Here is a 48489-nt window from a genome sequence, read left to right as displayed (position 1 = left end):
GCTACGACTACATCCAGTCGGACAACACCCACCCGACGTACTTCGGCACCACCATCAGCGTGAGCATCTTCTCCGGCTCGGGCTCCGGCACCGGCGCGCCCCAGTTCACGGACGCGCAGGTCGTCGACGGCAAGAACCCCGAGTGGAACAAGACGGGCCACGAGCGCATGGGCTGGGAGAGCGCCCGCTTCAACCCCGCCGCTCCGTGATTCTCGCGGCACCCGCCTTGAGCGGGTGAGCTTCACCTCGAGGCCTCCGACGCTCGCACAGAGTCGGGGGCCTCGTCGTTTCCAACGCCCCCACGTCACATCAGGAAGCGCGACGCGGTGAAGGCCATGATGCCCGCGTAGTACACCAGCCGGCACACCCACTCCGCGCTCCGCCGCACGCCGCGCGTCCACGACGGCACGAAGCGCGCCGCCGCCAGGGACACCAGCTCCGCCACCCCGCGCCAGAAGCACGCGATGAGCAACAGGCTCAGCGTCACCGGCGCGTAATAGAGACCGAACGAGCGCAGATACGCCTTCAGCCCGTTGAGCTGGTACTCGCCGAACGGCCCGCCGAAGGCGATGTACTGGTGCGCTCGGAAGAAGATGCCCGCGGGCACCAGCGGGAAGACGACGAGCTTCAGCACCAGGTGATACCAGCGCTTGCGCCACAGCTCCCGGCGCGCTCGTCCGTAGCGGACCAGCGGATGCACCACCGCCGCGCCCAGGGAGACCTCTCGTCGCGCCAGCGCCACCAACAGCGGCACCGCGTCCTCGACCTCGATGCCGTACCCGAGCGCGCGCCCTGACTTCAGGCGCAGCGTCAGTCCGGGCCCAGGGAGCGGCAGACGCCAGGGGCGCACGGCCTCCACGGCGTCGAGCGGAATCTCCAGCCGGGCCCCGTCGCGCAGCGTGAGCGTCAGGGTGCTGGTACCCACCTCCAGCATCGCGCGGGCCTGGGAGCGCAGCGCGGCCACCAGGGCCAGGGGCAGGCCTCCGCCCAGGACGAGGCTCCAGACGAGGGGCTCGGCCTTGAGCGTCTCAGCGCCTTCGAGGATGTCCCGCAGCAACCAGGCGGTGAAGAAGAGCAGGCTGCCCACGGTGACGAAGCGGGCCGCCATCGCCACGCCGCGTCGCGCGGGTGCCCAGGCGTGGAGCGTGAAGCGCTCGGGCTCGACGGTGGGCTCGGCGGTGGGCGGCGCGCTGACGGGGAGGGTGTCGACGGAGGGGGTGCTCATGGCGCGAGGGGCGGGGAGGGGTCGCCGGGAGAGGTCACATTGCCTCGGCGAGAGGGTGTCCGTAGCATACGCAGCGCGGAGGTCTCACGGCGAGCATGCGGCCGCAGCACCCATCCCCTGAAAGGCGTGTCGACAGCGACGGTGTCACCCATGTCGCCGCGACGCGCTCCTCCTCTGGAGGCGGTGTCGCGCGGTGGCTGGTGGGCGGCGCGCTCGTCTTCACCGTGCTGTGCATCGCGCTGAGCGCGTGGCTGAGCGCCTCCGACGTGGAGGTGGAGGGCGAGCCCTTCGTCGAGGCCTCGCCTCCTCCACCCGTCGTCGAGCCCGCGCCCGTGGTGGCTCGCGCTCCCGTGCGCAGGCCTCCCGTGCAAGCGCCTCAGGGGAACGCCACGCCCGTGATGGGCGAGCCCACCGAGGCGCCCGCGCCCGCCACGGAGCCCGACGTGCCCTCCTCCGGCCCCACGGGGATTCAGCTCTATCGCCCCGGCACCAAGCCGCTCAAGCGCGGCCTCGTCGTGCCCGAGGGCTTCGAACTGCCTCCCGGCTACGTGCGCCACTACCAGTCCACGGACGAGGGTGAGCGCGTGGAGGCCATCCTGATGTTCCATCCGGACCACCAGCCGGTGGATGCGAACGGGCAGCCGCTGGAGATTCCGGAGAATCGCGTGGTGCCCGCGGAGCTGGCGCCCCCAGGCATGCCGGTGCGCATGCTGGAGCTGCCCAAGTCCGACGAGTCCAAGGACGCGCCTTGACGCTGCTGGGGCGTGAGGACGCGTCGTCCGGCCGTCGCTTCGTCGGGAACCTGGGCGCCGTCGTCGCCACCACCGTGGCGCTCTGGGCGTTCTCACTGCTCCAGATGCCGTGGACGTTGCTCGGCTGGTTCGCCTTCGTGCCGTGGCTGGTGGTGGTGGACCGGGCCCGCACCTCGCGCGAGGCCCTGCTGCTGGGCGCGGGGCTCAGCGTCACCTTCAGCGCCGCCGTCTTCGGGTGGTTTCCGGGCGCGCTGCAGTCGTACTCGGGCGCGCCGCTGTGGCTGTGCTGGTTGTTGATGGTGCTCCTGGCGCCCGTGTTCCAGCTCCAGTTCCCCGTCACGGCGCTCGCGCGGCATCTGGCCCGGCGCGCGGTGGGCAATCGGGCCGGGTGGCTGCCGCCCGTGGTGAGCGTGCTGGTGTACGTGGGCGTGGAGTGGCTGGCGCCCAAGCCCTTCGCGGACACGCTGGGGCAGGGCTTCGTCTACGCGCAGCGACTGCGGCAGTTCGCGGACATCGCGGGCGCGCCCGGGCTCACGCTGGGGCTGTTGTTCGTCAATGAGTGCGTGTTCGCGATGGGGCGCGCGTTCCGGACGCGCGGGGCCCCGGGTGTGCTGAAGCCCCTGGTGGCCGCGGTGGCGATGCTGGTGGTGATGCTGGGCTATGGCTCCTTCCGCTTCTCCCAGTATCGGGAGGGGCCGAGTCGGCAGACCTCGCTGGTGGTGGGCGCGGTGCAGGCCAACATCACGAACTACGAGAAGCTCAAGGCGGAGCACGGCGCCTACGAAGTGGTGCGGATGATTCTCGACACGCACTACGCGCTGTCGGACGCGCTGCTTCGCGAGGCTCCGGTGGATGTGCTCATCTGGCCGGAGACGGTGTACCCGACGCCCTTCGGCGCGCCCAAGAGCGAGGCGGGCGCGGAGCTGGACGCCGAGATTTCCGCCTATGTCGCCGCGCGGAACGTGAAGCTCATCTTCGGCTCGTATGACGTGGAAGGCGGACAGGAGTTCAACGCCGCCATGTTCCTGTCCCCGGGCGAGAAAGAGGGGGAGGCTCCGACGCGCGAGGTGTACCGCAAGTCGAAGCTGTTCCCGTTGACGGAGTGGGTGCCGGCGCTCATCGACTCTCCCAGCCTGCGCGAGTGGCTGCCGTGGACGGGACGCTGGACGCCGGGCCCGGGGCCTCGAACGGTGCGGCTGCAGCGGCACCGCGAGCGGCCGCTCATCGTGGCGCCGCTCATCTGCTACGACACCCTCTTTCCCTCTTATGTCGCGGACGAGGTGCGGGAGAGCGCGGACCTGCTGCTCACGCTGTCGAATGACTCGTGGTTCGGGGGCACGCACGGGCCCAGGCTGCACCTCACGCATGCCATCTTCCGAAGCATCGAGACGCGCCTGCCCCAGGTGCGGGTGACGAACTCCGGCATCTCCGCGCTCATCGACGACACGGGCGAAATCCTGACGGAGATTGGCGATGGTCAGCGCGGCACGCGAATCATGCGCGTGCCCTGGCACACTTCGAGCTACTTCCTGGCGCGGATGTGGGGCAACTGGCTGGGGCCCGTGGCGCTGGTGATGGCGGTGGCGCTGCTCGGCGGCGCGGTGCTCGGCTCGCGGGGCGAGCGGTACTGACGCGACGGGGCGCGCGGGCCGAGGGGCTCTGCTCGCTCCAGGACACTTCGTCACCTGGCGGCGCGTCTGAGTGACACATCCTCGTGGCGGTCCGACTCGGACCGTTGTCGGCCCGCACCTCCGGCACTAGACGCTCGCGCTGGGACGCCTCACTCAGGAGCGGAGCACTCGCGCGATGATTGTCGGACGGCGGCTGACGTGGCACATCATCCTGCGTTACACGGGCGTGCCCGTCGCGGTGCATGTCTTCTTCGCCCTCGCCATCATCGTGGGCTATCGCCTGTTCCACGCGTCCTGGATGGCGGTGCCAGCGATGCCCATCTCGGTGCTCGCGGCCGCGCTGGGCGTGCTGCTCGCCTTCCGCAACAACTCCGCCTACGACCGCTGGTGGGAGGCCCGCACGCTGTGGGGCGGCGTGGTGAACTGGTCACGGACCTTCTCCAGACAAGTGCTCACGTTGCTGCCCCGGCCCGGGCACGAGCCGGGCGACACCCTGACGGCGCTGGAGTTGGCCGCCGTGCCCTCGCGCCTGCTGCGCAGCGCGGTGGAGCGCCCCGGTGCCCTGCTGGCGGTGAGGGGCACCCGCGCGAGCGACGGCGCGGTCCGCGACAGGTTCGGTCAGGCCCGGGTGCGCCCCGGGGACCGAGACACGCCGGCCGAAGTCGCCGCGCTCGGCACGCCGCTGCAAGAGCAGGGGGAGCCGCGCGGGGTCATCACTCGCATGGTCGAGGACATCACCGAGGACGCGCGCGAGCTGGTGTACGCGCAGATGGGCTTCGTGCACGCGCTGCGCTGCCACCTGCGCCGACAGGATCCGCTGCCTGAGATTGTCGCCTTCTTCCGGCCCGACGTCATCGACGCCTTGCGCGAGGAGCACAACGTCCCCTCCGCGATTCTCCTGTGGATGGCGACGCGCCTGCGCCGCATCTACGGACAGGTGTCGGACCCGCAGAAGGTGCTCTTCCTCCACGTGACGATGGACCGCACGCTGACGGAGCTGACCAACCTGCTGGGCGCCTGTGAGCGCATCAAGAACACGCCGCTGCCTCGCCAGTACGACAGCCTGCTGTTCGTGATGACCCGCGCCTACCTGCTGCTGCTGCCGCTCGGCGTCGTGGAGGAGCTGGGCTGGCTCACCCCCGTGGTCACCGCCATCATCGCGTTCCTCTTCATCGGGCTGGATGCTGTCGGACGCGACATCGAGACGCCCTTCGAGGACGACGTCAGCGACACGCCGATGACGGCCCTCAGCCGGACCATCGAAATCAACCTGCGGCAGATGCTCGGGGAGAAGGAGCTGCCCCAGCCCGTGCAACCCAAGGACGGGCTGCTCTACTGAGGCCGCGAGCTTCTCGAATGGACCCTGTCAGCGCCGCGCCAACCGTGCCGGCGGCCCGCGTTGCGGCGGGGGCGGGTGGAGCGTATACCCGAGGCATCGTGTCCGGACTGTCTCGGCTCCTCACGCTCGTGCTGCTCCTCGGCTGGCAGGTCGCCGCCAGCGGTGTGGCGGGGCTGGGGCACTACTGCGAGAAGCAGGTCCAGACGCGCGCTTCCAAGTGCCGTTGCCATGAGCACTCAAAAGCGGACTCCCACGGCCAGCCGACGCTGAAGTGGGATTGCTGCGAGGAGCCGCACTGGGACCTGCCTGCTCCCCTTGAAGGCAGCATCTCCAGCGCCGGTGCCTTCGTCGCGCCGCCCGTCGCGGTGCCGACGGTCGCCTGGCTGCCGCTCAAGGCGCTCAAGCAGGGCCCCCGTCGCTCCCTGTCCCCTTGGGAGATGCCCCCATCCCAGGGGCCCCCTGTCTTCCTCCGCATCCGCTCGCTGCTCCTCTGAGCGCTCCGGCGTACGGGCTGGCTCCGTGTGTCCTCGACTCGTGTCGTGTCGAGGCCCATGAGCGCCGCCCCGTGCCCTGGGCGAGGTGCCCGCGTCCCCGTGTCTCGGGGCGCGCATCGCCTCGCCTCCTGAGCGCAGTCGACGCAACCAGGAGCCGTGTGCGCGAGGTCTGTCGCTCCGGCTCGCTGTCAGCCCGCCTTCAGAAGAGCGAGACCATGGACATGATTTGGGAGTTGATGATCGGGACAGTGGTGTTGACGCTGCTCATCGTGGTGATGACGCCCGCGATGTGGAGCTCGAGAATCAGCCTGCGCGAGAAGCCGAAGGAGCACGAGAAGCCCACCAAGCCCGACGCGTGAGGCTTGCTTCGAGGACGCGGCCACGTGGAGCTCGGTGGCCGCGTCCCTCGCGTCAGAGCCTGCCGGCCTTCAGCTCGTCGACCAGGTGCGCGCTGGCTCGCACGGCGAGGGCCATCATCGTCAGCGTGGGGTTCTGCGGCCCCTGCGAGGGGAAGCTGGCGCCGTCCATGACCAGGAGGTTGGGCACGTCCCAGCTCTGGTTCCACGGGTTGAGCACGGACGTCTTCGCGTCAGTGCCCATGCGCGCGGTGCCCACCTCGTGGATGGCCATGCCCGGCGTGGACAGGGTGTCGTTCACCTTCTCCACCGTGAAGCCCGCTTCCTTCATCATCTCCTGACACGACGCCACGGCGTCCTTGCACATCCGCAGCTCGTTCTCCGAGTGGCGGCAGTCGATGTGCGCCGCCGGAATCCCCCAGCGGTCCTTCACCGTGGCGCTCAACGTCACGCGGTTGCCCGCGCGCGGCACCATCTCCCCGAAGGGGACGAAGTGGCAGCTGTCCGCGAAGGTGAAGACCTGCACGCCGTAGCCCCGCGCGAAGCCCTCCTCTCGGGACGTGACGTTGCGGAACTGGGGGATGTACGCCCAGCTCTGCTCGGCGCGCTGCTGCTCGGGCGGCAGGTTCATCTTCGCTTCGATGCCGAGCAGGTACGTGTGGTCCATCAGGTTGCGGCCCAGCTGCCCCGAGGAGTTGCCCAGCCCGTCCGGGAACGCCGCGCTCCTCGAGTTCAGCAAGAGGCGCGTCGTCTCGATGGTGCCCGCGGCCAGAATCACCACGCGGCCGTGCGCCTCGTGCGTCTTGCCGGACGCGGTGTCGACGTAGGTGACGCCCGTGACTCGGCCTGTCTTCGCGTCGTGCAGCACCTGGCTCACCACCGCGTGGGTGCGCAGGGTGAGGCGGCCCGTCTTCAGCGCGGCGGGGAGGGTGATGGGGGCGCCCGCGGTGCGACGGACGACGACGCGGCGCTCGGGCCAGCGGCGCTCCACGTGCGCCTTGAGGTGCTGCTCGGCGGGGTTCATCGCGATGGAGGAGGCGAAGACGGAGTCGGGCAGCGTGTCCAGCCCGTCCGAGTTGCCGGAGAGGCCCATCCACCGCTCCACCGTCTCGTAGTGCGGCGCCAGCTCCGCCAGCGTCAGCGGCCAGTCCGGGCCCTGTCCGTCCTGCCCGCCTGCCTTGAAGTTGAAGTCAGACAGCCGGTAGAACTGGCGGCCGTGCGCCTTCACCGACGTGCGCCCGCCGACCTGCCGGGCGCGAATCCACGTGAAGGGCGCGTCGGCCGGCGTCGTGTAGGGATTGTCGACGTCATCCACGAACGCGTGCGGATGGAAGGGCCACGCGAAGGTGGTGGACTGCACCGACTGGCGCTGCTTGCGCGCGCTGTCCGTCTCCGCCTGGTAGCGAAGCAGCTTCTGACGGAGCCGGTGCCACACCCAGAGCAGGCGGTCATCGCGGTTGCTCCGCCCGGCCTCCAGCACCAGCACGCTCAGCCCCGCCTCCGTGAGCTGCTTGGCCGCCCAGCCGCCACACGCTCCGGAGCCCACCACCACCGCATCGAAAGTCTTCTTGGACGTGCTCACGACATCCCTGCGAATGCAAAGGGGGTGCGCGGTACGCGTCACCGCGAGTTGAATCACCTCAGTGTAAGCTGGGCCGCGCGAGGTTGACCATGGACGCCTCCCTGTGTCGCGGGTGACTCGCATGGGCTGGACGAGCAGCCGGGCATGACCCGGGGAAGGTGTTTCATGAAGGGGTGGCGAGTCGTCGCGGGCGTGCTGGTGTTGGGGGTGCTCGTCGCCCTGGCCCTCTTCGGACGGGCCCTGCGCCACTCGGAGGCGTACTTCCACTATCCCCGCACGCCCCCCACGCGGCCCGCTGACTTCGCGCAAGCGCAAGACGTGCGCCTGTTCACCGAGGATGGGCTGGAATTGCGTGGCTGGTATGTGCCTTCACGCAACCGCGCCGCCGTGGTGATGGCGCATGGGCTTTCCCAGACACGCGCGGACCTGCTGCCAGAGGCGCGCATCCTCCGCGATGCGGGCTACGGCGTGCTCCTGTTCGACTTGCGCGCTCACGGCGAGAGCCAGGGCGAGACGTCCACCTGGGGCGACAAGGAGCGGCTGGACGTGCGGGCCGCGCTGGCCTTCGTGCGGGCACGTCCCGACGTGGACTCGCGGAAGGTGGCGGCCCTCGGGTTCTCGATTGGCTCCGCGGCCGTGGCGGAGGTCGCCGCGAAGGACTCGGGCGTGCGCGCGGTGGTGCTGCTGTCTCCCTTCAACACGCTGTGGCTGGCGGCGGCGTATGACTTCCGCCGCTTCGGCTTCGTGTCCCAGTCCGGCGCGCTGGTGCCCTTCTGGCGGCGGGGAATCGCGCTCGACGAGGTGCGCACCATCGACGCGGTGGACCACATCCGTCCCCGGCCGCTGCTCATCGTCATGGGCACGGAGGAGTCCGGTCAGCCGCTCGCGGACGAGCTCTTCGCCCACGTGCGCGAGTACGCCCAGACATGGCGAATCAAGGGCGCGAGCCATGGGGGCTTCAGTGATGTGGAGCCCGAGGAGTATCCCCGCCGGCTGCGCGCCTTCTTCGACTCGGCGCTGCTGGCGGGCGGGGAGGGTGCTACCGGAAGCGCGGCCCCGACGGTGCCCTGACGACGAACGTCAGGCGACCTTCGGGGTCTCCTTCTCGCGGGCCTCGAGCTGCTCCAGGTCCTTGAGGAAGGCGCGGCCCTTGTCCGCGTCCGTCATGTAGACGAAGGCGGCCATGCCCTTGAGCTGCTCCAGGGACTCGCCCTCGCGGCCGGGCTTGCCCTTCTGGCGGTTGTGGATGGCGGCGCGCAGGCGGCGCACCACGTCGCGGGGGACTCGCGCGGAGGCCACGCCGTCCCGGGCCTTGTTCACCACCAGCCCCGTTACCTGCTGACGCGTGCCCTTGCGGCTCACTCGCGTCTTGTTCGGGTGCACGGTGAAGCCCTCGGCCTCCACCACTTCCTTCACGCGCGTGAGCAGCACCGACACCGCGGGGCCCTGCGCCCGCTTCGCCTTGGGCTGCTTCGTCTTCGTCCAGGAGAAGGTGAGGTCGTCCGCGTAGCGCGTGTAGATGAAGCCCAGGCGCTTCGACAGCGCGGACAGGCGCTTGTCCAGCTTGAGGCACAGCGCGTTGGTGATGCCGGGAGACGTGGGCGCGCCCTGCGGCAGCGCGCGCGGACCCTTGGCGACGTAGAGCGTCTTGCCGCGGAACTGCACCGTCTCGCGAGGCGCCTCGGTGGCCATCAGCGACAGCACCGTGGCGGTGTTCTCCGGCAGGCCGCCCTTGCGCAACAGGCCCTTCACCCGCCGCCACGTCACGGTGGGGAAGAAGTCCTTCAAGTCCACCTTCACCACCACGTCCGCGCCGTGGTGGGCGAGCGCGTTGGTGAGGATGGAGCGTCCCGCGACGAAGCCGTGCGCCGCGCCGTGCACGGGCAGCCGCTCCACCACGTTGGACAGCACCCAGCGCTGGGCTTGCTTCAGCTCGGGCTTGGGGGACGTAATCGTGCGCGTGCCGCCGTCGCGCTTGGGGATGCCCCAGCTGATGTAGTGCGAGCCGGTGTCCACCTCGCGGTGGAACGCGAACCAGCGCAGCTTGGAGACGCTGAGGCCGAGCGCCTTGGCCAGCGCGTCCACGGTGCCCAGCTCCGGCAGGCCGTTGGCCTTCGCCCGCTCCTCGCGGTGGGCCACGTCGAACTTGTCGGAGCCGGCGTCTTCCTTCCAGTGCACGCCAGCGCCCAGATGGCTGATGTGCGTGGCCTTCCAGGCCTCATGGGCCTGTCGGGCCAGGGCGCGGAGCTCGGCGGCCTCGGCCTTCTTCTTCTCCTTCCAGGCCGTCTTCTCCTTCTCGGAGGCCTTGGAGAAGTCCAGCTCCGCCACGGCGAGGCCGCGCGAGACGAGCTGGGCCTGGGCCCACGCGTCGGCGCCACCCGCTTCGGTGACGGCCTTCCAGCGGATGAGCAGGGCTTCGTGCGCGGCGCGGCGGGCCTCGCGCTGGGCGACCGCGTTGGCGGCGGGAGCCTGGGGCGCGGGCGTGGCGACGACTTGCGGCGCTGCTGCGGGGACGAACGACTCCAGCCTGGCGGTCATTTCAAGAACCTCAAGGGGGCGCGTCGGCGTCGGACGAGGCGGTCAGTCATCGCGAGCAGTCGAGGGAGGCCAGGAAAAGCACCACCATCTCACCTGGTGCACGGTAGCCTCACCGGCTCTCCCCTCCTAGTCACTACGGCCGGGGTGGGCAAACGGCGGTCGCGTCGTTGGTTCCGCTGCCCACCCCGGCCGTAGTGACTAGGAGGGAGAGAGCCAAGAACAGGCTACCTTGCGGAGAGTGTCCTGCATTCCAACCGGAGCGGCGCAACGCCGCTCCCGCGCTCGAGGCGCTCAGGCTGATGCACTCCAGACCTCTCTCGGCTGCTCGCGCGTGAAGCGCGTCTCATCGTGTCTTCCGTCGCACCTGCCCTTTCGGCCGCTGCATGAGCGGCCGAGCCGTGAGTGGGGGTTTACACCAAGGCCGAAGCCGCGTCGATGTAGCCTTCAGCCGAAAGCTTCTCCAGGCGCGTGAAATACGCCGTCCGCGCCTCCGTGTCCGTGTCGAACCAGAGCCGTTGATGACGCGCCTCGCCAGTGCGAGGGCCCCATTCCACGGCGACGACCTGGCCGTCCAGTGACACGCGATACACCAGCTCCTGTCCGCTCTCCGCGTCGCGCCGCACATACGAGCGAGTCTCCGCGCGGATGAGCTTGCGACCCTCGGGCGTCTTGCGCAGCGCCTCTTCCTCGGCGCGGCGGCGAGCGTAGGCCAGACGCAGCGCGAGCTGGTGCTCGCACGGGCCCTCGCGCATGCCGGAGCGGCGGAAGTGCGGACACCCGCAGGACGCGTCCTTCACGCGGCCTTCCAGGTCCAACGTGAAGCTCGGGAAGAAGCTGCGCACCGCCTCGCGGTCCACCACTTCTCCGTGGATGCGGGTGCCCTCTCCAACGAGCTCGTGCACCTTCGTCAGCTTCACCTCGCCCGCGCCCGGGCCGCCGTCACCGAGCAGGCGGTGGGCCCGCGCCTCGCGCTCGCTGCCGAAGCGGATGACGGACTCGTCCACCGGCGTGGCCATCAGCTCACGGGGACGGTACTGGCCCTTCGCGACATCGAAGAGGATGCGGCCGCGCAGGCACTCCAGCTGGAGCGCGGCGCGCACGTGCTCCTTCGACGCGCCGCCCGCTCCGGCGACGAGCGTGTCGAAGGGCTGGGGCCCGTCCGCGCGCAGCTTGTTGCGAAGCTTCTCCGCGAGCCCGTCCGGCACCGCGCGGGGCATGAGGACATCGAAGGCCGCCGCGGAGGACCAGCCGCTCTCCGTCCAGCCCGTGAGGCCCAGCGTCAGCGTGGCCGCGCCCATGTCGATGACCCAGAACACCGGCAGGCCAGGGCCCATCAACTGCAAGCGCACCGACTTCGCGTGGGGCAACAGCCGGGCGAGCGCCACCAGACGCTGACGGCCGAACGTGCGCACCACGGCGGGCGCGGTGCCGTTGTACGTGCCGCCATGGCACTCGAGCACCAGCTCCCACGGCTCCAGGACGAGTCGCGGCGCGGCGCCGGGGACCAGCTCGAAGCGCAGCGCGCGGGGGGCCTTCTTCGCCTTGCGGGTGCGCAGCGCGAAGAGGAGGTTGTAGAGGTCGATGGGCGCCAGCTCGCACGTGCTCGCGGGCAGCGTGGCGGCGGACTGCACCTGGAGGAAGCCGCGCAGCCACGCGTGAGGGACTTCCACGTTGCGAGGCTCGCGGGCCGCCTTCGCGGGCAGGGCGACGTGGGCCTCCAGCGACACGGGCAGGTAGGTGCGCAGCCGGTCCATCCGCGTGGAGAGGTTCGCGGGGACGTCCAGGAAGGTGGAGCCGTGCGCGGCCTCGCGGCCGTCGAAGAGGCTGTTGTCGAAGGACAGGCGCGCATAGGCGCTCTCGTCGCGGGAGAAGACCTCCAGCGAGACGCTGTCCGGGTCCACGGTGAGGACGGGGTCCAGCACCTCGTCCTGCTTCTCCTCACCGTCGAGCGCGTTGTCGAGGAACGCCTTCTGCGCCTCCCAGATTTGCGCGCTCGCCCGCTTCCCCTTGGACATGAGGTAGGCGAGGTACGCGGTGCGGTCCTTGCCCCGGTAGCGCAAGTCACTGGAGAGGATGCCGAAGGCGGCGGTGAGCGCGTCGCGGAAGAGGGCGGCGTCCTTCAGTTTTCCGCGCACGCCCACGGTGCCGCGCGAGCCCTCCAGGGCCAGCAGCACGCGGGACGCGTCGGACGTGGACTCCACGTCGCTCGCGGTGGCGTAGCGAAGCTCGACGGGGTGCCGGGTGGCGGTCGTCACGACGGGGTTCCTTCCTTCCGGTTCCGCGCACGCTCGACGGCGCGACGTGCACGTTTGTGGGCGCGCCACGCGGCCTTGCGCAGCTCCACGGACTGAGACTTGTCGAAGGCGGCCTCGTGCAGCAACTTCGCCGCTTCGTCACTGCCAAGCCGACCCAGGCCGGCCCACGCTTCCTGCTTCAGCTCCGGCTTCGCATTCTCCGCCAACGCCTTCAGCGGAGCCATGTTTCCGTGAGCCAACAGCGCGGGCTCGGCGAGGCGACGGCCCTCGGAGGTGACGAGCGCCTCGGCGGGCACCTTCGCGCCCGTGGGGCCCAGGGCCACCGGGTCGAAGGGCTTCACCTCCAGCGCCCACGCCGCGGCCTTCTCGGGAGCCAGTCGCGCCAGCGCGTCCGCCGCCGCCGAGCGCACCTGGGCGTCCGGGTCCACCAGCGCGCCCTTGAGCGCCTCGGCCGCCGCCGTGCGCTCCTTGTCATTCGACAGCACGGGGCCGGTGTCCTGGCCCACGAGCTTGAGCGTCGCGCCCGCCGTACCCAGGCGAGACAGCACCCGCGCCGCCTCCTGTCGCACGGTGGCGGGAGACGCCGTCTCGCCGCCCTGGAGGAGGGCGCGCGCGGAGTCCGCCAGGCTGGCGGCGCCCAGTCGAGAGCCCGCCCACAACAGCCGCTCCCACGCGGTGGCCAGCGCACGGCGCTTGTCGCCCGGGGGCGAGGCCGTCCACTCGGCCGCGGTCTTCCGCTCGGCCGTCACCAGCGCGCGGGACAGCGCGGCGAGGTCCACCTGACCGGCCTGACGTGCCTCACCGGTCCACGTGCCCACCAGCAGCGCGGCTTCCTGCCGTGCCTCGGGCTTGTCATTGGCCAGCAGGGCCACCGTCTCCGGCACGGGCAGCGCGCCACGACGGGCGAGTCCCCGGCGCAGTCGCAGCCGCAGCTCCTCGTTGGTCAGCGTGGCCAGGCGGGGCACGAGCAGCGCCGGGTCACCCTCGCGCGACAGGTACGCCGCGGCGGGCTCGGAGATGTCCTCGTTGATGCTGGCCACGGCGAGGAACTCGACGCGGGTGCGCTCCTTCGGGAAGAGCGCGTCCAGCGCCTTGCGCGCTTCCTGGCGCAGGTCCTCGTCACCGTCGTCGAGGATGGTGGCCAGCGTGGCCTCCGCCTCCACGTCCTTCAGCTTGCCCAGCTCCCGCGCGATGGTGATGCGCACCTCGTCGCGGGTGCTGGTGTCGAGCAGCAGCGCCTCCAGCTTCACACGGGCGCGCTCGCCGCCGATGGCGCGAAGGCCCTTCACGCCGGCTTCCTGCAGCTCCGAGGTGGCGCCCTCCACCGCGGCGGCCTCCACCTTCTCCTCGACGCGACGGCGCTCCTCACCCTCGGGCAGGCGGCCCGCGAGGCGGCCCAGGCCCTCCAGCGCCGCCCACACCATGGACGGCTCCGTGGGAGCCTCGGGCGTACCGCCAGCGGCCACCGTCTCCAGCTCGCTCAGCGCGCGCGGGTCACCCAGCGTGCCCAGGGCGAGCAGGGCGCGCTCGCGCTGCCCATCCTCACCCGCGCGGGAGTACAGCAGCAGGGGCCGCAGCGCGCTGACACCGCGCAGGTGCGCCACGCCCTCGGCGGCCGGGAGCATCAGCTCGCGCGTCCCGCCGCGCAGCACGTCCTCCAGCGGACCCACGGGGATGCCGTGCTCGATGACGCGCTTGGAGTACAGCTCCACCGCCGCCGCGCGCACCGCCACGTCCCGGTCCGAGAACAGGCCCACCAGCAGCTCGGCCTGACCGGCCTCGGTGCCGTGCTCCAGCTCGGTCAGGGCAGCCAGTCGCACCGCCACGTCAAGGCTCTTCACCGGCGAGCGGAGGAAGCGCACCGCGAGCGCCGCGTCCCGCTTCTTCACGTCCGGGGGGCCCGCGATGTTCATCGCCGCGGCGACACACGCGACGCGCACCGAGCTGGTGTCGTCCTCCACGCTCCGGCGCGCCAGCACATCCAGCGCCTCCACGCGCTTCGTCTGTCCCAGCGCGGCCACCAGACGCAGCCGCTCGTGCGCATCCGTGGCGACGGCCACGCGCGCGGCCAGGGCATTCACCGCGGAGGGCGTGGCCAGCCGGGCCAGCGCTTCCGACGCGCGCTTCGCCACGGCAGACGTCTCCGAACGCAGGAAGGAGGCCAGCACCTCCACCGCCCGGTCATCCCCACGCCACGCCAACAGCTCCGAGGCGCGCAGGCGCAGGTCCTCGTGCTCGCTGGCCATGGCCCGGCCCAGCGCCTCGGTGACGCGCGAGTCGTTGGCGCCGGCCAGCCGCTCAATCACACCGACGCGAAGGTCCGCGTGCTCACTGCCGAGCGCGGCCAGCAGCGGCTCCAGGCTTCCGGCCGGGCTGAGCTTCTCCAGCAGCTCGAAGGCGTAGCGACGCACGTCCGCCAGCGGCGAGTTGAGCGCGGCGGTGATGCGCGGCTTCGCGGCGTCACCCCGCTCGGCCAGCTCGTCCAGCGCGGCGCGGGCCACGTCCGGAGCGAGCGAGGCCAGGGCGAGCGACAGCGGCTCATCGCTTCCGGCGGGGAACAGCTCCTTGAGGCCCGTGAGGGCCGCCTTGCGCACCAGCTGGTGCGGGTCCTCCAGCGCGCGCAGCAGCGCGGCCACGGCGGCGGGAGTCCCGGCGAAGCCCTCCAGCGTGAGCTTCACCACGCGGTCCACGGCGTCGCGACGGACGCGGTGGCCCTCGTCGTCACCCGCGGACACCTGCCGCAGCAGGCCCACGTACGCGCCGAAGGCGAGCCGACGCAGGTGCTGACGCTCCGCGCTGGCGCTGGCCTCGGGCGAGGTGCCCGGCGTGCCCGGCTTCACCGCCGAGAAGAGCCGACGCAGCCAGCTCTTTCCCTGGGCCTGCACGGGCGAGGTGCCAGGGGCCGTCTCCGGCTTCCACGGGGCCTCCAGCGTGCGCGGGCGGGCGACCTTCTGGGCCTCTCGGAAGTAGTCGAGCGGCTTGTTGCGCAGCAGCAGCACCTGGGCCGCCGCGTAGCGCTGCTCGGGCTGCTCGCTGGAGAGGGCCTCGGCGAGTCCCACCATGCGCTTCGCGCGCTCCTCCTCGGCGGGCCACTCCTTCATGTCGCCGGCCTTCTCCGGGCGCGGCGGCAACAGTCCCTCGACGAGGTTGGTGCGGTAGGCGTCCGTCTCCGTGCGCAGCTCCAACGCGCGGGCCGCCGCGTAGCGCACCTCCGGCCTGCCGCTGGACAGGGCGCTGGCGAGCATGTCGGGCGGCTCGCCTCGACGGCTGGCGCGCAAGTCACGGGCGAGGACGATGGCGAACACCATCTCCTGCACCTCGCGGGCGCGGTCCTCCAGGCCGTGCAAGAGGCCACCGTCGCCCTCGTGGCCCAGGGCCGCGAAGGAGAGGATGGCGCCCAGGCGGATGGGGAGGTGCTCATGGCGCAGGTTGCCGGTGAGCACGGGCAGCGCGCGCGCGTCACCCAGGCGCGACAGGCCGTCCGCGCCCCACGAGCGCACCGCCACGTTGGCGTGGCCCAGCGTGTCCAGCAGGAAGCCCTCGTCGCCCCGACGGCCGGCGGTGGCGAGACCGCGCGCGCCCTGCTCCTGGAGGTCACCCAGCTCGCTGGGCACCAGCACGGTGGCGAAGAACGTGAGCAGCCGGCGCGAGCCCAGCGACGCCAGCGCGCGAGCGGCGCGGATGCGCAGCGGGATGAGGTACGCCGGAGTGTAGAGCCGCTCCAGGTCCTTGTCGGTGATGAGCCCGCGCATCGGCTCGATGATGTCCTCGGCGCCGCGCGGGGCGAGCAGCTCCGCGGCGCGCACGCGCACCTGCAGCTCCCCGGCGGCGATGCCCGCGAGCAGCGGCCCGTTCTCTCCGGGCACCAGCTTGTCCAGCGCCTCCAGCGCGGCGACGGCCACGACGACTTCCTCGTCCTGCACGCGCTTGAGCAGCGGCGAGCGCAGCGGCTCCACCGGGGCGTGCACGGAGCCCTTGGCGCCCAGCACGCGCACCGACGGGTGCGTCGACGCGAGGGCCGCCAGGTGCGGCTCCGGCTTCTCCTTGCCGACCAGCTTCACCCACGCCTCGTACGCGGCGGTGGCCACGCCCGCGTCGCGGTCCTCCACGGACTTCTTCAGGCGCTCCTGCGCCCAGCCCTCGGAGCCGCGCTGCGAGAGGACTTCCACCGCGCGGCCGCGCAGGTCCGGGAAGCGGCCGGCGAGCGCGCGGTCCAACGCCTTCTCCGGCACCTTCTCGTTCCACGCCCACAGCGTGCGGAAGGCCTCGCCGCGCACCTTGGCGGACTCATCCTCCAGCGCGTCACCGAGCAGCGGCTCCGCGCCCTGCGTCGCCGCGCCCAGCTTCACCAATCGGTCCAGGCCGCGCACGCGCACGTCCTCGTGGCCGGAGCGCAGCGCCGCCTCGGCGGAGGACAGCGGCGCCTCCACGTCCAGCGTCACCACCGCGTCCAGCGCGGCGGCGCGCACGTCCGCGTCCTCGTCGTCCAGCATCCACACCAGCCGCTCGCGGGCGCGAGCATCCTGGAGCGCCTGGAGGGCGGCGGCGGCCTGACGGCGGATGGGGGCTTCCGGCTCGCGGGAGAGCTGGAGCAGCGCACCCAGCGCCCGCGCGTCACCCAGCTGCGCGAGGCCGCGAGCACCGCGCACGGCGGTGTCCGGCGTGCGGCAGGCCATGGCGGCCAGCAGCGGCTCCAGGTCGCTCTCCGCCAGCGAGCCACCGACGGCGCCCTGCGCGGGCATCGTGTCGCGAGCGGCCTGCACGTCCGCGTCGGTGATTGCCAGGGCGGCGCCACTCGGGCCCCGCGTGCGAGCGACGAGTCGCCGGGCCACGTCCTTGACGGAGCGGGCGAAGTCCTCGTCGCGAGCCTCCAGCGCGTGGGCCAGGGCCCGGCGCTCCAGCACGCGGATGGTGAAGGCCACGCGGCGCACGTCCGCGTCCGCGTCGTCCAGCGCCCGAGCCACCAGCGGCTGGAGCTGCGCATGACCCAGGAGGCCCGCTCCGGCGGCGCGGATGAGCACCTCCACGCGAAGCCGCGCGGGGCCCCGCTCGAAGGCGGTGCGCAGGGGCTCGGTGTCACCGCCCGGCGTCACCTCGGAGAGCGCGTCCAGGGCGGCCAGGCCGACGGCGGCCTCTGTCTCACTCAGCTTGCCGGCGATGAGGCCGGGCACCAGCGGAGACGTGCCTCCCAGCTTCGCGAGCCGGCGAAGGCCCGCCACGCGCATGTCCACGAAGCGCGACTCCAGCGCGGCGCGGGGCGCGGCCAGGGGCGACTCCGTCTCCAGCACGTCGAGCGCCTTGAGGGCCTCCTCGCGCACCTGGGGATGGTCGTCGTTGAGCCGCTCGCGCAGCTTGGGGCGCGCGGCGGTGCGGCCCTTGGCGGCCAGCTCGCGCGCGGCGAGGCGACGCACCTCCGCCTCCTTGTCCGAGCCGAGCACCTGGAGCACGAACTCCAGGGCCTCTGGCTCGTCCAGCGCGGCGGCCTCGCGCACGGCGGCCTCGCGCTTGGGACGGCCCGCCTTCACCGACTCCGTGAGGAGGTCCAGGCCGTGCTGCGAGATGTCCTGGTCATTGCCCGGCTTGCCGTCCGTCTCGATGCCGAAGCGGAACGCACGCCGGTCGTCGCTCGCGGTGAAGACGGAGCCCAGCGCCGTGCGCGCCGCGCGCGGGTTGGCGGGCGGCATGAAGGCCAGCGCATTCACCGGCTTGCTGCCGCAGTCGAACGTGCGCGGCTTGCGGCGCTCGTCCACCCGCCACACCTTCACCTTGCCGTCGCTGCCGGCGGACCAGATGCGGTCGCCGGGCTCCTCGTCGTCCTTCGCGGCGGGCGTGGGCGGGAAGAGCAGGGCGAGCACGGCGCCGGCATGGCCGGAGTCCTTGTCGCCGCGCACCTCGAACTCCACCGCGCCGACGAGGTACCAGAGGCGCAGCTTGCCGTCGTCGCCACCGGAGACGAGCCGTCCGTCGCGAGGCGTGAAGGCCAGCGCGCGCACCGCGCCCTCATGGCCCACCATGTCCCGGCGCTCACCGGAGGCGCGCGTGAAGGAGCGCACCACGCCGTCGTCACCCGCCGTCGCGACATACGTCCCGGACGGGTCCACCGCCACGGCGCGCAGCGGCTGGGGAGACGCCTTCCACTCGTGCAGCTTGCGCGTGGAGTCCCACTCCCAGCCGCGCACGACGCCATCCGCGCCCGCGCTGAAGAGGACCTTGCCGTCCGGACTGGAGGCGAGCGCGGTGACGCCGCCGGGGTGCGCACCCTCGAGCTGCCACTGCACCTTGCCGTCCGAGTGCGTGCCGAAGCGCAGCGTGCCGTCCGCGCAGGCGGCGGCGAAGCGCTCACCCGACAGGGCCAGGGCATTCACGGCGGAGGGGAGCTCCGTGCTCCACAGCGCCTTGTTGGCGCCCGGCTCGAACGCGGTGACGTGGCTGGAGGCGGAGGCGCGAGCGCCGCCGAGCAGCAGCACCCGGGGGGTAGCCGCGAGGGCTCGGAGCTTCTCGATGTTGTAGATGGCCAGGACAATCATGGTGTTCTTTCGAGGCTCGTTGGGAGCAAGTGACGCGAGGCTCAGAGGCCCCCGAGCTGCGCGCTCGGATGCGCCGTGCGCAGCTGGACCAGGGACGCAAGACAGCTCTGCCACTCACCCTTCGCCAGCGAGCCGGTGAACTCCCCCAGCACGGGTGACACGACGCGGGCGAAGTTCTCATCCTCCAGGCCCAAATCCCGCACCAGCTCAATCACGCGGCGCTTGGCGACGCTGGCCGACAGGCGCTTCTGCACCTCGCCCTCGCGCGCTTCCTTCGCCCGGCCCGGAGGCAGGCCGAAGAGCATCTTTCGCAGGAAGTCCCGCAGCGCCGCGACGTCCGCGAAGCGCTCGCCGCCACCCGCCGACGGAGCCTCCTTCGCGCCCGCCGGCTTCCAGCCCTCCGGCAGGTGCGTGGGACGGTGCTTCTCCCAGAGCAGCCGCACCGCGAACAGGCCCACCTCGCGGTCCGCGCTCTGCATCAGCCACGCGAGCCGCTCCGCGCCGCCCAGCCGCGCGTAGTGCCGGCGGATGAGCTCCACGGCGACCTCCCGCGTGCTGCGCTTGGTGCTCTCCGTGAGGGAGAAGACCTTCACCGGGTCCAACTCCTCCGGGTGCAGCACGAAGCGGGCGTCCGCGCCTTCCTCGCCCGCGCGCAACAGCGCGTCATAGGCCAGGTTGCGAATCTCCTTCGCCTCCGCCTCGGCCAGCTCGTACACGCGCGTGTGCCAGCCCCAGGCGCGCAGCTCCGCGCGGGTGATGGCCAGGGCGAAGCGGCGCACGTCGTCGCGCGCGTCGAACAGCGCGGGCCACAGCTTCTCCGGCGTGTACGCCTTGCGAGGCGCCTTCGGCTTGAGCTCGTACGACTTCGACTCCGGCTGCTCCGGGCCAATCACGGGGTGGTGGCAGCGCAGGTACGTCTGGGCGAACGTGCGCACGGGCACTGGCTGCCTGGCCCCCAGCGCCAGCTCGAACAGGCGCTCCAGGCCCGCCGCCGCGTCACCCGTGTCGCTGAAGTCCGCCGGCACCACGTACTCCAGCAGGTAGCGGTGGGCGAAGTCGTGCAGCGTCGGGTCCGCCCGGCGCGCCAGCGCCAGCAGCCAGGGCACCGTGAGCTGCCGCGCGGTGAACAGCTTGCGGTTGCCCAGGAGCGCCAGCGCCACTTCCCGGTGCTTCGCGCTGAACACGAGCCCCTTCACCTTCTCCACGTCCAGCCCGGGCAGGCTGTCCGCGCGCTTCAGCCACGTCGCCACCTGGTCGCCGAACGTCGGGTTCGCCGCCTTGTCCAGCAGCCACTCCGGACCGATGACCGCGGGCGTGTAGGCCGACAGCGCCTTCATCACCAGCCCCTCCACCGGGTGGCGCTTCTTCTTCAGGCGCGGGTCCTCGAGCAGCTCCTTCCAGAACGCCACAGGCATCTCGCCCGCGGCGTATTTGGAGGAGACGAAGCCCTTGGCCCAGTTGAGCTGCTCGGAGGTGCCCAGGTACATGTCCCGCAGGAAGCCCGCCGTCAGCTCCGCGCGGTCGAACGACTGCTCCAGCGACTTCGCCGCGAAGGCCGCCGTCGGCTTGTACGACAACAGCCGGCCCAGCAGCTCCAGCCCCAGCTCGCGCGGGTTGCGCTTCTCCAGCACCGCCGCGGCGAACGACTTCACGTCGCTCTCGCCCCGCGCCACCAGCTCCGCCAGCCGGTCCGCCGGCAGGTCCTGCGCGTGCGCCCGCGCGTACTCAATCGCGTACGTGCGCGCCTTGCCACTGGGAGACAACAGCAACGCGAGCACCGCTTCGTGCAGCCCGAGCGCGCGCAGCTTGCCCTGGTGGAACTCCGGCGAGCCCTGCAGCGTCTCCACGAGGAAGTCGTGCGCGCTGCCCAGCGGCCTGCGGGCGAGCCTGTCCAACCACGCGGGCGTCACCTTGCGCAGCGTCTCCGGGAAGTCCTTGCGCAGGCCCTGGATGGCGAAGCGCGCGGCCGGGTCCGACAGACACGTGTCGAGCAGCCGCATCAGCGCGTCCGGCGAGCGCTTCCACGCGTCGGTGTACGCGCGGTGCTTCAGCATGTCGTTCGGCGGCTGGATGGCGAAGCTGCTGGCCGTGTAGCTGCTGCTCTCGGTGGCCCAGATGTGGTGGGCGACCCAGACGGTGTACCAGGACGTCTGCTCGTCGTAGTGACGCAGCACCTCCGCGGCGAACTGCGGGTACAGCTCCGGGACGGCGGCGCCCAGGTGGCGCAGGTAGCGCCACGCGCGGCGGCGCAGGTACTGGAGCGTGCCACCGGAGACCTCGTGCCGGTACGCCTGCCGACGCTCGATGTCGAAGCGCCACGCGAGCACGCCGAACAGCTCCGCGTCGTGGTTGGCCTCGGCCAGCTTGTAGATGCGCTTGAGGCCGCCCCACAGGCCGAACTTCAAGTCGGCCGCGCGCGCCAGCTCCAGGATGATGGCTCGGGAGGCGTCGGTGTTCTTCGCGTAGAGCGAGACGAGCAGGTCCGCCAGCGCGAGCCGCGCGGGCTGGGGCACGTCCTTCTGCGCCTGGAAGCGCTGCCACGCCTCGGCGGAGGCCTCGCGGCGGCTCGCGGAGTTGTAGCGGGCCTGCGCCTGGGTGAGCGCGCGCAGCAGCTTCTCGAAGGTGAAGGCGTCCTTGGGCGGGGCCTTGCCTTCCTCGGGCTCCGGCTCCGACTGCTCGAGGAGGGCGAGCACGGCATCGGCCAGGTCCGGCGACTCCGCCTGGGCCAACCGCTCGAGGTCTGCTGCGTTCAGCGCATCGCTCGTCGACATGGGCCTGGGGACTTACCACAAGCCGCCTGCCTGGACAGCGCTGGAGCGCCGGGGTCCGGGAGTTCTCGGTTTCGGCTATGAGCCCAGGTCGAACAGGTCCCCGCCCCCGCCGAACATGGAGCGGTCCTTCCGGCTGTCGAAGTACGTCAGGTCCACGAGCAGCGCGGAGGCCAGCACCATTTGACGCAGCCTGCCGTCGCTGCACGCGGGCTGGAAGTCCAGGCCGAAGTTGTCCGCGTCGCTGAAGGCCTCCTGCAAGAGCCCGCTCCACTTCTTGCGGATGACGGCGACCTCTTCGCCGCGCTGGAGGATGCGGAACGTCCAGGGCTTGAAGAGGGGCCCCTCCACGGTGGCCATCACCACGCCCGCGGGCGAGAGGATGTCGAACTGGCGGCCAAAGAAGCGGAAGCGCTGGACGATGGTGCCCATGAGCCGGCCGTCCCACGCCGTCACCTCCGCGCGCGCGAAGAGGATGTGCCAGGGCAGCTCCACCGCCAGGGCCAGCGTGCCGCCCACCGTCATGCACTCCAGCCGCGCGCGGTAGAAGGGCCAGAAGTTGCGCTTGAGCCGCGACGCCCAGCCCTCGCCCGTCTCGCCCACGTACACGGTGTTGCGGCCCTCCGCGTCACACACCTCGTACCGGTTCTTCCCTTCCCAGCCGATGAGGATTTCGAGCGTCTCCCGGAACTGGCGCATGCGCACCTGGGCCGCCGTCAGCACGGCCTCCAGGGACAGGCGCAGCTCCAGGCTCATGTAGCGTGGGTCTCCCGGCGGGCCCTTGCCGGCGAGCACCTCCTGGGGCGGGTCTTCTTGCAGCTGGGGGGCCCCCTGCTCATCGGCCTTGGAGCGAGGCGCGCGCGCGCCCCAGTCCAGCTCCAGCTCCGCGTCGTTTCCAGCCCATGGCTTGTTGCCCATGTCGCGGAGCCTTAAGTGGCACCCGCGCGGGATGCAAACGGGGCGCTTCGGACCTCAGGGGCCCTCCGGAAGCATGACCCAGTTGGGAGGGATGTCCACCGAGACAGTGCCCTGGGCGGGCAGGTCCACCTCGCCTCGGAGGAAGGCCCAGCGCATGCTCATGTGGTTCATGCCCTTCAGGACGTAGGTGTAGCGGCCCGCGGACAGCTGGTCGAACGTGGAGTCGGAGTCCGACGTGGGGGAGATGTCCAGCGTGTCCGAGAAGTGCTCCAGCTCGTCCCTGTCCTTCGGGGCCGGCACCGTGCCGGCGAACAGGTAGTAGTGCATGACCATCACCGAGGTAGGGGTCATGAGCGAGGTGAAGGGCGGAGGTCGCAGCTTCAGCGTGGCGCCGCCGGTCATCTCCTGGAGATGGACCACCTTGCGCTCGCCAGGGCCCAGCTTCACGCGCAGGGGCATGAAGCGGATGGAGTCTCCCCGGGACGTCGCCGCCGCCTTGGCGACGAGGGCGTACTCCCCGGGCGCCAGGCCCGTCGCGTGGAAGTTGCCGCTGTCCTCGTCCAGATGGATGAGGTCCGCGCCGACCGGGGACAGGGGGCGCAGGTGGAGGAAGGAGCTCACGAGCCGCCCCTCGCGGTCCTTCACCGTGCCATCCAGCCGGGCGCCCGACTGCAGGCGCAGCTCCAGCGTCGTCTCGCCCGGGGCCACCGGCTGGCTCAGCGGCAGGTAGTCCGGATGGGAGAGGTCCACGCGCAAGGCGGCGTCCGACTCCAGCGGGGGCAGCACGAAGGAGCCATCGGCGGCGGTGCGCGCCTGCGCCAGGGATTGCACCTCCGGCTCCTCGTCCCCTGGCGCCGCGGGGACGACGAGGTGCGCCTGCACGTCCACGCCGACCACCGGCGAAGAGGTCGCCGCGTCCAGCACCCGACCGCGCAGCCGACGCCCCGCCTTCAGGACCACGTCACCCAGGTCCGTGTCCCGCCCCTGCTCCACCTGGACCTCCCGCATGACGCGCGTGAGGCCCGGCGCCTCCAGCGTCACCCACGTGCGGCCCGGCTCATCCACGGAGATGTGGAAGGCGCCGTTCGGCTCGCGAAAGGGCTCCTCGTTGACGTCGAAGCGGGGGATGGGCGTGCGGTCCTCGCGCACCAGCCGGCCCCGGATGCCTCCCTGGTAGCGCAGCACCAGCTTCACGTTCGTCGACCCGGCCGCCACGAGGACCTGGGGGGTTCGTGAGCGCGCCCCCTCTTCTTCCGCGAGCGGCTCCGCCATCAACTGGTAGCCGTCCTTCCTGACGCTGAGCTTGCACGGGCCAGCCGACAGCTGTTCGAAGGTGAAGCGCCCCTGCCCATTCGTGGTGACGCTGGCGCCATCATGGCGGGGATGGCGCCCGTGGTGGAGGAACCTGGGGGGAGGGGCGTCCTCGTTGATGACGTAGGCGTGCACCTCCGCGTCGGCCATCGGCTTGCCGGCTTCGTCCACGACGAGGCCCGACAGCGACAGCCCTGGCTCCAGGCGCAGCGTCACCGTCCGCGTCTCCGCGACCTGGAGCACGACGGGGAGCTGCGCGCGCGGCGGGCCGCCCCGGGTGCGGAAGGCCCGGAGGGAGTAGCGGCCCGGAGCCATGCCCCGCAGGACGAAGTGGCCCTGTTCGTCGCTGGTGACCTCGGGGGAGGAGGCGGAGCTCTCGCCGTCTTCCCACAGGGAGACTTGTATCCCCGCCAGCGGAGCGTCGTGGGTGCTCACCACGGTGCCCTCCACGCTCGCGCCCCGCTGCATGACCATGCGCACGTCCCGGGAGGGCACCTGCACCTCCTTCCACTCCGTGTCCAGGAAGTCCGCGGCCTGGACCTTGATGCGATGGAGTCCCTGCTCGCTCAGGTTGAGCACGAAGCGCCCCTGCTCTTCGGTCGAGGCGTAGCCGCTCTCCGCTTCGTTGGAGAAGTCGTCCAGGTCCTCGGCCTCGGAGGGGGCCGGGGTGCCGTCGCGCCGGAGCCTTGGCTCGCGCCGCCACTTCATGGCGATGACCTCCGCCTCCGTCAGCGGGTTGCCCTCCGTGTCGGTGACGAGGCCCTCCAGGACGAACGCGCGCTTCAGGGTGAAGTCCAGGGGCGAAGGCTTCGCCGTCACCACCACGTCGCTCACCCCGAGGTGCTGGTAGCCCACCGCGAACACCGTGAAGTCGCTGTGGCCCAGCGTCGCGGAGTGGAACACGAAGCGCCCATCCGCCCCGGTGTCGACGACGGTGCTCGAGGACACGTCCCCGTGGGTGTCCAGCGTCACCTTCGCGTCCGGGACGGGCTGCCCCGCCTCGTCGCGCACCACGCCCTCCAGCTTGACGACGGTGCCCAGGCGCAGCGTCACCTCCGTCTCGGCCTGCTCCTCCGCGAGCGTCGTCTCCGTCTCGCCTTGTTGGTCGCCCCGCGTCGCTCGCAGCACGTAGCTGGCCGGGGGCACGTCCTCCAGGACGAAGCGCCCGTGGGCGTCCGTGATGCTGGTGAAGGGGACCTCGGCGTCTGGCTCGAGCTCGTACTCGGCATCGTGGGCCCGCACCTGGACCCCCGCGACGGGTTGCTCGTCCAGGAGCACCTGTCCCACGATGCGCCGGGGTCGGTGCAGCACGAGGTCGTCGGACGAGAGGTCCTCCGGAATGACGCCCGTCTGGTGCTCCGTCAAGAACCCCGGACTGGAGACGACCAACGCGTAGTCGCCAGAGGGCAGGGGCCCCACGCGGAAGCGGCCCTCGGCGTCGGTGCGTGTCTCGAAGTAGCGCGAGTGCTCGGCGTGGAAGAGCGTCACGCTGGCGTCCGCCACGGGCCGCACGGACTCGTCCACCACTCGGCTGGAGAAGGTGTCGCTCGGCTGGAGGAGCAGCTCCACTGTCTGTGAGGTCGTCGCCACGTCGAGCTCCAGCGAGGAGCCCTGGGGGCCCATGGCCCACAGCGCGACGCTGCCCTCGGGCAGGCCTTCCAGCACGAAGGAGCCGTCCGCCGCCGTGGTGGCGCGCGTCAACACGGGGGCCGCGCCCCGCCCCTCGTCGATGAGCCCTCGCAGCGCGAGCAGGGCCTGGGTGTCCCCGCAGGCGGAGGAGGACAGGGGCGTCTCGGCGTCCTTGCCGCAGGGGAGGGAGGACAGCGACTCGCCGGCCAGGGAGCGCGACGCGGAGACCTCCACGCCCGGGGCGGGGGCCTTGTCCTGGGTGAGCACGCGGCCCCGCAGGGACAGCGTGCCGCGAGGCGGAGGCGAGGGCTCGCTGGGGCCGGGCAGCTGCCGGGACGCGGGCTTGGAGGCGGTGGGCGCGTCGTCGCCGTCGTCGGGCGCGCGGAAGGTGATGAGGGCGATGACCGAGCTCAGGCCAATCACCCCGAGCATGAGCCCCACCATGGCTGGCCTTCGCATGGACCCCTCCCGTTGGCCTCCACGCTAGCAGGGCCCTCGGGGGGAAGTCGCCAGGGGCTCAGCCGCGGGCGGGGAGGGACTCCAGGCGGGCCTTCTCGGCGACGATGAGGTCCCGGACGTACTCGCGCAGGACGGCGACGTCGGTGAAGCCGCTGACGTCCACCGGGGGCATGACCTGGACGTGGCAGTGGACGGAGGTCTGCATCACCAAACCATGCTTGGGCAGGGTGCGCGCCGTGCCGGTGAGGACGATGGGGATGACGGGGCAGCGCATCTTCAGGGCCAGCGCGAAGGCGCCATCCTTGAAGGGCTTGAGCTGGCCGTCCGCGGAGCGCGTGCCCTCCGGGAACATCAGGATGGGGACGCCGCGCTCCAGCCAGCGCTCACTCAACTGCATCATCTTGATGATGCTCGGCTTGTCGCCGCGCACCAGGGGCACGTAGCGGTTGAGGCTCATGTTCCAGCCGATGAGCGGCAGCCGGAAGTTGGCTTGCTTGGAGACCCACTTGAAGGGGCTGTACAGGCCGAAGAGGACGAGGATGTCGCCGAGCGACTCGTGGTTGGCCACGAGCACCGCGGGCCCGTTCCACGGCAGGTGCTCGCGGCCGTCCACCCGCAGGTGCCACAGCGGGTTGACGTAGAAATACAGCTGCGCCCAGAAGCACGAGTACAGGTGCAGCACCCGCCCGTTGCGGTCGAACGGCGTGGTGACGGCCCACACCACGATGGCGCCCAGGAAGAGCACCACGCTGGAGAGCGCGAAGAACGTCCAGAAGAAGATGGCGAACAGGAGTCGAATAGGGCGCGCAGTGTGCCACAGGGTCGCGAGAGGCGGGGAAGTGAGTTGTCACGCCCGCGCGTGGAGGTGGTTCGCTGGAGGGCGTGCCCGAGGGAGCGTCAGGTCCACGGCGAGCTGGAGCTCCGGTGACGCCAGCCGTGGCAACACGACGAGCCGCGTGTCCTCCAGGGTGACGACGGGGAGCGGGCGCTCCACCTCCAGGAGCAGGGCCCCTCGCGCTGTCAGCCGGGGCGAGGCGTGCGCTATCTCCAGCGCGCCCAACACCATGAACAGATGGGAGCCTGGCTCCAACAGCAGCTCCTTCTTGGGGGCGAGCACGTGCTCCTGTCCGCGCAGCAGCCACGCGCGCCGCTCCTTGCGGCCCAGGTGGGCATAGCGGTTGCGCCCACGGACCAGGTCATCGAAGCGCCGCTCCGCGAAGGTGCCCCAGACCTGTCGGCTCAGGTCCGCGTCCGACTCCAGCAGCTCGCGCAGCGCGGCGCCTGGAATCCGCACCACCGTGGAGGCCGACGCCGTGCGCACCGAGGCGGAGCGCCGCCCGCCCGCGAGCGTGGACTGCTCTCCGAACACCGTGCCGCTGCCGAGCTGGTTCACCAGGTCCTCGTCGGCGCCGTGGGTGGCGAGCACATACGCGGCGCCGCGCGCCAGCAGGTACAGCTCATCGCTCATGTCGCCCTGGCGGAAGACGAAGTGCCCCGCGGGCAGCTCCTGCACCTGGGCACGTGCGGCGAGCGACTCCAGCGCGCGCGTGTCGAAGTGGGCGAACAGCGGGGAGGAGCGCAGCTGGCGAGCCACCGTCGAGCGCAGCAGGCGCGAGCCTCCAGGCAACTGGTACGCGAGCTTGATGGCCGGCTCCATGGGCTTGCGCAGGAGGCGCCCGCTCATGACGCGCAGGACGCTGAGGACGTTGCCCATCGTCACCGGCGCGAGCGTCAGCAGCCCATGTCCCAGCGTGTAGCCCGGGTTGGTTTCGAGGAAGAAGCGCGCGGACAGCTTGTCGCACTGTTGCCAGTAGTCCTGCTCCACCTCGGACTCGCGAGTGCGCCAGCCCACCTGACGCAGCAGCGGGTTGCGCGCGTCCACCAGGGCCAGGCCGAACTCGGTGCCCAGCTCGGCCAGGAAGTCGCGCAGCCTGGGCGGCACGGGCTGTTCGTGACGGGGCCATAGCTCGTCGCAGTACTTCGCGAGCAGGGCATAGCTGGACGGGTGCACCAGCGCGCCCAGGTAGTACGCGGGCCGGTTCGGGTGGCGGAGCAGGTATCTGAGAATGAGGGACAGTCCGAAGCGGGTGTTGGTGTTGCCGCCCCGGTACGCGCGCAGCGAGCCGGCCTCCGCGCGGAACACCGCCGTCGTGACGCCGTTCAATTGCTTCTCGAAGACATGCAGCGCGAAGTAGCCGACGAGCGCGCCCTCTTCGTTGCGGTGGAGCTGAATCCAGGTGTGCTCGGCGGTGGACTCCACCACGTACTTCGCGAAGACCTCGCGCGCGACTCCCTCGAAGATTTCCTGGTGCACGGCGTAGAGCGCGTCCGTCAGGCGTCGCCGCTGCTCGGTGGACAGGGACTGGGGGATGACGACTTCGGTGCTCGCGATACGGGACATGGTGGGGCGGCTCTCCGTTCTTCTGGCGCGGACCTGTGCGGCTCCGTTGCCAAGTAAGTCCGGACACGCCGTGGGAGGTCGCTCCCGAGCAGGGATGCCGAGTCCTCAACGTCGACCGCGTTTCAGGGCCTCCGCGCGCGTTCGAAGATGATGCGAGCCCTTGTACGAAGGTCTTGCTCGCGTCCTGGCCCTGTTGAGTGGACGCGGAGCGCCCGAGCGGCGGGACTCACGGCCGGAGGGGCAGCCAGACGGGCGTCACTTCGCGCACCACCGTGCCCGCCCCGGGGATGTCGATGACCTCGCGGTAGCTGCCCCGTAAGTCGTCGGAGACCAGTACGAGCGTCAGCTTTCCGGGAGGGAGGTTCCGGAAGGTCATCGTCCCCGCCTTGCTGTCTTCGTGCGGGAGCGCGTGCTGACGCAGCAGCAAGAACGCGTTGTCCCTGTTCGACAAGGAGGCTTCTCCAGGGACGAGTGCCGAGGTGAAGGGGAGGGGGCTGCTCACGCGCAGCTCCAGGGTGGCGCATTCGGAGCGCGCCTTCAGGGTGATGGCGACCTCGCCACTCGCGGGAACCTGGACGCGCCGCGGGGCGAAGCACTCCAGGCTCTTGGTGCTGGCGAACACCCGCCAGGTTCCTGGCGCGAGGTCTCGCACGACGAGGGAACCCTCGGGCGGGACCTCGACGCTCTCGGAGGACAGCGCCCAGCCTTCACGGTCCAGGGACACGCTCGCGCTCGTGGGCTGGCCCCGCGCGTCCAGGACGGAGAGCTCCACGCGCGCGCCCTTCTCCAAGAGCACCGTGAGGTCCTTCTGGGGACCGGGAGCCAGGGGCAGCTGCTTCGAGGGATATCCGCGGGCCCCGACGTTCAGCGTGGACGGGCGCTCGTCCACTTGAGCGATGGAGAAGGACCCGTCCTTCTCGGTGTTCGTCTGGGCCGAGTAGGGGTACGACTCGAGCGGCCCGTTGTCCAAGGGCTCCGTGGTGACGAGGAGCAGGGCGTCCTCCACGGGAGCGGAGGTCTCCGCGTCCAGCACGCGCCCCGCCACCTCGCGTCCCGCGCTCATCCGAAGCTCGCCCAGGTCCACCACCTCCGCGTCGTGATGCACTTCGACCTGATGGAACACCGGCGCCAGGTCCCTCACCTGGAGCATGACGGGCCAGGAGCCCGCGCCCCTCACGTTCAACGAGAACTCCCCCTGGGGATGCTCCACGATATCCCGCATGAGCAGGAACCGCGTGACGGGCTCGCCGTCGGGTCCCACCACGCGCCCGTGGATGCGTGCCTGTCGCGACATGACGAGGCGGACAGGCGCTCCGCCCTCTCGGGCATGCAGTGAGTCGAGCCCGGCCTTGCCTCCCGTGGACAGGTGGGGCGCGAGGTGGAAGGACTCCTTCGTCACGCGCAGCTCCACGTCCTGACTCGGGAGGTTGCGCAGCGTGAAGCGCCCGTCCAGCCAGGTGCGCGTGACGGGGTCCGCGGCGTGGTGGCGATGTCCCTCACGCCACTTGGGGGTGGAGTCCGGCGGGAGCTGGACGAAGACGTCGGCTCCGGAGAGCGGTTGTCCCTGGGTGTCCACCACGGTGCCCGACAACGTCCAGCCCGCGGCGAGGCGCAGGTCCACCTGGGCCTCCTGCTCGTCACTCAGCTCCAGGTGTCGGGTGGCGAAGCGCTCCACCGCGCCGGATTCGTGGACGGCCTCGAGCACGTACCGTCCTGGCTTCATGCCCCCGAACGCATAGTGGCCCCGCGCGTCCGTCGAGAGCTCGCTCAGCACCGCTGGCCAGGGGCTGCTCGTCGCGCCTTCTTCGGGAGGCTCGGTCGACAGGCGCACGACGAGCCCGGGCATGGGCGTGTCCAGCTCGTCGAAGACGGTGCCGGAGACGGTGGCTCCTCGCTTCAAGACCCAGCGGACCTTCGTGTCCGGGGCCCGGACCTGGAGCTCCTCCATCCGGAAGCGCGGCTCGTTGGGGACCTTCAGGAGGAAGGGCCCCGGCGTGGGGAAGTTCAGGTGGAACCGGCCCTGCTCATCCGACAGGGCCTCGTAGGGCGCCAGGAGGAGCGTGTCGTCGGTGTCCTCGGAGGGCGGGTCGTCGACGGTGATGAGCACGTCTGGAACGGGGCGCCCTGCTTCATCGACGAGGACCCCGTCGACCCACAGTGGGGTGCGCAGCGTGAAGTCGAGCTGCTTCGTTCCAGGGCTCAGCTCCGCGAGGGATTCGTTGGTGGGAAAGTGTCGCGGGGAGGTGAGCTCCAGCTCGTGGGGAGCGAGGGCCAGCGGGCCGAGGCGATAGTGGCCCGTGGCATCCGTGGTGGTCTTCAGGTACCGGGGCTGGAGGCCGCGCTCCTGGATTTGAACGAGCGCGCCCTCGATGGCGGCTCCGGCCTCGTCCTTCACGGTGCCTTCCAGCATGGCCCCGGGGTTCAGCGTCAGGGAGACCCCGGTCCTGCGGTTGTAGGTCCACATGGGGACCTCGATCCTGGCGTGATTCCCGCCCTGGGTGGCATCGAGCCGATACAGACGCGACGGGAGCACCTCGAAGGAGAAGCGCCCCTTGTCGTCCGTGGTCTCCTGCTTCGAGGACACCAGGGGCGGGACGATGCCCCGCTCGTTGAAGGTGATGTCACGCAGGTGGACTTTCGCGCGGGAGACGGGGCCGCCCCATCGAAAAAACACCCGACCGACGATGCGCTGGGGACGCAGGAGCTTCACGGGCTCGGCGAACCAGGAGGCCTTGAGGTCGGGAATCCAGCCGTCCCGGGTGAAGGCGAGGGCGTAGTCGCCGACGGGCAGCGGGCCGATGCGATAGCGACCGTCCGCGTCCGTCTCCACGTCGAAGAAGTGGGTGAAGCCTTGATGCACGGCCATCACCTGGACCTGGGGCAGGGCCTCGAGGTCCTCGTCGATGACCTGTCCCTCCAGGAACACTCCGTCTTCGAGCCGGAGCTGGAGTCCCTCCGTTCCCGCGACGACTCCCGGTTGCAGCCGCGTACCTCGCGGGTCGATGGCCCAGAGGGTGAACGCTCCCTCGGGGAGCTGGTCGAGGGTGAAGCGGCCCTCCATGTCCGTGACGGTCTCCGCGTACAGGGGCGCTTCGCCCTGGCGGGAGAGGAGTAGCTCCAGGGTGGTGGCGGGTTCCGTGAAGAAGCAATCCGCGAAGCGGTGACGGTCTCCGCGACGGTGGGGCAGCACGTCCTCACACGTCAGCTCTGAGAGCGTCTGATGTGCTTCGGAGCGGGTGGCGGCGATGCGGACTCCCGCGAGGGGACCGTGGTCTCCATGCACGATGCCTTGGATGCGCAGGGCGCCTTCGGTCCGTGGCGCGGGCGCGGGGAGGACCAGGCCCGTGCTCTTTCGAGGCACGGGGGCTCGGCGAGAGGTGGGCGAATCTCCTGACCTCAGGAGGTGGGGCACCGCCAGCGCGCCCACCAGTGTGAGCACTCCGAGGATGTGCGCCACCCGTCGCGACTTCCGCATGTCGTGTCCACTCGTCACGTCCATGAATGTAGCAGTGGGAGCCCTGGGGCGTTGGGCGCCGGAGTCTCGATTCAGCCGGCTCGGAGCGCGGCGGCGGAGTCTCTGGACTCCAGCGCTTGCGTCTGTGCGCCCTCGGCCTCGAACAGCTCGCGCAGCCAGGGGTGGCAGGTGAAGGCAATCACCTGCTGGTGTTCGGCGAGCTGGGCCAGGAGTTGGATGGCGCTTCGGGCCCGGCCGGGGTCGAAGTTCACCAGCACGTCGTCCACGATGAGCGGCAGCGCGCTCCGCGTCTCTCCGAAGTCGCGAACCACCGCGAGGCGGAAGGCGAGGTAGAGCTGCTCGCGGGTTCCTCGTGAGAGCTGGGCCGCGCTCCAGTCCCGCTCGCCGTCGCTCACGCGCAGCTCGCGCTCGTCACCCGCGGGGATGAACACGCGGCGATAGCGCCCTTCTGTCAGCAGGGCGAAGTGCTCCGACGCGAGCTGCACCACGCGCGGCTGCTGCTCCTCCTCGAAGCGCCGACGCGCGCGTCCCAGCAGGGCCAGCGCCAGCTTGTCCTCCGCGTAGCGCGTGGCCAGCTCCGCCACCTTCGCGCGCAGGGTCTCCTCCTGGATGCGCAGGCGCGCGAGCAGGTCGTCGTTCTCCCACTGCTCGAGCTGGTTCTGCGTGGCGCCCTGCTCGGTGAGCACCTCCTTCGACTTCTCCTGCGCCTCGGCATGACGCGCGCGCAGTTGGCTCAACACCGTGCGCAGACCTTCTTCTCCGCCCAGGGCGCGCAGGGCCTCGCGGGCCTCGATGTCGGAAAGGCCCGTGCGAGCCTCGATGCGGTGGGCCAGCTCGCGCGCACGGTGGGTGAGCCCCGCGTAGCGGTGGGCCTGCACGGCCCGTCGACGGAAGGTCTCCTCGTCACCGCCGCCACCCTCGGCGAGCAACGCCGCGAGAGAGGCCTCTTCCGTTCGGCACAGCTCGTCGAGGCGGGCCTTCTCCTCGCGCAGCTCTCGACGACGCTCCTCCGCCGCGCGTCGCTCCGTCTCCTGCGCGCGCGCGGTTTCCAGGGCCGCGTTCACTCGCATGACCACCAGGTCCATGGAGCCCGACGACAGGGACGCGGGCGCATCGTGAGAGGTCGCGGTGCGGACCACACCCGATACGGCTGCTTCGTGCCCCGGCGACGAGGACGCGGAAGCATCTTGAGAGGTCGCGGTGCGGACCACACCCGATACGGCTGCTTCGTGCCCCGGCGACGAGGACGCGGAAGCATCTTGAGAGGTCGCGGTGCGGACCGCATCCGATACGGCTGCTTCGTGCCCCGGCGACGAGGACGCGGAAGCATCTTGAGAGGTCGCGGTGCGGACCACACCCGATACGGCTGCCTCGTGCCCCGTCGACGAGGACGCGGAAGCATCTTGAGAGGTCGCGGTGCGGACCGCATCCGATACGGCTGCTTCGTGCCCCGGCGACGAGGGTGTCCTGACGCCTCGCCGCGCTCCGGTGGAGGAGGTGAGGGCTCCTCCCGATGACGCCTTCTGGGCACCGCTCTCGTGCTCCATGCGCGCGATGTGCGGGTCCTCGGACGGGCGCGCGCTTCCCCGCGCCACATCCGCCGCCAGCGCTCGCAGCCGTGAGACCACGTCCGCGCAGGCAGCCTCATCGGCGGACAGCGCCGCTTCGTCCGCGACCAGGTCTTGCCACCGCTGCCTCAGCGCCGAGGCATCGCGCCACAGCGCCAGCGCCGCCTGCGCGGGGAGCCCCGCCGGGAAACGTCGCGCCGACAGACACGTGGTCAACTCCGTGCTCAGTGACGCGTGTCGCGCCTCGTGTCCGCGCAGCAGTTCAGCGGCCTGCCGTTCGTCGCGCAGGGCCACATCATGCGTGGCGCGCAGCATGTCCCGCTCGCGTGACAGCGACTCGCGGCGCCCCGCCTGCTCCAGTGCCTCCGCCAACGCGCTCTCGCGGGTCGTCATGTCCGAGGACGTCGCCGCCGGAGACAGCCCCGCCTCCGTGGCGGAGGTGAGCAGCTCCCTCCGTGCCAGCTCCTCGCGAGCCACGTACCCCGAGAGCTCCACGCGCAGCCGTTCCTCCTCCTGCTTCCGCGACTGCTGCTGAGCCTCCCGCGCCCCGCGCTCCTCATCACGCGCGGACTCCACCCGCCGCCGCGCCAGCTCCAGCAGGCCCGTCAGCATCAGCCCGCCCACGAGCACCAGCCCGCCCACCACCGTGTCCCCGAGCAGCCACGCCGCCACCGCGAGCGTCACCGCCACGGCCGCCGCCACCGGCACCCACCACACCGGAATCACCGGGCTCGATGAAGGCGAAGCCTCCGTCACCGGCCCCCGCAGTTCTTCAATCCGCCGCCGAGCCGCCATCTTCTGCTCACCCAGCCGCTCCAGGTCCGCGCGCGCGTTGCGCATCCGCGCCAATCCCGCCTGCTGCTGCCGCACCTGCGCCGGACGAACATCCGGGAGCTCCGCGAGCTCCGACTCCGTGCGCGCCAGCACACCGTCCAGCCGCTCCCGCTCCGAGCGAGCCCGAGCCAGCGCCCCACCCACCTCGCGCCGCCCCGTCTCCTCCACGTCCAGCCGGGACGACAGCGCCTCCAGCCCCGCGCGAGCCCCCGCGCTCAAATCCAACGCCACCAACCCCGGCCCATCCACGCCGAGCCCCAGCTCCTCCAGCGCCGACTCCACCTGACGCCGCTTCATGCCCAGCGCCGCGCGCCGCGCCGGCAACGCCCGCACCAGCTCCGAGCGCTCCGAGTACGCCGCCACCGCGGCTCGCAGCGCTTCCTCCCGCCCGCGAACCGGCGAAGGCGCGGACAGCCGCTCCAGCTCCGCCTCCGTGAAGCTCAACTGCTCCGCGAGCCGGGCCACGTTCCCGCGATGGGTCCTGCTCTGATTCAGCGCTGCCTCCAGCCGCGCCTCGCCGCCCTCGGGGAAGGTCTCCAGCGCGGGGAGGGACTCCAGCTCCGCCCGGGTCGTCACCAGCGCGGAGACATCACCCAGCGCCGACTCCAGCCGAGCCAATCGCTCCAACTCGCGGCCGTCCTCGCGCACGCGCGAATCCACTCCCCCCCACTCCACGCCGAGCGCCTCCAGCCGCTCCCGCTTGGCGAAGTAGAGCGCGGGCCGGTTGCCCACCTCGCGAAGCTGCCCCTGCACCTCCTCCAGCTCACGCAGCTTCACGTTCAGCTCGGGGTTGGAGCCGTTCGGCTTGTAGAGCTGCTCCGCGTTCTTGCGCAGCAGCGCCATCGCATCCGGAAGCCGCCGAGCACCCCGCATGCTCGCGGCGACCAGGGCCTCTGAGGCGCCGCGCTCCTCGGTGAGCTGCTCGAACCCCGCCAGCTCCTCCAGTCGGAAGGCGAAGACATCGAAGAACAGCTCGCGCGTGACATGGCCGCGCGCGTCCTTCAGGCGCTCCTCGGACACGGGCTCTCCGTCCGGCCCGAGCACCGTCAGCGTCTCCGACTTCCTCCCCCGAGGCGTCGCCATGCGCCGCACCAGCAGCGGCCCCGCGCCCGTGGAGAGTCGAAGCTCTCCGCCGAAGGGAGCATCCTCCTCCGCGGGCGCGTACCGCTCAGGACTCCCGCGCTTCTCGAACCCGAACAACACGGCGCGCAGGAAGGCGAGCAGCGTGCTCTTGCCCGCCTCGTTGGGGCCGTAAAGAAGATGCAGCCCGGGCCCCAGCTCCAGCGTCAGGTCCGAGAAGTGCCCAAAGCGCCGCACCCGCAGCGTGTCGATGCGCAACCCTGGCTTCATGCCCCCTCCTCCTCTTCGTGAAGCGCCTCCACGCCCAGCAGGCTCGCGCGGGACACCCACTCCGTCCGTGGCATCTCCAGCACATCCACCCCCAGGCGCTTCAGCCGCTGGCCCAGGCTGCCCAGCGCTTCCTGCTCCCACAGTCGCGCCAGCGCGACCGGGTCTTCTTCCAGCAAGCGCGCCTCTTCCAGCAATGTGCGCGCGAAGCCGCCCTCCGCTTGGAGCGCTTCCCAGTCCAGTTCCGGACGACTTCCATCCCGCAGTGACTCCAGCAGCACCGGAGGATGTCCCTGCGCCAGTCGCACGCGCAGGTCCGCCTCCAGCTGCGCCAGCGCCCCGGGCCGCGCCAGCTCGCGATGCAGCGGTCCACGTCCCGTCAGCACCAGGCGCACCGCGTGGCCGTCCAGCTCCCGCGCGCACGCCGCGTCCACCACTTCACCCACCGCGCCCAGCAGCGCGTCCAGCGTGGCCACGCCCGTCAGCGGCACCTCCAGCCGATGCCAGCGCACCGTGTCCACGGGCACGAAGCGCCGCCGCGTGCCGCCGTCCTCCACCTCCACCAGCACGCAGCCGCGCTCCCCTGTCTCCAGCGCGTGTCTCCCCTGCGGATTGCCCGGGTACACGGCGAAGCCGCCACCCGGCAGCACCAGCTCGCTGCGCGTGTGCACGTGGCCCAGCGCCCAGTAGTCCAGCCCGCGCGCGCCCAGGCCCGCGGGCGTGCAGGGGGCGTAGTTGGCGTGCCCCTCCGCGCCGCCCAGGTTCGCGTGCAGCAGGCCCACGCTGAAGTCGTCCCCGGTGCGACGGAAGCGCGCGGACAAGTCGTCGCGCACCTCCACGTCCGGATAGGAGATGCCCTGCACACGGCACAGCCGACGCCCCTCGCGCCGCACCTCCGCCTCTTCCCAGTCCGGTCCGAACACCTTCACGGAGGCCGGCAGCCCCAGCGTCCCGGTGTCGCCGCTGAGCGGATCATGATTGCCATGGACGATGAAGGACTCGATGCCCGCGTCGTGCAACCGGCCCAGCTCGCGCCGCAGCACCAGCCGCGCCCGCACCGAGCGGTCCTTCACCTCGAACAAGTCCCCGGCCAGCAGGAGGAAGGCGACGCGCTCGCGCAGGCACAGGTCGACGATGCGCGTCAGCGCGCGGAAGGTGGACTCCTGGAAGCGCCCCAGCAGGGGTCCTTGTGCGGCCACGCCACGGAAGGGAGTGTCCAGGTGCAGGTCTGCGGCGTGGACGAACTTGAAGTGCATGTCGGGCCCCGCACGGTACCCGAAGCACGGCGCGGAGCCCGCTTTCCACCCCGCAGCGCCCGCGCGCTGTCAGGCAGGCGAGAGGCCCTCACTTCGACGCGACGTCGAGCCTCCTCCAGGACGGCTGTAGGGTGAGTGACACCGTCCCTCCCGCCGGGATGTCCAGCTCCTCGGTGTGGAACTGACCGAGCATGGCGGACGTGTAGAAGAAGACGGTGACCTTGCCCTCGGGGACGTGGGTGAAGACGACCTCCGGGTCTGACTCGTTGTACTGCCACGGGATGCCCTGGAAGATGAGGTGGCGCAGCGCCGGGAGGGTGCTGGGAGGCGGCACGCTGCCGGGCACCAGCCCCAGGCCCACCCCCTCTTGTGAGGGCAGCATCAGCTTCACCGTGGCGCCGCCCGTCGCGGGCAGGAAGGCCACCGACAGCGCTCCGCGCTCGGGCAGGTCCACGCTCATCGGCTGGAAGTCAGGGAGCGGCTCGTTTCGGTCCCTGTACCCCAGCCGGAGCGCGTAGCGTCCAGGCTCCAGGCCGCGCAGCTCGGCCACGCCCTTGCCCATCTCGACCAGGCCTTCGCCGCTCGGTCCCTGGTAGGTGATGAACGCGTCCACGGGACGGCCCTGGCGGTTCTTCGCCGTCACCTTCACCCGCGCGCCGGGCTCCATGCGTGCCGTCACCTTCTCCTGCGTGGCGGCCACCGGAACGAGCAGCTCGCGGTAGCGGCCTTCATGGCTCATCTTGAGCGTGAGCGGTCCGGAGGCCACCTTGTCCAGATAGAACTCGCCGTCGTCGTTCGTGCGCGCGCCCGCGAGCGAGTTGCGCTGACCGTCCTCGTCAGGCTCGGATTCGAGCTGGACGGTGACGCCCTTCACCGGCGCGCCTGTCTCCGCGTCGAACACCTGTCCCTGGACGTAGCGCCCCTCCTCCAGCCGTATCTCCCCCAGGTCGACGTCCGCCACGTCCACGCCGCCCTTCACCGCGCGCGTCACCTTGGGCAGCTCGTGAACGCTGAAGACGTACTGGCGGGTGATGGGTTCCTCGTGGAGGGGCTCCGCGAAGGTGCCGTCCTCGCTCGTGACGCGCACGCCTCCGATGAAGAACTGGCGCTGGGGCGCGCCGTCCGGTCCGAGGAGCCGTCCCCGGATGTGGGGGTGGCGCCGGAACACCAGCCGCACCTGCTTCGTGTCCGCCGTGAAGTGGACCTCCTCGTCGCCAGGCGTGACTCCCGAGGAGCGCTCCAGCAGCAGCTCATGGCCTGGCTTGGTGGCGCGCAAGGCATGGTCGACGGGGCCCAGGCCACGAAGGACGAAGCGCCCCTCCTCATCCGTGAGGACACCGAACGGTGTCTGCTCCCTGTCCTCCCGCATCTCGATGAACTTGGGACCGTCGTCCTTGACGAGAGAGCGGGCTCGCAAGGTGAGGCCCTGGACCGGCCGGCCCGCGGTGTCGACGGCGATGCCCTCCAGCGAGTGCTCCTCCTGGAGCCGAAGCTCCACCTTCGTCACCGTGTCCGCGAGCAGCTCCACGTCGGCCCAGGCCTTCCGGTCCACGCTGGACGCCTTCTGCCTCGCCACCACGCGGTAGCGCCCCGGGTAGATGCCCTTGCGGCGGAAGTGGCCCCGGTCGTCGGTGCCCTCGGTCTCCAGAAAGCGCTCGTCGTCGTCGTCGTGGTCTCTCGGGAGCACGTCCACGATGAACCGCGCCAGCGGCAGGCCCCGCGTGTCCGTCAGCGTCCCCTCCACCGTCGCGCCCGCACTCAAGGTGAGCGTCACCTCGCGGCCCGGGGCCTTCGCCACCACGGTCTCGTGGACGTAGTCGTCGCTGCGCGCCGTGATTTCGTAGGAGCCGGCCCGGGTGGCATCCATCACGAAGCGGCCGTCCCGGTCCGAGAAGGCCAGCTCCTGCGGCTCGTAGTCCAGGGGGCCGTCGACTCCCATCGGCTCCAGCGTCAGGGGCACGCCGGATATCGGCTGGCCCGCGCCGTCCACGACGCGACCGGAGAGGGTCTGCGTGCGCTTCAGGGTGAAGTCCCGAGGGCCCAGGCCGGCGGACAGCTCGTGCTCCTGGCCCGTGGTCAGGTCCACATGGCCCCGCGCCTCGATGGTGAACTCCCAGTGGCCGGGCTCCACGGGGCCCAGGCGGTAGCGGCCGTCCGCCTCGGTGACGGTCTCCAGCGCCTCCCGCCCTCCCCGCGTGAAGCGCGCCTTCACGCGCGCCCCCTCCACCGGGTTGCGCGCGTCGTTGGACACCGTGCCTTCGACCAGGAGCGCCTCGCCCAGCTTCAGCACCACCTCGGGCGGAGGCTTCGAGTCCAGCTCCACCCGCGCGAAGGCATACCGTCCACCGTGCTCCACGGTGAGCGCGTACTTGCCCGTGCTCAGGTCGAGCGCGAAGCGTCCCTCCGCGTCCGTCTTCGTCCGGGGAACCGGAGCCCCCTCGTTCATCCCGGCGCGCGAGGCCCGGACCTCCACGCCCGGCACGGGAGCGCCGTCGGACAGCACCCGGCCGTGAAGCACGAGGGGCCGATACAGCGTCACCTCCCGAGGGTCGTCGCCGTACCGGTCCGGCTCGAGCGACGCCAGCCAGCCCTCCTTCGTCGCGAGCACCTGGTAGCTCTGGCGAGGAAGGGGCCCCACCCTGAAGCGGCCCTGGTCGTCCGTGCTCGTGTCGAAGAAGCGGGTGTGGTGCATGCTGACCGCCGTCACCGAGGCGCCCGCCAGCGGCTTGCCTTCCCCGAGGACTCGGCCCGTCAGGAACCACGGCTGCTCCAGAATCAGCTCCACGTCCTGGCTGCCGGAGGGCACGGCGGGGCGCAGCGCGGTGCCCTTCTCGGAGAGCGCGAGGAGGGTTTGAGGGCCCTCGGGCAGTCCCTCCAGCACGAAGGCGCCGTCGTCACCCGACACGGCCTCCGCGTGGATGGGGGCCTCGCCCCGCCGAGCGAGCAGCAGCGGGGTGAGGATGTCCTCCGCCTCCGGCAGACACCACGGGAGCTTGCGCCGCGCCCGGGTCACATCGACCAGCGCCTCCCAGTAGGGGAGGACCTCCTCCGGACAGGGGAGCTCCGACAGCGTCTCGCCCGCCTCCGGCCACGACGCTGAGAGGCGAGCGCCGGCCACGGTCCGACCCAGCGAGTCCACCACGGTGCCGCGAATGGACCGCCCCGCTCCCTGTGCCGCTCGCGTGGGGGCGGACGTGCGCGGAAGCGAGTCCGCCGAGGCACGCTGGGGCGCTGGAGTGACTTCGCGCACGTGCGCCACGGGTTCGGCGCTCCCGAGCATCCACCACCCCAGGAGCGCGAGCACCCCCGCGATGACGCCCCCCACAATCCACCCGCGCATGATGTGCTCCGGCTGTCCGACGTCGAGTCGTCAGGATAACAGCCGGAGCCCACCTGTCGCGGTGCGGGCTACCGCACGGTGCCCGCGTCCGTGCCCTGCATCTGCGGCTTGCCGGAGCCGCCGGTGCCCTGGTGCTGCAGGGCGTCCTTGTCATTGCCGGAGCCGCCCATGGCCCCCGAGTTGTCCTCCCGGCTCCGCTCCCGGCACCCCGTCATCGTCAGTGCCGCCGCCACCGCCGCCACCGTCAACCATCGCGTGAAAGTCCTCATCGCGCGTACCTCCCCTTTTAAAGACTCGCCCAAGGCTGGGGTCGCACCCCTCGCGGAGCACGGTGTGCCCCCTCGTCAGCCCCGGGCCGGAGGACAGGCGCGGTGTCGACTCGTGGCGCTCAGTCCTCGCGGCGCAGCACGAGCAGCGCGTACTCCAGGCCGCCATCCATCAACGCCTGTTGGAGTCGCAGGTGCTCGCGGCGGGACTCGCCCCGCGCGAGGACGCGTGACGGAGGCTGGCCGGGGGACGTGAAGCGCTCATGGGCGAGCAGCTCCAGCGTGAGGGACCAGAAGCCCACCGCGCGCGCCGACACGTCGTCGCGGACCTCCAGCTCCAGTCCGGCGGCGTGCGCGGTGGACAGGTACTCGTCCAGGGTGCCGACGCGCGTGCGCCAGTACCGGTCGAAGGGCGCGGCCAGCTCGGGGCGGCCGAGGAAGCAGTCGGCGATGGCCACCACGCCCCCGGGCCGCAAGAGCGTGCGCACGCGGCGGAACCACTCCGCGCGCGGCAGGTAGCTGCTGCTCTCCACCGCGACCACGGCGTCGAAGCAGGCGCGGCCCGGCACCGCGAGCGCGTCACAGTGCAGGGCCTTCACGCGCGCGCCCACGCCCTCGATTTCGGCGAACGTGCGCACCAGCTCCACGTGCGTGGCCACGTTCGTCACCGCCGTCACCCACGCATGGTGCTCGGCGGCCCAGTACAGCGCGCCGCCGCCCAGGCCACAGCCCACGTCCAGCACGTCGGCCCCCTTCGGGAAGCGGCCCACCGCGCGCGCCAGCTCCGCGAGCAGGGCCTCCTGCGAGGCGTGGACGCGCTCGCGCACGAGCGGCTCCGCCTCGCCCGGTGGGGGCACGTCGTCCACCAGCCCGACATGGAAGTGGATGCGAGGGCCGGGCCCGTAGCGACGGAGGATGCGCTCCGTCTTCTCCTCGTAGTAGGCGGCCACCGCGTCATGGCGGGCCTCGCTCCGCGTGGGTTCCGCCCTCATGACTCCACCTCCGGAAGTATCGGTTCGATGCGGCGCAGCGCCGCGTCCAGGCAGCGCAGGTCCTCGGCGCGCAGCGCCTCCGCGGCCTGCCTGCCCCACGTCACCACCGTGAGCCGGTCGGGCGCGGGCATGGAGGTGAAGCGCGTGTCCCGGGAGCGGATGTCCTCCGCCACGTGAGCGGCCACGCCCAGGCTCATGCCCACCGACACCGCGCGCTCCTCCAGCCGCGTCTCCGCCCAGAGCACGCGCAGGTACGCGGCCCACTGCCGTCCGGCGATGCCCTCCGCCACGCGGCGGAACAAGGGCGCGCTCCACTCCTGGGCGCGGACCTCCAGGGCCTGCGGTCCCGCGGCCTGGGCCAGCAGGCGCGCGCTCTCCTCCAGCGCGTTCAGGGGCACGTGCGCGCGCGGCTCGGCGAGCGTGGCCCAGGCCAGGTTCTGCAGGAGGAACTGCGTGCACGGGCCCACGCGCAGGGGCTTGTCGTAGTAGGTGCAGTCGCCGTCGATGAGGTCGTCGGCGAGGTTGCCCGCGCAGAAGTTGAAGAAGAGGCCCACGCCGCGCGCCGTCAGCACGGGGCGCTCCAGTCCCGCCTCCGCGCCGGCCTCGTAGAAGAGGGGCAGGGGGCCTGGCTGCGAGGCCTCCAGCGCGGCGAGCACGTCGTGCTCCGACTCCTCGGGCAGCTCCAGTCGCCGCAGCACCCGCAGGGCCTCTTGATAAAGGGCTCCTCCGCTCATCGGTACTCCCTGGGCAGGAACAGGCGCAGCAGGGCTCCGCCGTCCGGGGCGTTGCGTCGGTACAGCATTCCGCCGCTGGCGCGCAGCAGGCACTCACTGGTGTACAGGCCCAGGCCGGTGCCCTCGGGCTTGGACGTGTAGAGCTCCTCGGCGGGGACGTTGAGGAGCGCGGCCGGGAAGCCCGGGCCGTCGTCCGCGATGACCACCTCCAGCCGCCCGCTGAGCGGCTCCACGCGGGCCTGGATGCGCACGCGCGAGGCGCCCTGCCTGCCGTCTCCCTCGCAGGCGTTGAGCACCAGGTTCTCCACCACGCGCCTCAGGGTGGTGGCCCCGCCTCGCATCAGCGCGCGCAGCGGCTGCCCTGGCTCCACCGCCACTTCGATATCCACGTCCGGGAAGCGCAGGCCCATGCTGGTGCGCACGCCCTCCAGCAGCGGCGTCAGCTCCACCGGCTCCGGCTCCGAGCCGACGTAGCGCCGGCCCTTCGCGCGAATCTCGGCGACCATGTCTCGAATCTGGGTGAGGCTGTCGTTGAGCGTCTTGACCAGGTCCTCGAAGTCCCCTCGGGCCAGCGCGTTGCGCTGCACGCCCAGGACGGACAGCATGTCCGCGGCGGTGCCGGCCGACATGAGCGCGCTGTCCAGCTCGTGGTGGTAGCCGAGGATTTCCCCCAGCGCGCGCGACAGCCGGCCCACGTCCTGCTCCTGCTGCTCCAGGAGCTGCGCCTGCACCGCGGCGCGCAGGCGCTCCGCCTCCGCGCGGGCCTTGTCGTGCTGCACGGCGAAGGTGCCCAGGTACAGCTCCGCGGTGAGGGCGGCGGGGCCGATGATGCCGAACAACACCAGGTGCTCGCGGCTCTCCAGGAGCGGTAGCGCGGCCACCAGCGCCAGCGCCGTGCCCAGGGCCAGGAAGGGCTGCTTGGGCGTCACGCGGTGCAGCCGGCCGTGGAACGCGGTGGTGAAGAGGAAGAGGGAGGTGATGACGGTGGCGCCCTGGAGCTCCGACATCGCCATCAGCGCGGCGAGGAAGAAGTGCAGCGACGTGACGCCGAGCAGCAGCCACAGCCAGCCCCACGTCTCGATGTGGCGCCGCTTCCGGTGGACCGCGGAGAAGAGCAGCCCGCTGACGAGCATGGGTGACGCGCACAAGAGGCCGTCGACGAAGGGGATGCCGAAGAGCGTGCTCGCGCCGGGAGCCCACGCGACGGCGGAGAGCACCGCCAGCACCACGCTGGTGAGCGCCCACCAGGCCCCCACGCTCGCGGCGGCGAGCACCTCGGCGCTGTCCTGGGCGCGCGTCCAGCGCCGGAACGAGGCGGTGACGGCGGCGGCGCCCGCCACGCGTGGACTCATACGGTGGTGGACAGGGTGCAACCCGCCACTCGTTGGAGCTCGTTCACCTCGCGCGTGGCGTCGTCGACGCGCTGACGCAGCTCCTGGACGAGCCGGGGGTGTCCTCGCCGCGTGACGCGGACCTCCACCTCGCCACCGGCCAGCAGGTGGTGCAGCGCCTCCATCACCGGCTCCAGCGCGGGGTTGAGGCCCACCGCGCCGCCCGGGCCCTCCACGGCGCCCAGGTCCTGGATGCGCCGCAGGTAGTCGCTCACCGCTCCGACGAGGGGGACGTCGACGAGCCGTGGTCCCCAGGTGTCGTTGTCGCTGCTCATGTCGTCTCCCCCGGGCGCCGCGAGGCGTCCTCGTTGCGGTGGTGGCGCGCGGGGCTGGACGCCCGTGGGGGGCTGCTTCGAAGTGGCCTCCTACGAGACAGGTGTCGAAGCCACATGCTGGTTGCCCCCCGCGAACCAGGCAGGCGCGACTCCTTCGTCGCGCGAGAGGGAGCAAAGCGAGCCGTCGAGGACGGAGTCAAACGGCCCCCGCCGCGAGTGTTCTTTAGTGTCCGACGGCACCTCCCCCCGGGGTGGCGAGGTGGTGGGGAGCCGACGCCATGCCGGGGTGGAGACTGCCCTGGGAGCGGGGACTTCCGGGCGGCCGGGCCACGGGGGGGAGGTGTCCACGCCGCCGCGCCGTTCCCACCGTTGCCGGGGGTGCCGGCATGGCCAGGGTGAGACAGGTGAGCGAGCACGGGGCGGAGGGCGGTGTCGAGCGCGTCTACCACGAGCTGCGACGGACGATGCGCGTGACGGGCGTGGACGTGTCCTTGCGCACGTGGGCGGCCTGGCCGCGCTTCTTCGTGGCGATGTGGGAGGCGATGGGGCCGAACGTGGAGACGCGCGCCTTCGAGGAGGCGGCGATGGGGCTGTGGCAGGAGGTCCTCGACTCGACGGTGCAGTGGGAGGTGCTGGGCGCGTGGGACGCGACGAAGCTGGGGCCCAGCCAGCGCTTCCACGCGCGCGGCGTGCTGGAGCTGTACGAGGCGATGCAGCCCCGGGTGATGCTGATGATGTCCGCGGTGCGGATGGCGCTGGAGGGCCAGCCGGTGGGGCAGACGGGCGCGCTGGGCACGTCGGAGCGCCTGGAGCGCGGCGTCCCCTCGCGCATGGCGGCGATGGAGTGGGTGGCGGAGAAGCCAGCGGACGCGGCGCTGCGCTCGGTGTTCGCGGACATCGTGAAGACGGTGGGGCCGCCGGGCGTGCCGGGCGAGTACCGCGCGCTGGCGTGCTGGCCCGCGTATCTGGAGACGGCGTGGCGCCGGCTGAAGCCGCGCATGAAGGACGAGGACTTCCAGCAGGTGGCCGACAGGCTGTTGGAGTCCGCGCGGCGGCGGGCTCGGACACTGCCGTACCCGGTGGCGCTGAGTCGCGAGCGGGTGTCCGCGCTGGGGGAGAACGCGGACGCGGTGTTGAAGGTGACGCAGGCGCTGGAGCGGCGCTCACCGACGCTGCTGTTGAACCTGTCCCGGATGGTGCAGGACGTGCCGGACATGCTGCGGCAGCCGATGCCGGGCGCGTCGCGGCTGGTGCCGGACTGGGTGGCGGCGGAGGAGCTGCGATGAACTGGCGCGAGTGGCAGGGACGACAAGAGGTGGCGGAGCTGGGCAGCCGGTTCGTGAGCTACGTGGATTGGGGCTCGGGGCCGCCGGTGGTGTTGCTGCATGGCATCCCGACCTGGAGCTATCTGTGGAGCGGGCTCGCGCAAGGGCTGGCGTTGTCGCACCGGGTGCTGGCGCCGGACCTGCTGGGCTACGGGTTTTCGGACAAGCGGGACAAGTTCGACCGCTCGATAGCGCGGCAGGCGGAGGCGGTGGAGGCGTGGCTGGACCGCCTGGGCGTGGTGGACGCGACGGTGGTGGGGCACGACGTGGGGGGCGGCGTGGCGCTGCAGCTCGCGGTGCGCTTCCCCAAGCGGGTGGGGCGGCTGTGTCTGATGGACAGCGTCTGTTACGACGCGTGGCCCAAGGGGCTGATGGCGCAGCTGGGCACGCCGGGGATGGCGCGCAGGCTGACGCCGGAGCGGCTGACGCGCTTCATGACACCGGCGCTCAAGCGCAAGGGCTTCGCGACGCCGCAGACGGCGGAGCTGCTGGAGGGCCTGCTGGCACCGTACGCGACGGAGGTGGGGATGGTGTCGCTGTCACGCGACGCGGTGGCGCTGAACACCAACCACACGCAGGAGCTGACGTCGAAGCTGAGTCACCTGGCCGTGCCGACGCTGGTGTTGTGGGGCGAGGAGGACGGCCTGTTGCCCGCGAAGTATGGCGAGCGCCTGGCGTGGGACATCCCCGGCGCGCGGTGGATGAAGGTGCCGCGTGCGGGGCACTTCCTCATGTGGGACGCGCCGCACGCGGTGGCGATGGAGTTGTTCAACTTCCTGGAAGGCGTGTCGCCGGTGCGTCACGTGACGCCGCGCTCGGTGGCGGAGGAGCTCTGGGGGTCGGAGGCGCCTGTCTGAGGGCGCGTCTTGGTGCTCGCTCCCGGGCCGTCCTCGCGCTAGAGGCCCGGTATGCGTGACCGAATCCAGGCGGTGCTCCGCCAGCTGGCCCAGGCGCCCGAGCTCGAGGCTCGCTGGCTGCACACCCTGTCCCTCATGGAGTTCATCGGAGCGCGGAAGATTTCGCGCACGGTGGCGGACCGTCACCCTTCGTTGGAGGTGCTCGGGCACCTGTCGGACGAGACGCGCCACGCGTTCGCCTTCAAGCGCCTGTCGGCGGAGGTGGCCGGCGGCGAAATCACCACGTTCCTCTGTCCGGAGGCGGCGGGCTGCTACTTCCAGGCGCTGGACCACGAGCTGGCGACCTGGGCCACCGCGCACACCGGCAAGTCCGATGTGTACCTGCACTACCTGCTCACCACGACGACGATTGAGCGCCGCGCCATGGTGCTCTACCCGCTCTACAAGGCGGCCTCGCGCAACGCGAGCGTCCGCGAGGAGCTGGGGCGCGTCGTCACCGAGGAGCAGGGCCACCGCCGCACCATCGAGGACGCGTGCGTGGAGCGCCTGTCCGCCGTGGGCGCATCGCTGGACGAGGCGCTGGCCCTGGAGGAGCGCCTCTTCGGCGCGTTCATCGCGGAGCTGGAGCCGGTGGTGGAGAAGGAGCTGGCGATGCTCCATGTCCCCTCGGCCCTCGCGGCTCCCGAGGGCGCGGTGCGGGCGTCTTCCGTCGTGAAGTAGGCCCTCGCGCGAGCGCGGGGTTCTTCCCGCGTGAAGGGGGAACTTCGTGGACTACGACAAGGACTGCGCCGAGTAGTCGCTCGCCACCAGCACGAGCTTCCCGTCGCGCCACTCCGCGCGCAGGTTGCGAGCCTTGCGCGCGCGCTTGCGGCTCAGCTCCACGCCCACCGCGTCCAGGCCCATGGCGTTGGCCACGGCCAGCGCGGTGCCGTGGCCGCAGAAGGGGTCCACCACGGTACGAGTGGAGGTGTTCTCCAGGATGAAGCGACAGGCGAGCTGACACGCGTCCACGCCCATGCCGCGCGTCCACGTCACTTCACCGGGGTCCGCGAGGACGTCCGCGGTGGACTTCGCCAAATCAGGCCGCACGCCGCGCGAGAAGCACAGGAAGTGGGAGTACGCGGGCCGGCCGTACGTCACGGTGCCCGGGGCGCGGCGACAGACGACCTTGTGCCAGAGCAGGCCCAGGCCCGTCTCTTCGGCGGCGCGTGAGACGAGGTAGCCCTTGTCGACCCAGAGGCCTTCGTCCTTCACGTCCGTCTGGTAGAAGATGGCCACGCCGTCGTCGGGCACCCGCGTCATCACCAGCGCCGCCGCGCGGATGAACCACGCCTTCCACTCCGGCAGGGACAGCGAGGGGAACTCGGACGCGTCAGGCAGCGATGCCACCGCCGAGCACCCCGCCAGCACCGGCTGGGCCGAAAGCCACGTCAGCGCATCCTCGCAGTGCACCGTGCGCTGAGCCTCGTGCCGAGCGCCGCCCGTCCCGTCCCGTTCATCCGCCATGAGGCGGCGGACTCTGCCAGAGCGGAGCGCCGGTGCGTGAAGGACGCTCCCTGTGCCAACCCGGCTCATACCCTCAGCGAATGCCTACATGCGCCCCCTGGAACTCTCCGATGTGTCATGGCTTGCTTTCGCTCCTGCACATTTCTTCAATACTGCTTTATCCTTTTCGTCTGAGGAGACGACATGAGCACGACTTCCGCATCTGACGGGACTTCGCTTCACTACCGCGTCGTAGGCGAGGGACCGCGCACGGTGGTGTTGGTGCATGGGTGGATGGTGTCGGGTGCGGTGTGGGACTCGATGGTGGAGCGGCTGGACGTGACGGGGCTGCGGCTGGTGATTCCGGACGCGCGCGGCACGGGAAAGTCGGGACAGTCAGCGGGTGGGCATTCGGTGGAGGGGCTGGCGAAGGACGTGCTGGCGGTGGTGGAGGCGGTGGGGGCCCAGCGCTTCACGGTGGTGGGGCACAGCATGGGTGGGCAGGTGGCGCAGTGGATTGCGTCGCACGTGCCGGAGCGGGTGGAGGGGTTGCTGTTGCTCAACACGGTGCCCGCATCGGGGCTGCCGTTGCCGCCGGAGGCCGCGGGGTTGTTCCGGACGTCGGCGGGAGACCGCGAGAAGCAGAAGATGATTCTGGGACTGGCGTGCAAGAAGCTGTCGCCGGAGGCGCTGGAGTCCCTGTTGAAGGACGCGGGCGCGGTGAGCGCGGCTTCGATTGAGCAGGCGTTCGACGCGTGGACGGCGGGAGGCTTCGCGGACCGGCTGGCGAAAATCGTGGCGCCGACGTTGGTGGTGTCGACGGACGACAACTTCCTGCCGCCGGCCTTCTTGCGACAGGCGGTGGTGGAGCCCATCAAGCGCGCGCGCATGGCTCACATTCCTGGCCCTGGTCACTATCCGCACGTAGAGCACCCCCAGGAGACCGCGGCGGTGTTGTCCGCCTTCCTGGCTGGCTCCGCGTCCGCCTGATTCCGGCATGGAGGGAGGCGGCACGATGTCCTGGAACATGTCCTTCGAGTACGACGCGGAGAACGACGTCGTGACGGCCTACTTCACCGACTGCGTCCTGGTGAATGAGGAGGACGTCCTGCGTTGGCGGCGGGAGGTGGAGGTGCACCTGTCGCGCTACGCGGGGTCG

Annotated in this window: 30 protein-coding genes and 1 pseudogene; 11 read left to right on the top strand and 20 right to left on the bottom strand. The window is 71.3% G+C overall.

Annotated elements, in window-relative coordinates; genetic code table 11:
* Positions 1-209 (top strand): annotated as a pseudogene (locus ACN469_RS14500) (SGNH/GDSL hydrolase family protein); the annotation flags it as partial.
* A gap of 95 nt (positions 210-304) precedes the next feature.
* Here ACN469_RS14500 and ACN469_RS14495 read toward each other — a convergent pair.
* Positions 305-1225, bottom strand: coding sequence for a hypothetical protein (locus ACN469_RS14495; RefSeq protein WP_498768222.1), 921 nt, complete (start codon positions 1223-1225; stop codon positions 305-307).
* 95 nt (positions 1226-1320) lie between these two features.
* On the opposite strand from ACN469_RS14495, the gene ACN469_RS14490 reads away from it, so the two are divergent.
* The 5 genes from ACN469_RS14490 to ACN469_RS14470 all read left to right on the top strand — a co-directional run bounded on the left by ACN469_RS14490 (position 1321) and on the right by ACN469_RS14470 (position 5800).
* Complete coding sequence (locus ACN469_RS14490; protein ID WP_498768220.1) at positions 1321-1977, top strand: hypothetical protein; 657 nt, start codon at positions 1321-1323, stop codon at positions 1975-1977.
* The gene (lnt, locus tag ACN469_RS14485) at positions 1974-3608 is read left to right on the top strand and encodes an apolipoprotein N-acyltransferase (protein WP_498768218.1); all 1635 of its coding nucleotides are present in this window, start codon (positions 1974-1976) and stop codon (positions 3606-3608) included. The genes ACN469_RS14490 and lnt overlap by 4 nt, the downstream gene beginning before the upstream one ends.
* Positions 3609-3783: 175 nt before the next feature.
* The gene (locus ACN469_RS14480) at positions 3784-4947 is read left to right on the top strand and encodes a bestrophin family protein (protein WP_498768211.1); all 1164 of its coding nucleotides are present in this window, start codon (positions 3784-3786) and stop codon (positions 4945-4947) included.
* A gap of 98 nt (positions 4948-5045) precedes the next feature.
* A complete protein-coding gene (locus ACN469_RS14475) occupies positions 5046-5441 on the top strand; it encodes a hypothetical protein (RefSeq protein WP_498768209.1) in 396 nt (131 codons plus the stop codon).
* A gap of 215 nt (positions 5442-5656) precedes the next feature.
* Complete coding sequence (locus tag ACN469_RS14470; protein WP_498768207.1) at positions 5657-5800, top strand: hypothetical protein; 144 nt, start codon at positions 5657-5659, stop codon at positions 5798-5800.
* A gap of 52 nt (positions 5801-5852) precedes the next feature.
* Here ACN469_RS14470 and ACN469_RS14465 read toward each other — a convergent pair whose 3' ends face one another.
* Positions 5853-7379, bottom strand: a complete 1527-nt coding sequence (locus ACN469_RS14465) for a GMC family oxidoreductase (protein WP_498768205.1) — start codon at positions 7377-7379, stop codon at positions 5853-5855.
* Positions 7380-7544: 165 nt separating this feature from the next.
* On the opposite strand from ACN469_RS14465, the gene ACN469_RS14460 reads away from it, so the two are divergent.
* Positions 7545-8450 carry an alpha/beta hydrolase gene (locus ACN469_RS14460; RefSeq protein WP_498768203.1) on the top strand — a complete coding sequence of 302 codons (906 nt, stop codon included), beginning with the start codon at positions 7545-7547 and terminating at the stop codon, positions 8448-8450.
* Positions 8451-8459: 9 nt separating this feature from the next.
* Here the strand turns inward: ACN469_RS14460 and ACN469_RS14455 are convergent, their stop codons facing one another.
* The 17 genes from ACN469_RS14455 to ACN469_RS14375 all read right to left on the bottom strand — a co-directional run bounded on the left by ACN469_RS14455 (position 8460) and on the right by ACN469_RS14375 (position 43663).
* A complete protein-coding gene (locus ACN469_RS14455; protein ID WP_498768201.1) occupies positions 8460-9917 on the bottom strand; it encodes a reverse transcriptase family protein in 1458 nt (485 codons plus the stop codon).
* Between the two features lie 410 nt (positions 9918-10327).
* A complete protein-coding gene (locus ACN469_RS14450; protein WP_498768199.1) occupies positions 10328-12172 on the bottom strand; it encodes an SWIM zinc finger family protein in 1845 nt (614 codons plus the stop codon).
* A complete protein-coding gene (locus ACN469_RS14445; protein WP_498768197.1) occupies positions 12169-18699 on the bottom strand; it encodes a HEAT repeat domain-containing protein in 6531 nt (2176 codons plus the stop codon). The genes ACN469_RS14450 and ACN469_RS14445 overlap by 4 nt, the downstream gene beginning before the upstream one ends.
* 41 nt (positions 18700-18740) lie before the next feature.
* A complete protein-coding gene (locus tag ACN469_RS14440; protein ID WP_498768195.1) occupies positions 18741-21470 on the bottom strand; it encodes a hypothetical protein in 2730 nt (909 codons plus the stop codon).
* Positions 21471-21545: 75 nt separating this feature from the next.
* Positions 21546-22385 carry a phospholipid scramblase-related protein gene (locus tag ACN469_RS14435; RefSeq protein ID WP_498768193.1) on the bottom strand — a complete coding sequence of 280 codons (840 nt, stop codon included), beginning with the start codon at positions 22383-22385 and terminating at the stop codon, positions 21546-21548.
* A 54-nt stretch (positions 22386-22439) separates the two neighbouring features.
* Positions 22440-25784: a carboxypeptidase regulatory-like domain-containing protein gene (locus tag ACN469_RS14430; RefSeq protein WP_498768191.1), complete on the bottom strand. Its 3345-nt coding sequence runs from the start codon at positions 25782-25784 to the stop codon at positions 22440-22442.
* Between the two features lie 58 nt (positions 25785-25842).
* Positions 25843-26532, bottom strand: a complete 690-nt coding sequence (locus tag ACN469_RS14425; protein WP_498768189.1) for a lysophospholipid acyltransferase family protein — start codon at positions 26530-26532, stop codon at positions 25843-25845.
* 99 nt (positions 26533-26631) lie between these two features.
* Positions 26632-28185, bottom strand: a complete 1554-nt coding sequence (locus ACN469_RS14420) for a cyclic nucleotide-binding domain-containing protein (protein WP_498768187.1) — start codon at positions 28183-28185, stop codon at positions 26632-26634.
* Between the two features lie 226 nt (positions 28186-28411).
* Positions 28412-31660 carry a carboxypeptidase regulatory-like domain-containing protein gene (locus tag ACN469_RS14415; protein ID WP_498768185.1) on the bottom strand — a complete coding sequence of 1083 codons (3249 nt, stop codon included), beginning with the start codon at positions 31658-31660 and terminating at the stop codon, positions 28412-28414.
* 71 nt (positions 31661-31731) lie between these two features.
* Positions 31732-35412, bottom strand: coding sequence for an AAA family ATPase (locus tag ACN469_RS14410; protein ID WP_498768183.1), 3681 nt, complete (start codon positions 35410-35412; stop codon positions 31732-31734).
* The gene (locus ACN469_RS14405) at positions 35409-36665 is read right to left on the bottom strand and encodes a metallophosphoesterase family protein (RefSeq protein ID WP_498768181.1); all 1257 of its coding nucleotides are present in this window, start codon (positions 36663-36665) and stop codon (positions 35409-35411) included. The genes ACN469_RS14410 and ACN469_RS14405 overlap by 4 nt, the downstream gene beginning before the upstream one ends.
* 88 nt (positions 36666-36753) lie before the next feature.
* Positions 36754-40005 (bottom strand): carboxypeptidase regulatory-like domain-containing protein, encoded by a 3252-nt coding sequence (locus tag ACN469_RS14400; protein ID WP_498768179.1) that lies wholly within the window; start codon positions 40003-40005, stop codon positions 36754-36756.
* Positions 40006-40073: 68 nt separating this feature from the next.
* Entirely contained in the window at positions 40074-40274 is a 201-nt protein-coding gene (locus ACN469_RS14395; protein WP_498768177.1) for a hypothetical protein, read from the bottom strand.
* Between the two features lie 119 nt (positions 40275-40393).
* The gene (locus ACN469_RS14390) at positions 40394-41263 is read right to left on the bottom strand and encodes an SAM-dependent methyltransferase (protein ID WP_498768175.1); all 870 of its coding nucleotides are present in this window, start codon (positions 41261-41263) and stop codon (positions 40394-40396) included.
* Positions 41260-41997: a hypothetical protein gene (locus ACN469_RS14385; RefSeq protein ID WP_498768173.1), complete on the bottom strand. Its 738-nt coding sequence runs from the start codon at positions 41995-41997 to the stop codon at positions 41260-41262. The genes ACN469_RS14390 and ACN469_RS14385 overlap by 4 nt, the downstream gene beginning before the upstream one ends.
* Complete coding sequence (locus ACN469_RS14380; protein WP_498768171.1) at positions 41994-43349, bottom strand: ATP-binding protein; 1356 nt, start codon at positions 43347-43349, stop codon at positions 41994-41996. Before ACN469_RS14380 ends, ACN469_RS14385 begins: the two co-directional genes overlap by 4 nt.
* On the bottom strand, positions 43346-43663 hold the full coding sequence (locus tag ACN469_RS14375) for a hypothetical protein (protein ID WP_498768169.1): 318 nt from the start codon (positions 43661-43663) through the stop codon (positions 43346-43348). Before ACN469_RS14375 ends, ACN469_RS14380 begins: the two co-directional genes overlap by 4 nt.
* Before the next feature lie 386 nt (positions 43664-44049).
* Here ACN469_RS14375 and ACN469_RS14370 point away from each other — a divergent pair, with 386 nt between their 5' ends.
* The 3 genes from ACN469_RS14370 to ACN469_RS14360 are packed head-to-tail and all read left to right on the top strand — an operon-like array spanning position 44050 to position 46565.
* Positions 44050-44949 (top strand): halocarboxylic acid dehydrogenase DehI family protein, encoded by a 900-nt coding sequence (locus ACN469_RS14370; protein ID WP_498768167.1) that lies wholly within the window; start codon positions 44050-44052, stop codon positions 44947-44949.
* Positions 44946-45845 carry an alpha/beta fold hydrolase gene (locus tag ACN469_RS14365; protein WP_498768165.1) on the top strand — a complete coding sequence of 300 codons (900 nt, stop codon included), beginning with the start codon at positions 44946-44948 and terminating at the stop codon, positions 45843-45845. Before ACN469_RS14370 ends, ACN469_RS14365 begins: the two co-directional genes overlap by 4 nt.
* Before the next feature lie 51 nt (positions 45846-45896).
* Complete coding sequence (locus tag ACN469_RS14360; protein ID WP_498768163.1) at positions 45897-46565, top strand: hypothetical protein; 669 nt, start codon at positions 45897-45899, stop codon at positions 46563-46565.
* A 51-nt stretch (positions 46566-46616) separates the two neighbouring features.
* On the opposite strand, the gene ACN469_RS14355 is transcribed toward ACN469_RS14360, so the two are convergent.
* Complete coding sequence (locus ACN469_RS14355) at positions 46617-47351, bottom strand: SAM-dependent methyltransferase (protein ID WP_498768161.1); 735 nt, start codon at positions 47349-47351, stop codon at positions 46617-46619.
* A gap of 183 nt (positions 47352-47534) precedes the next feature.
* On the opposite strand from ACN469_RS14355, the gene ACN469_RS14350 reads away from it, so the two are divergent.
* Entirely contained in the window at positions 47535-48320 is a 786-nt protein-coding gene (locus ACN469_RS14350) for an alpha/beta fold hydrolase (protein ID WP_498768159.1), read from the top strand.
* The last annotated feature ends 169 nt before the right edge of the window (positions 48321-48489 follow it).

Source organism: Corallococcus terminator, from assembly GCF_049194865.1.
Taxonomy (GTDB): domain Bacteria; phylum Myxococcota; class Myxococcia; order Myxococcales; family Myxococcaceae; genus Myxococcus; species Myxococcus terminator_A.
The sequence above is the reverse complement of the archived record's forward strand: the minus strand, read 5'-3'. Positions and strand labels throughout refer to the sequence as shown.

Coding starts and splice junctions, on each gene's coding strand:
- ACN469_RS14480 (WP_498768211.1), top strand. CDS start 3,784: ATGATTGTCGGACGGCGGCTGACGTGGCACATCATCCTGCGTTACACG.
- ACN469_RS14365 (WP_498768165.1), top strand. CDS start 44,946: ATGAACTGGCGCGAGTGGCAGGGACGACAAGAGGTGGCGGAGCTGGGC.
- ACN469_RS14370 (WP_498768167.1), top strand. CDS start 44,050: ATGGCCAGGGTGAGACAGGTGAGCGAGCACGGGGCGGAGGGCGGTGTC.
- ACN469_RS14445 (WP_498768197.1), bottom strand. CDS start 18,699: ATGATTGTCCTGGCCATCTACAACATCGAGAAGCTCCGAGCCCTCGCG.
- ACN469_RS14350 (WP_498768159.1), top strand. CDS start 47,535: ATGAGCACGACTTCCGCATCTGACGGGACTTCGCTTCACTACCGCGTC.
- ACN469_RS14405 (WP_498768181.1), bottom strand. CDS start 36,665: ATGCACTTCAAGTTCGTCCACGCCGCAGACCTGCACCTGGACACTCCC.
- ACN469_RS14430 (WP_498768191.1), bottom strand. CDS start 25,784: ATGCGAAGGCCAGCCATGGTGGGGCTCATGCTCGGGGTGATTGGCCTG.
- ACN469_RS14380 (WP_498768171.1), bottom strand. CDS start 43,349: ATGAGTCCACGCGTGGCGGGCGCCGCCGCCGTCACCGCCTCGTTCCGG.
- ACN469_RS14415 (WP_498768185.1), bottom strand. CDS start 31,660: ATGCGGAAGTCGCGACGGGTGGCGCACATCCTCGGAGTGCTCACACTG.
- ACN469_RS14410 (WP_498768183.1), bottom strand. CDS start 35,412: ATGAAGCCAGGGTTGCGCATCGACACGCTGCGGGTGCGGCGCTTTGGG.
- ACN469_RS14360 (WP_498768163.1), top strand. CDS start 45,897: ATGCGTGACCGAATCCAGGCGGTGCTCCGCCAGCTGGCCCAGGCGCCC.
- ACN469_RS14495 (WP_498768222.1), bottom strand. CDS start 1,225: ATGAGCACCCCCTCCGTCGACACCCTCCCCGTCAGCGCGCCGCCCACC.
- ACN469_RS14440 (WP_498768195.1), bottom strand. CDS start 21,470: ATGTCGACGAGCGATGCGCTGAACGCAGCAGACCTCGAGCGGTTGGCC.
- ACN469_RS14455 (WP_498768201.1), bottom strand. CDS start 9,917: ATGACCGCCAGGCTGGAGTCGTTCGTCCCCGCAGCAGCGCCGCAAGTC.
- ACN469_RS14470 (WP_498768207.1), top strand. CDS start 5,657: ATGGACATGATTTGGGAGTTGATGATCGGGACAGTGGTGTTGACGCTG.
- ACN469_RS14490 (WP_498768220.1), top strand. CDS start 1,321: ATGCGGCCGCAGCACCCATCCCCTGAAAGGCGTGTCGACAGCGACGGT.
- ACN469_RS14435 (WP_498768193.1), bottom strand. CDS start 22,385: ATGGGCAACAAGCCATGGGCTGGAAACGACGCGGAGCTGGAGCTGGAC.
- ACN469_RS14420 (WP_498768187.1), bottom strand. CDS start 28,185: ATGTCCCGTATCGCGAGCACCGAAGTCGTCATCCCCCAGTCCCTGTCC.
- ACN469_RS14400 (WP_498768179.1), bottom strand. CDS start 40,005: ATGCGCGGGTGGATTGTGGGGGGCGTCATCGCGGGGGTGCTCGCGCTC.
- ACN469_RS14385 (WP_498768173.1), bottom strand. CDS start 41,997: ATGAGCGGAGGAGCCCTTTATCAAGAGGCCCTGCGGGTGCTGCGGCGA.
- ACN469_RS14460 (WP_498768203.1), top strand. CDS start 7,545: ATGAAGGGGTGGCGAGTCGTCGCGGGCGTGCTGGTGTTGGGGGTGCTC.
- ACN469_RS14375 (WP_498768169.1), bottom strand. CDS start 43,663: ATGAGCAGCGACAACGACACCTGGGGACCACGGCTCGTCGACGTCCCC.
- ACN469_RS14355 (WP_498768161.1), bottom strand. CDS start 47,351: ATGGCGGATGAACGGGACGGGACGGGCGGCGCTCGGCACGAGGCTCAG.
- ACN469_RS14390 (WP_498768175.1), bottom strand. CDS start 41,263: ATGAGGGCGGAACCCACGCGGAGCGAGGCCCGCCATGACGCGGTGGCC.
- ACN469_RS14395 (WP_498768177.1), bottom strand. CDS start 40,274: ATGAGGACTTTCACGCGATGGTTGACGGTGGCGGCGGTGGCGGCGGCA.